Below are 57,337 nucleotides of genomic sequence, written 5' to 3'. Positions count from 1 at the left end.
TGTAGTATCCAGAATCTCGCACTACATGACACCAAGATCAATAACAGAGCGCTCCCCGAGTGTGCTCGACCCTGCTGAGCAGAGTGAGGCAAGTGCAATGACTGAGTACGTTCAAGTCGGTGACCTGCAAGTCGCCAGAGTCCTGTTCGACTTCGTGCAGAACGAAGCCACACCCGGAACCGGCATCGACGCCACTGCGTTCTGGGCGGGTGCGGACCAACTGATCCACGACCTTGCGCCAAAGAACAAGGCACTGCTCGCCAAACGAGATGAATTGCAGGCGCAGATCGACACGTGGCACCAATCGCGCGCTGGACAGGCTCACGACGCCTCGGCTTACAAAGCCTTCCTTCAGGAGATCGGCTACCTGCTGCCAGAAGCAGCGGACTTCCAGATCACCACGCAAAACGTCGATGAAGAAATAGCCACCATGGCCGGACCGCAACTGGTCGTGCCGGTGATGAACGCACGGTTTGCGCTCAATGCGTCAAATGCCCGCTGGGGCTCGCTGTATGACGCGCTCTATGGCACCGATGCCATCAGCGAAGAAGGCGGCGCGGAGAAAGGCAAGGGCTACAACAAGGTGCGTGGCGACAAGGTGATCGCCTTCGCCCGCGCGTTCCTCGATCAGGCTGCCCCTTTGGCGGCTGGCTCGCACGTTGATTCGACTGCTTACAAGTTGATCGACGGCAGACTGGTCATCAGCCTCAAGGGCGGCAGCAACACCGGCCTGCGCGACGATGCACAACTGGTGGGTTTTCAGGGTGAGGCTTCAGCGCCGTTCGCCGTGCTGCTCAAACACAATGGCCTGCATTTCGAATTGCAGATCGACGCTTCCAGCCCGGTTGGCCAAACCGATGCGGCAGGCGTGAAAGACATCCTCATGGAAGCCGCGCTGACCACCATCATGGATTGCGAAGACTCCATTGCAGCCGTCGATGCCGACGACAAAGTGGTCGTCTACCGCAACTGGCTAGGCCTGATGAAAGGCGACCTGGCGGAATCGGTGTCCAAAGGCGGCGAAACCTTCACCCGCACCATGAACCCGGACCGCGTCTACACCACGCCACAAGGCGGCGAAGCCACGCTGCACGGTCGTTCGCTGCTGTTCATTCGCAACGTAGGTCACTTGATGACCATCGACGCGATTCTCGACAAGCATGGCAATGAAGTGCCGGAAGGTATTCTCGATGGCCTGTTGACCAGTCTGGCTGCGATCCACAACCTCAACGGCAATACCTCGCGCAGCAACAGCCGCAGCGGCTCGATGTACATCGTCAAACCGAAGATGCACGGGCCGGAGGAAGCCGCGTTTACCAACGAACTGTTCGGGCGTATCGAGCAGGTGCTGGGCTTGCCGCGCAACACATTGAAAGTCGGCATCATGGACGAAGAACGCCGTACCACGGTCAACCTCAAAGCCTGTATTCAGGCAGCCAGCGAGCGCGTGGTATTCATCAACACCGGCTTCCTCGACCGCACCGGTGACGAAATCCATACCTCGATGGAAGCGGGCCCGGTGGTGCGCAAGGCGCAGATGAAAGCCGAGAAATGGATCAGTGCCTACGAGAACTCCAACGTCGACATCGGCCTGAAATGCGGCCTGCAAGGTCGCGCACAGATCGGCAAAGGCATGTGGGCCATGCCCGACCTGATGGCCGCCATGCTGGAACAGAAAATCGCTCACCCGCTGGCTGGCGCAAACACTGCCTGGGTGCCCTCGCCTACAGCGGCTGCGCTACACGCCCTGCATTACCACAAGGTCGATGTATTCGCTCGTCAGGCCGAACTGGCTCAACGCGAGCAGGCATCGGTGGATGACATTCTGACCATTCCCCTTGCGCCGAACACCGACTGGACGCCCGAAGAAATCCAGAACGAACTGGACAACAACGCACAGGGCATTCTCGGCTACGTGGTGCGCTGGATCGATCAGGGTGTAGGTTGCTCGAAAGTACCGGATATCAACGACATCGGCCTGATGGAAGACCGCGCAACGCTGCGCATCTCAAGCCAGCACATGGCCAACTGGCTGCGTCACGGCGTTGTCAGCGAAGCTCAGGTGCTGGAAAGCTTGAAGCGCATGGCACCGGTCGTGGATCGCCAGAATGCCAATGACCCGCTGTATCGCCCGCTGGCGCCAGACTTCGACAGCAACATTGCCTTCCAGGCAGCCGTCGAACTGGTGATCGAAGGTACGCGACAGCCTAACGGCTATACCGAGCCGGTACTGCATCGTCGCCGTCGTGAGTTCAAGGCCAAAAAAGGAATGTAAGGATTTTAGTCATCGGACCTGAGAGGCAGCTTGCTGCCTCTTCGGGAAGGCGATGAGTAAACATCGCGTTTTTTGTTCGAATACCCCAGATACTTTCCAACTGAACGTCTCTGATTGCGTCGGTGATCAACCTGCCATTCCTTGAATCCCCGACAACCTTTCACCCATCCTCGCGCGCACCAAAATAAAAGCGGAACCGAATCCACATATCGACCACCCATCCAGACAGGTCCGAAAACCTCCCGTTCAAGCAGGATAACGTTTCAGGCACCTGCCACAGCTGACTCACCAACGGAAGCAAACCGCGAGTCAGCAACGTAGCCCCCGTTATGCACCCGAGCAAACACGCCTCCCCCGTGCCGCCCTGGCAGTTTGAGGAAGTGTCGCCTGCAACCTCTTGGCGTCATGGCGACAGCCCTTCAAACACGTTTTACGCACCACCGAATGTGCAGTGTCGATTACTACCACCACCTGTATTGATCTGTCGAACTTGATATCTGAGCCGATGGAGCCCGCTCATGACCTTAAGAATCAATACTCGTTCTGCTACCCCGGTTGTACCTCTGGAAACAGGATCTTCGTCGCAGCCGGCAGTACCGTCTGTCACGGCAAGACCGACTGAGCCTCCGCCAGTCGCCAATCCTGCTGCACCTAAATCAGCGCCAGGTGTTCAGCAAGCTCACGGGCTGAAGACGCGCATCGCTGGCAAGCTTTCCGAGCGTCAGACCAATTTCAGTCTCGGTATTCCCGGCACCGGTCGTACTTTAAACCGGCCCTTGCGCAGCGGGATTCCGGAGGAAGGTGAGCACCTATCGAGCGAGGAGAAACACGATCCGTTGCTGAAAGAAGCGCATGAACTGCAGCGCATGGTCGATTCGGCGCTGACCCACCTGAAGGCGGCGCCAACGTCTCTCTGGGAGCGCCCCGCCCCTTCAACGGTAAGGGGTATTACCACCAAGGTTTTTCCGTGGCTAAAGCCTGCCCCGCTACGCGAGGTCGCCAGCAATGGCAGCAACGCCAAGACCAAAGCCGATAACTCACAGCAAAGCCCTGAAACCATCGCAGCGGCGGTGAAAGAGTTGAGCACCCGGCTGGATCATCAGAGCAAGGTGCTCGCCACAGCCACCCTCGCATTGGTCGCTGCGCGCGAGCATCTTGAATCGCTCGAACAGGCCACCCCACCCACGTCGACCGAACGACTGGACCATGCCAGGGCTCGCGTTCAACAGGCCGACTCCACCACCCGCCTGGCCAGCCAGCAACTTCGGGAGCTGATTCAGGGCACAGAGGTACTGCAACTGGGCGCGCTGAGTGAGGGGCAGGATCAGGTTAAACAGAAAGCCGAGTTCTCTCAGCAGTGGCTGGGCGAGTTGCGCACACGCATGCAGGCGCTGGATGTCCGTTTCGCCGACCGGCACGCTGCCATCGAAATCGAACTGCAAATCAAGGTGGCAGAGACTCGTGAGCTGATTTCACTCGATCACGACATGACCGCGGCCGAGCACACGGCCGCGCACGCCAATATGCAGCTTTCTGCGTTGCGCGCCCAGCGACAGGAGACGCCCGAAGGGTCAGACGAAGCCGACAGGCTGGACACCGCCATTGGACAGACGCTTGCAACGCGTTCACAGGCCATGCAAACACATCAGCAACTGGCAAAAAGACTGGTGCGGGTCGATGCCGATGTTGCGCGCCTGAACGACGAGCTGGGCGAGATTCATCAGCGAATCGCGATCGTCAATGACGAGCGCTTTGCACTCAAGACACTTGATCAGAAACTGCCCGCATCAGACCAGGTCACCACGCCTGCAGAGGGCGAGGCCCAAGAACGAATCGATAAAACCGCTCTCAAGAACGTCCGCGAGCAGTACCTCGCCAGTCAGATCAGTCAAGCGCACGCTTTTGCAGCAACCGGTGCGGATGAAATTCAAGCGGCCCTGCAACGTATCGGCGATCGCCTGCAAGGCACGCCGCCACCCACATCGCTGCCAGCTTTCGCGGTTATCGAGGTAATAACGTCGGCGCTGGCAGACGTGACGGGCAATGACGCCACACGTGCCAACCGTGTGCTCGACGTACTGAGCCAGCACCCACTGGAACATTGGCCACGCGTTGCCGAAGAAATGTCGAAGTCGGTCAGGACCCGCAGCGCCACAAACAACAGCATTCAGCAGGACACGCTCAACCTCTGTCGAAAACTGGCAACTGTGCCGCGTGGCATGGAAATGCTGCAAGTGCTCTCCAGCGATGGCACTGCACCGATAGTGGCCGAGCGGGCCAAGCCTTTGCGCGTGTTCTGGAATGCCGATGAAGCGCAGCAGAAAGAGCCCGACGGCAAGGTCAAGGCATGGCTGCAAACCGCCAAACAGGTGGCGCGCAGCAAGCTGGATGGAGACGAGAAGTCGTTCGACGATGTTGATCACGCCGCCTTCAACGCGGTTCGTAACAGTTATTTCAGTAACGCTCCCGGCACGCCCTATGCGCAGCATGACCAGCGCCTGAAAAAAGCGACGATGGAATGGGTCATGCGCGCCGTGGCGGCCAATACCCCGGAGCAAGCAACAGCAACTGCCCCAGCGAAAAGCTCGTTACCACGCCGCCTGATCCCCACGCTGAACAAAACACCCTTTGCTAAATCGACGCTGGACCGGGCCTACTCGGTGGGCGAAAGCATGGGCCTGCAATCGCCCAGAAAGCAGGTTGATCAGGTGATTTCTGCGCGTATCAGCATGCTGGAAGAAACCCTGAAAAACGCCAAGGGTGCACCAGGACTGCAACTTGAAATCTCGGCCGCCCACGCCCTGCTCGATCACCTCAAATCTCTGGAAAAGAAAGGCACTCACCTGTCGCAGGTGACGCTTAAAAATCGCGATGGCAAATCGATGCAAAGCCTGCTCAAGGCCCGCGTTCAACAGCAGCGGCTATCACAGATATGGGATAAGCCGGACGCGAACGGCAAGCGCGCAGTCAACGTACTGCACAAAGCTCAGCACATCGAACTGCCGCCGCTGTACAGCGAACTGGCGAACAGCAAGCTGTCGGTCTACGAGGCAATCAATCGCGTCGATGAGCACCTGCGCGAGATATTGCCGCCGGCGCTGCAACCTGCTCAGTCTGTTGAAGAGGTGCTTGATCAGGACTTGAACGCGGCGATAAAACTGCTGAAAACCCGGCATTTGAGCGAGAAAAGCGACATTGTGACGTTTTTCAAGCCGTTCATTCTTGAAAGCCGCCTGCGCGACCGGCTGCGGCTGGGCGGCGGAGGCACGCTGGGCGTAGGCTTGCCGTCGCTGCCCTACAGCTTGATATCGCCCATCGTGTCACCGATCTTTTCGGCAGAGAAATCTCGCAGTGACGAAGCGTTTGCCCAGTTGTTCATGCCGATTCTGGGGATGGAAATGTCCTTCGGCAAAGCACGAACCGAAGCCGCCGAGGTCACCATCGGTGTGGCGGCGGGAAGCGCGGTTGCAGAGGGTGTGGGGATACAGGCTGCGCTCACTGGCCGCTTTACCGCTCAGGAAACCCAAACCAGCTCGACCCTCATGCGCTTTTTCCGCACCCGTCACAAGGACGATGAAATGCGCGGCAACATGCTGACCGCGCTGGACAGCATGGTCCGCTGGGACATCATCGACCCGCAAAAGGGCCAGCGCTACGCCGGGCCGCTGGAAGCCATACTGGCGCGTAACCCGGAGGTCTCTGTCAGCCAGATAGATGCGACGTCCAGCACCCGCAACGTCGCGGCGCGTATGGCATTGCGCGTCCCGGCGGTACGTTTCAAGGATGGCGCAAGCGATGCCTCTCAAACCCTGACGCCGGAACCTTCGGTGTACGTCGAAGCGGATCGAATCAAGGAAACACGTACGGAAACCGGCGGATTCATCAGCGTTGTCGGCGCCAAGGGTGACACTGCTCAGCAACGGGCGGGGGTCACCGCCAACCTGAACTTCGCGCCGATTGCCAGCTCGGCCACGTCAGCAAAAAAAGGTGCCAACCATGGGGTTCAGGGTCAGGGGCTGGGTTTGCAACTGGGCATGTCCCGAGACCTGGCCTGGGCGCTGGAAAAGAACGAAATATCGCCCTTCCTGATTGGCGACAAACAGGACGCCGATCTGGACCGGCACTACTCCACGCCGCGCGACATGCAGGCCGAAATCACCGCCAACCGCGACCTGTGGTTGATGCGTTGCATCGAAACACTGGAGCCGGATGAGACAGGCAACAAAAACACCCCCGACAACCGCCTGCGCGCGGCTATACACCTTGACGCTTTCGAGGCGACAATCAAACGTCTGGGCAAGGACAGCAAGTATTGCCAGTACAACGTCAATTACTCGATGAAGGGCCGGGCAGGCGCCGAAATAGACGGCTATCGCGGCATTCAGGCTGTGGCTTTGCAGCGCGGAGATGTGCAGGCAGCGGAAAAGGCCCAGCAGGCCATTGACGATATTTTGCTGACCAAAGAAACCTGGCGACCACTGGTGTTGATCGTTCGTGAACGGGCACGGGACTCAACCGTTGTCGGCTGGCGTAACCTGCTGCGTTGGCAGAAGCTCTCCAATATCGACGGTCAGCGCACTGCAGCGCAGTTTCCGCCGCCGTGAAAACGGGGATCGACACGCTGGTCATTCAACTGCACGACTAACGCGTCAATTCATTCCCAGCTCACGCTTTACCAGCTTCACCAGCTGCTTGGTGTTAAGCGGCTTGAGCAGGAAGTCCACCACGTTCAAGTGCATGGCATCGATGGCATCGCGCACGTTGGCATCGCCGGAGACGATAATGATCGGCAGTTCGGCGCGATCCGACTCCCTTACCTTGCGGATCAGGTCCAGCCCGTCGAAAGGTGCCATGCGCAAATCGGTAATCAGCAGTCCGATGGACTGACGCGTCTGGATCATTTCGAGCGCGCTGTCGCCACCGGGTGCGGTCATGCAACTGATGTCATTGAGGCTCAGAATTTCGGCCAGCAGCTCGCGCGCGTCGCTGTCGTCATCGACGATCAGAACTCGTTGCGGTGCGTCACGGGCGGGCGTGAGCATGACCTCATGGAGGGCATTGCGCTCTTCATCGCTCAAAATGTCGTGGTCAATCATTGCAGTCTCATCATTCCCTGAACTAATCCGACAGCAGATATGGATAAATCTGCGATGCATTTCGTCGGCATCCTGGCCAGTCTCCGCTCGCAATCCATTGCGTTCGTCAAATCAGTTACGCCGCAGCAGGCACGGCACTGTCACTCGGTTCAAGCGTAAGACTTACGTCCAATGGGCACCTGGCTGCAAGCGGCCGACCATGAGCACCAATAACAAGAACGCGGAACAGGCCATGAGCAAGGCAGATGCTTTCACCCAGGCAGGCAAGACAGCCGTGCTACAGAACATACACGGCACCATGCAGTTTCTGCAAAAATTCCCGCCTTTCAACCAGATGGAAAACGCGCATCTGGCGTACCTCGTAGAGCAGTGTCAGCTCCGGTTCTATGCTGCGGATGAAAGCATCATCAAGCCTGGCGATGGCCCGGTAGAGCACTTTTACATCGTCAAGCAGGGGCGAATCGTCGGTGAACGTCCGCATTCTGCCAAAGGCGGCACAGAAACAACATTTGAAATTACCACTGGCGAGTGTTTTCCACTTGCGGCCCTGCTGGGCGAGCGTGCCACTCGCACTGAACACCTGGCTGCAGAAGACACCTTCTGCCTGCAATTGAACAAGCAGGCGTTCATCAAGCTATTCGCGCTTTCCACAACGTTTCGCGACTTTGCCCTGCGTGGTGTCAGCAGCCTGCTGGATCAGGTCAATCAGCAGGTCCAGCAGCGCGCCGCTGAAACCCTGGGCACGCAGTATTCCCTGAATACACGTCTGGGCGAACTGGCCATGCGTCACCCGGTGATGTGCAGCCCTGAAACACCCATGCGCGACGCGGTGAAACTGATGCATGAACAGCAGGTAGGCAGCATCGTGATTGTCGACGAGCAGCAGGCCCCGCTGGGGATTTTTACCCTGCGCGACCTGCGTGAGGCAGTTGCCGATGTGAATGCCGATTTCAGCGCGCCGGTCAGACACACCATGAGCCTGTCGCCGTTCCATCTGAGCCCGGACGCCAGCGCATTCGACGCGGCCATCGCCATGACCGGACGTCACATCGCCCACGTGTGCCTGGTCAGAGACGGGCGATTGTGTGGCGTGGTATCGGAGCGCGATTTGTTTTCCTTGCAACGGGTCGACCTGGTCCACCTGGCGCGGACCATCCGCAATGCGCCGCGTATCGAGGCGCTCGCCGGTTTGAGGGGCGATATCGTCCAGTTGGTCGACCGCATGCTGGCCCATGGTGCCTCTTCGACCCAGATAACCCAGATCATTACCCTGCTCAATGACCACACCGTGTGCCGCGTGATCGAGCTGACACTTGCAGAAAATGGCGACCCCGGCATTGCATTCAGCTGGCTGTGCTTTGGCAGCGAAGGCCGTCGCGAGCAGACGCTGCATACCGATCAGGACAACGGCATTCTGTTTGAAGCCAGCGATGCGGCGGAGGCAGAGCAGATCCGCACGTTATTGTTGCCGATTGCCGAACGTATCAATCAGAGCCTGGCACAGTGCGGTTTTACCCTGTGCAAGGGCAACATCATGGCCGGCAACCCCGACCTGTGCCTGTCCCGGCTCGAGTGGTCACAGCGCTTTGCAGCCTTTATCCGCGAGGCAACTCCGGAGAACCTGCTGGCATCGAGTATCTATTTCGATCTGCGCGTGGTCTGGGGCGATGAGAGCGGCGGCGAGCAACTGCGCCGCGGCATTCTTGATCAGGTAGCAGACAACAAGCTGTTCCAGCGCATGATGGCCGAGAACGCACTGCGCCAAAGGCCGCCGGTGGGCCGTTTCAAGGATTTCGTCCTGGCGCGCAAAGGCAGCGAAAAAGACACCCTGGACCTCAAGACCGAAGGCCTGACGCCCTTTGTCGACGGTGCGCGCCTGCTGGCGCTTGCCAATGGTGTCGGCGTCAACAATACCCAGGAACGCCTGCGCCAACTGGTCGAACGTGAAGTCATCGACCCCCTGGATGGCGCTGCGTATGAAGAGGCGTACCACTTCATTCAGCAGACCCGCATGCAGCAACATCAATTGCAAAGCCGCCAGAACCTTCCTTACTCCAACCGCATCGACCCTGACACGCTCAACCATCTGGACAGACGCATTCTGCGCGAATCGTTTCGCCAGGCGCAGCGACTGCAAACCAGCCTGACCCTGCGTTATCAACTATGAACCTGTTCGAATGGCTCAAGCCGCGCGCGAAAAAGACACCCTTGCAAGCGCATCAACTGGATCGCCTCAAAAAGCTGCCGGTCTGCGCGAACCTCAGCGACAAGCCGTTGCGCCAACAGCGCTGGGTCGTGCTGGACCTTGAAACCAGCGGCTTGAACATGAACCGCGATCAAGTGCTGTCCATCGGTGCGGTCGTAATTGAAGACGGTGCCATCGACCTGGGTCAACAGTTCGAGCGTACGCTGTTGCGCGTCGACCACAAGGTCAGCCCGGCCGTGCTTATTCATGGTTTGGCGCCCAGTGCGATTGCCGCGGGCAGCGAGCCGGCCGAGGCGTTGCTGGACTTCATGGAGTTCGTCGGCGAAAGCCCGATTCTGGGTTTTCATGCGCCGTTCGATCAGCACATGCTGTCGCGCGCACTGAAAGAAAGCCTGGACTACCGCTTGCGGCATCCGTTTTTCGATGCCGCAGAAATAGCCCCGATGCTCTGTGAACAAGCCAACCTGCGTCACGCAGGGCTGGACGACTGGACGCAGTTTTTTGGCCTGCATGCCGAAGAGCGTCACAACGCCAGCGCTGATGCACTGGTCACCGCAGAGCTGGCGCTGATCCTGTTCAGCCACGCCCGTCGTCAGCAGATCGACAGCCCGCGGCTACTGGAGGAGCGACTCGGGCAATGGCGCAGACGCAAGCAATCGCACTCGTTTTGACTGCGACCTGCACTTAGCTCTGGGAAATGGTCTTGGCGATCACATCCACCGTCGCGTCGACCTGCTCGCGGTAACGCTTAAGCTCGACCTTGTGCAATTGCTCAAGCTCGATTTGCTGCGAACAGAGGTTCAGCGCAGCCAGAACCAGCAGACGGTCACCGATCAACGTCGGGTATTTGCGCTTGGTGTCGGCCAGCGACGCATTGAGCATCGCCGCGGCCTTCATGAGGGTCAGGTCTTCACCGGCAGGGGCTTTGACCGAGTACTCATTACCCAGAATGGTGAGAACGGTTACACCGTTGCCATCGACGTTCATGCGCCAACAGCGCTTGCGCTGGTCGCGCGATCAACCAGTGCCTGGATACGGGCGGCGGTGCTGCCCTGCTTCTCTTCCTGCTCCATCAGGCTCAGTTGCAAGTTCTCGTTCTCGTCCTTGGCTTTTGCCAGCTCGGCACCGAGCTGTGCATTTGTGTCTTGAAGGGCCTGGTTCTGTTGCACCAGATCACCGACAAGTTGTTCCAATTGGCTAAGGGAGGCTTCCAACATTTTGATTTCTCGAGCAAATTTCAACGGGCGCGTACGATAAAGAAAAGTCGCTGCGCATGCCAGCGCTCAGGCTTTGATACTGATCTGTCATGACGTTGACATGTCCATAACGTAGACGCGTAGGGGGCTTGTGACTACGTATTCGGAATCCGGTTCCTGCTGTTCGTCAGACCGCCCCGAACTGCGACAAATGCGCACAGCCAATGGGCAAACTGACATCACCCTACCCCCCCTCAACCCAGCCTTTTCAAGGGTTTGCGCGAATGTCAGCCATATCCAAAGATAACCGTCAGTAATAAGTCGTCAATATTTAGTGCCTACTGACTCAAGACGTTAGTCGCATGACCGATAGGCAGCCATTCACTGCATTCCCTTCACCGTTAAATCGCATGGATTGCGTACCTGACCCTGGAAGCTTTCTATGTCCCTGCGAAATATGAACATCGCGCCCCGAGCGTTTCTTGGATTTGCCATGATCGGCACACTCATGTTGGTTCTGGGTGTATTTGCACTGTCTCAGATGAGCAAGATCCGTGGCGCCACTGAAGTGCTGGCCGACAACAATGTGCCGAGCATCAAGAGCCTTGACCGATTCGCTGAAGTCAGCATTCGTTTGCGCGTTCTGTCCTATCGATTGCTGGTCAACCGCGACCCGGAAACCCAGCAGAAAACCATCGAGTTGATGGCGATGCGCAACAAGCAGATCACTGACGCTCAGGCGATTTACGAGAAGCTCATCAGCGATCCCGACGAGCGCAATCTTTACAGCCAGTACGTACAACTGCTGGGACAATATCGCCAGCTTGAAGAGCGCCTGAAGACTCTGACTCGCGCCAACAAGATCGATGAATTGCAGGGCCTGCTCAATAACGAAATGCTCAACAACTCCGACCAGATGAATGTTGTGCTCAGCAAACTGGTGGAGTTCAACACGGCTCAGTTGAACCAGGTGAAGAAGGATGCGTCCAGCGAGTACGATTCGGCATTCAATCTGGTCATCGGACTGTTGATCGCTGCCACCCTGCTGACCATCGTGTTTGCCTGGATGCTGATCAAAAGTATTACCACGCCGATTGCCACGGCTCTGCATGCAGCGGAAACCATCGCACAAGGCAACCTGACCCGGCCGATCCAGATCGACGGTACCGATGAAGCCGGTCGTTTGCTGCTGGCCATGAAAACCATGCAGGACAAGCTGCGCGATACGTTGCAGGGAATTTCCGGTTCGGCCACGCAACTGGCCTCGGCTGCTGAAGAGCTCAATGCTGTCACCGACGAAAGCGCACGCGGGCTGGTGCAGCAGAACAACGAAATCGAGCAGGCTGCAACCGCGGTCAACGAGATGACCAGCGCCGTGGAAGAAGTCGCGCGCAATGCCGTCAGCACGTCACAAGCGTCTCGCAATGCTGCGACATCTGCTGGCGACGGTCGTGATCTGGTTCAGGAAACCGTCAGCGCCATCGAACGCATGAGCGGCGATGTGAAAGGTACGGCTGAACTGATCATCAACCTGGCCAGTGAATCGCGTGATATCGGTAAGGTGCTGGACGTGATTCGCGGCCTGGCAGACCAGACCAATCTGCTCGCCCTCAACGCCGCCATCGAGGCTGCACGCGCTGGTGAAGCCGGGCGTGGCTTTGCTGTAGTCGCCGACGAAGTCCGCGCCCTGGCGCACCGCACGCAGCAATCGACCAGTGAAATCGAACGCATGATCGGTAGCATTCAGAGCGGTACGGAGCAGGCAGTGAGTTCGATGCGCAACAGCACCGAACGCGCCGAATCGACGTTGAACATCGCCAAAGGCGCGGGCTTGGCGCTGAACACCATCAACGTTGCAGTCGAAGAGATCAACGAACGCAACATGGTCATCGCCAGTGCTGCCGAAGAGCAGGCGCAAGTCGCTCGCGAAGTGGACCGCAACCTGGTCAACATCCGCGACCTGTCTGCACAATCCACCACCGGCGCCAATCAAACCAGCGCGGCCAGCACCGAGCTATCCCGCCTGGCCGTGGACCTCAACAGCATGGTGTCGCGCTTCGCACTGTAAACACACGAAAACTCAACTGGCGTGCCGGCGCTCCGCGTCAGTACGCCGTTCTGGACGCTCCGCGTCCTCTTGCGACGCAGAGCGTCGCGAACTGCATACCACGCTGGATCCCGACTATCGTGCGACGCTCCGCGTCGCATGCCTTTCCGGACGCTCCGCGTCCTCTTGTGGCGTAGGGCGACTAAAGCCTCACACTCGCAAACGTCGATTCATTACGCGCCTGACTCAACGCCGACATCGGTCCGGACAATGGGGCGAGCACCATTGCCTGCGGGATCGGCATCATGGCGACCTGTTGCGCGGTGTTGGAACCCACGCGCTCGTCACGCGGCGGAATGCCGAAGTATTCGCGGTAGCATTTGGAGAAGTGTGGCGTCGATACGAAGCCGCACACCGACGCCACTTCGATGATCGACATCGGTGTCTGCTTGAGCAGTTGCCGAGCGCGGATCAGGCGCAGTTTCAGGTAGTAGCGCGACGGCGAGCAGTGCAGGTATTTCTGGAACAGTCGCTCTAGCTGCCTGCGCGACACGGCGACGTACACCGCCAGCTCGTCAAGGTCGATCGGCTCTTCAAGATTGGCCTCCATCAACGCCACAATTTCCTGCAGCTTTGGCTGATTGGTACCCAGCATGTGCTTGAGCGGCACGCGCTGATGATCCTGTTCGTTGCGAATGCGTTCGTAGACGAACATCTCGGAAATCGCGGCCGACAACTCACGACCATGATCGCGGCTGATCAGGTGCAGCATCATGTCCAATGGCGCCGTGCCACCCGAGCTGGTGAAGCGGTTACGGTCCAGGGTGAACAGCCGGGTGCTCATCGACACGCGTGGAAAGGCTTCCTGCATTGAAGCCAGACACTCCCAATGCACACTGCAATCGAAGCCATCCAGCAAGCCGGCACACGCCAGCGCCCAACTGCCGGTGCACACCGCGCCGAGGCGACGTGACTGACGTGCCTGGCTCTGCAGCCAGCTCACGTGTTCACGCGTCACGGTGCGCTGAATGCCGACACCACCACAGACGATGACGGTATCGAGTGCCGGAGCCTTGTGCATGGCGGCATCCGGTGTGATCTGCAAACCGTCACTGGCCCACACCTGACCGCCGTCCACGCTCAGCGTGGTCCAGCGATACAACTCGCGGCCCGACAGCTGGTTAGCCATGCGAAGAGGTTCTACCGCCGATGCGAGGGAGATCAGGGTGAAGTTATCCAGCAGCAGAAAGCCGATGGATTGTGGCGCGCGGTTCTGAGGTTGGGCCCCTTGATTGAACGATGTCATCACACTATCTCCTCACATATGGCATTGGTTGGCCCCAGGACAGGCTCTTCTTATAGCCCTCTTCATTGATGGGCTTTGTGATGACATCGCAAATCCCATGCCGGAAATTGATCAGCCATTCAACAACACCTGAAAACGACGTCGCGAAGTGTCTATCCAGCAGCGACCCGAGTGTCTGTTTGCGACGCCAAGGCGCGCTGGCCGCACTCTTGATGAGCAATTCGGTAGCACACGGGGAAACGTCATGGGGCTAGACGTGCCCCAAGTGCTACTCAAGGCACGCCCTGAAAAATCAGGTCGTCAGAGGGTTTTCGCGCTAAAAGGTGGCGGCCATCGAGGCGTGTGATCAAAAACCGCGCAGCCGCTAAAAAGTGCGGACAGACCTGACGACACGACCGCACGGGCTGACCCGATAATGAACTTGTCGGCGTTACCCCCCTCCAAAAGACCGCGTTCGCGCAGGCACCGACCTGCCAACCGACCGCTGCCGACCTGCGCAGCGACTGTGTAACGTACTGGCCGTTTTTCAGCAGTCCCAACACTGCAACCGGGCGTGTGTACGATGCAACGAATCTGTAAGCGACCTTGCGCGCACTGGATACGACGCCTCCTGCACTGGATACGACGCCCCCTGTAGGCGTTTGATTTTCCCTGTTACATGATCGGTTCCGACTCGATCGCCCGGCGCAGTGATGGAGCTTCGCGAAAAGCCTCGCCAACCCATAAGCCGCGTCAGCGTTCACCTGCTGATGACTAGAAGAAACTCACAGGAGTCCACCCATGAAAGGTTCCAAATCGTTGCTGTTGGCCGCTACGCTCTGTATGCCGGTGCTTGCTCAGGCAGCCGAGCCAGAGGCCTGTCATACGGTCAACTTCTCCGACGTAGGCTGGACCGATATCACCGTTACCACTGCGGTCACCAGCGCCGTACTCGAGTCCTTGGGTTACACGACCAAGACCACCATGATTTCCGTACCGGTGACCTACAAGTCGCTGGCCGACGGCAAGAACATGGACGTGTTCCTCGGCAACTGGATGCCGACCATGGAAAACGACATCAAGCCGTATCGCGAAGCCGGGACTGTCGAAACCGTGCGTGCCAACCTGGAGAACGCCAAGTACACCCTGGCAGTGCCTCAGGCGCTCTACGACAAAGGCCTGCATGACTTCGCCGACATCGCCAAATTCAAGAAGGAACTGGGCGGCAAGATCTACGGGATCGAGCCCGGCAATGATGGCAATCGCCTGATCCAGAGCATGATCGACAAGAACGCCTTCGGCCTCAAGGACGCAGGTTTCAAGGTTGTAGAGTCCAGCGAAGCCGCAATGCTTTCGCAGGTTGACCGCGCCGTGAAACGCAAAAACGACGTCGTGTTCCTCGGCTGGGAACCGCATCCGATGAACACGCGTTTCAAGATGAAATATCTGACTGGCGGTGATGACTTCTTCGGCCCCAACTATGGCCAGGCGACCATCTACACCAACACCCGCAAAGGCTACAGTCAGGAATGCAGCAACGTAGGTCAGTTGCTCAAGAACCTGTCCTTCACACTGGACATGGAAAGCACCCTGATGGGCAACGTCCTGGACGACAAAATGAAGCCTGATGCCGCCGCCAAGGCGTGGATCAAGAAAAACCCGCAAGTACTCGACACCTGGCTCGCCGGCGTGACCACCGTCGATGGCAAGCCAGGCCTGGAGGCAGCCAAAGCCAAGTTGACCCAGTAAGCCGACAGCAGGCGGGGCTGACCCGCCTGCTGCCCTCTTCACCTTCCGCAAGCGGACACCCGAAATCATGCTGACTGACCATAAAACCCCTCTGGGCGAGTACATCGCCGCATTTGTCGATTGGTTGACGGCCAACGGCGCCGACTACTTCGACGCGATTGCCTCGACACTGGAAATGATGATCCACGGGTTCACTTTCGCGCTGACCTGGTTCAATCCATTCGTACTGATCGGCCTTATCGCCGCCCTCGCGCATTTCATCCAGCGCAAGTGGGGCCTGACGGTTTTCGTCATCCTTTCGTTTCTGCTGATCCTCAACCTGCATTACTGGCAGGAAACCATGGAAACCCTGGCGCAGGTGCTCTTCGCCACGCTGGTGTGTGTCGTCATCGGCGTGCCGCTGGGCATCATTGCCGCGCACAAGCCGCTGTTCTACACCATCATCCGGCCATTGCTCGATCTGATGCAGACTGTTCCCACGTTCGTCTATCTGATCCCGACACTCACGCTATTCGGTCTGGGCGTAGTGCCCGGCCTGATCTCGACCGTGGTCTTCGCCATTGCTGCACCGATTCGCCTGACGTATCTGGGCATCCGCGATGTACCCCAGGAATTGCTGGACGCCGGCAAGGCCTTCGGCTCGTCGCGCCGCCAGTTGCTGACCCGTATCGAACTGCCCTACGCCATGCCCAGCATCGCTGCCGGGATCACCCAGTGCATCATGCTGTCGTTGTCGATGGTGGTGATTGCCGCGCTGGTCGGTGCCGATGGTCTGGGCAAACCCGTGGTCAACGCACTGAACACAGCCGATATCGCGCTCGGCTTCGAAGCCGGTCTGGCAATCGTATTGCTGGCCATCATGCTCGACCGTATCTGCAAACAACCCGAAGCCAAGGTAGGGTCCGACGCATGAGTATCATCAAATTCGACAAGGTAGACGTCATCTTCTCCAAGGACCCGCGTGAAGCCCTCAAGCTGCTGGACGAAGGCCTCACGCGTGACCAGATTCTGAAGAAAACCGGGCAGATCGTCGGCGTCGAGAACGCCAGTCTGGACATCGAGAAAGGCGAAATCTGCGTGTTGATGGGCTTGTCCGGCTCGGGTAAATCCAGCCTGTTGCGCTGCATCAACGGCCTCAATACCGTCAGCCGTGGCTCGTTGTTCGTCGAGCATGAAGGCTCGCAGATCAACATCGCCAACTGCAGCGCGGCCGAACTGAAAATGATGCGCACCAAACGCATTGCGATGGTCTTCCAGAAGTTCGCCCTGATGCCCTGGCTGACAGTACGCGAGAACATCAGCTTCGGCCTGGAAATGCAGGGTCGCCCGGAAAAGGAACGACGCAAGCTGGTCGATGAAAAGCTCGAGCTGGTGGGCCTGACACAGTGGCGCAACAAGAAACCGGACGAGCTGTCCGGCGGCATGCAGCAGCGAGTCGGGCTGGCCCGCGCACTGGCAATGGATGCCGACATTCTGCTGATGGACGAACCGTTCTCGGCGCTTGACCCGCTCATCCGCCAAGGCTTGCAGGACGAACTGCTGGCCCTGCAAAGCAAGCTGAGCAAGACCATCGTCTTCGTCAGCCACGACCTGGATGAAGCCCTGAAGCTCGGCAGCCGGATCGCCATCATGAAAGATGGCCGCATCGTGCAATACAGCGTGCCAGAGCAGATCGTGCTCAATCCGGCAGACGAATACGTGCGCACCTTCGTTGCACACACCAACCCACTGAACGTGCTGTGTGGTCGCAGCCTGATGCGCACGGTCGATGAGTGCACGCACGTCAACGATTCGGTGTGCCTGGACCCGAGCGGCGACTCATGGCTCGACCTGGCCGAAGGCAATGTGATCAAGGGCGCACGGCAAGGTGCTACGCCCCTCGATCTGCAGAACTGGACCCCCGGCCAGGACGTCGGCACGCTCGACCGTCGCCCTACCCTGGTGCACTCCAACATCGGCATGCGCGACGCATTGCAGATCCGCTACCAGACCGGCAACAAGCTGGTCCTGCAGGACGGCAACAAAGTGGTCGGCATTCTCGGGGATACCGAGCTGTATCACGCACTGCTGGGCAAAAACCACGGCTAAGGCCTGAAAATTAAAGTCTGAAACCGACAAGCCCGCTTCCCTGTGCTGGAATCACTCCAGCCGGGAGCGGGCTTTTTCGTTTGCGGCCTCGTCACCGCGCAACGCCTCTTCTGCTATTTCCGTTCCCTTGGCCCCCATGTCGTAAACGCACCTTTGTGTGGCGTCCATAGGCATTTGGCGACTTCGGTCCGGCCCTACCATCGCTCTCAGAGGGCTCTGTTCGGCCCTAACGACAAGTCAGGCGCCGCGCCGCCGCTGGGAGATCCGCGATGTTCAGCAAGCAAGACCAGATCCAGGGTTATGACGACGCACTGTTGTCGGCAATGAACGCCGAGGAGCAGCGTCAGGAAGACCATATCGAGCTGATCGCCTCGGAGAACTACACCAGCAAACGCGTGATGCAGGCGCAGGGCAGCGGCCTGACCAACAAGTACGCAGAGGGCTACCCTGGCAAGCGTTACTACGGCGGCTGCGAGCACGTCGACAAGGTCGAGCAACTGGCCATCGAGCGCGCCAAACAGCTGTTTGGGGCCGATTACGCCAACGTCCAGCCACACTCCGGCAGCCAGGCCAACGCAGCGGTCTATCTGGCGTTGCTGCAAGCAGGCGACACTGTATTGGGCATGAGCCTGGCGCACGGCGGTCATCTGACCCACGGTGCCAAGGTCAGCTTCTCGGGCAAACTCTACAACGCCGTGCAGTACGGCATCGACACCACCACCGGGCTGATCGATTACGACGAAGTCGAACGCATCGCCGTCGAATGCCAGCCGAAAATGATCATTGCCGGTTTCTCGGCCTATTCGAAGACGCTGGATTTTCCGCGCTTCCGTGAAATCGCCGACAAGGTAGGTGCCTACCTGTTCGTCGACATGGCACACGTTGCAGGTCTGGTGGCTGCCGGTCTCTATCCGAACCCGCTGCCGTATGCCGATGTGGTCACCACCACCACGCACAAGACACTGCGTGGCCCACGCGGCGGCCTGATTCTCGCCAAGGCCAACGAAGAGCTGGAGAAGAAATTCAATTCCGCCGTCTTCCCCGGCGGTCAGGGCGGCCCGCTGATGCACGTTATCGCCGCCAAGGCCGTGTGCTTCAAGGAAGCGATGGAGCCAGGTTTCAAGGCTTATCAACAACAGGTCATCGATAACGCACAAGCGATGGCGCAGGTATTCATCGATCGGGGCTTCGACGTGGTCTCCGGCGGCACCGACAACCATCTGTTTCTGGTCAGCCTGATCCGTCAGGGCCTGACCGGCAAGGACGCCGACGCGGCACTGGGGCGTGCGCACATTACCGTCAACAAGAACTCGGTGCCCAACGACCCGCAGTCGCCGTTCGTGACCTCCGGTCTGCGCATCGGCACACCGGCCGTCACCACCCGCGGCTTCAAGGTGACCCAATGCGTCGAGCTGGCGGGCTGGATCTGCGACATTCTCGATAACCTCGGTGATGCCGATGTCGAGGCCAACGTCGCCAGCCAGGTAGCAGCCCTGTGCGCCGATTTCCCGGTTTATCGCTGAGTCAGGAGTAGCCTCACATGCAGCATTACTCAGGCTTCGGCCTTCTCAAGCATTCCCTCAGCCATCACGAAAACTGGCAGCGCATGTGGCGCACGCCGACCCCGAAAAAGGTCTACGACGTGGTCATCGTCGGCGGTGGCGGGCACGGTCTGGCGACTGCCTACTATCTGGCCAAGGAGCACGGCATCACCAATGTGGCCGTGGTCGAGAAAGGCTGGCTGGGCGGCGGCAACACCGCGCGTAACACCACCATCGTACGCTCCAACTACCTGTGGGACGAGTCGGCCCACCTTTATGAGCACGCGATGAAACTGTGGGAAGGCCTGTCCCAAGACCTGAACTACAACGTCATGTTTTCCCAGCGCGGCGTCTACAACCTGTGCCACACCTTGCAGGACATGCGCGACTCCGAGCGGCGTGTCAGCGCCAACCGCCTGAACGGTGTAGATGGCGAACTGCTCAACGGCAAGCAGGTCGCTGAGGAAATCCCATACCTGGACTGCTCGAAAAACACCCGCTACCCGATCATCGGCGCAACCGTTCAGCGCCGTGGCGGCGTAGCTCGTCACGACGCAGTGGCCTGGGGCTTTGCCCGTGCCGCCGACGCCTTGGGCGTGGACCTTATCCAGCAGACCGAAGTCATCGGCTTTCGCAAGGAAAACGGCGTGTGCATCGGCGTCGAAACCAACAAGGGTTTCATCGGTGCCAAACGTGTCGGCGTGGTAACCGCCGGTAACTCCGGGCACATGGCCAAACTGGCGGGCTTTCGTCTGCCGATCGAATCACATCCGTTGCAGGCACTGGTCTCCGAGCCGATCAAGCCGATTATCGACAGTGTCATCATGTCCAACGCCGTGCACGGCTACATCAGCCAGTCCGACAAGGGCGACCTGGTGATCGGTGCCGGTATCGACAGCTGGGTCGGTTACGGCCAGCGTGGCTCATACCCGGTGATCGAACACACTATTCAGGCCATCGTTGAGATGTTTCCAGTGCTGTCGCGTGTGCGCATGAACCGCCAGTGGGGCGGCATCGTCGACACCACGCCGGACGCCTGCCCGATCATTTCCAAGACGCCGGTGCCGAACATGTTCTTCAACTGCGGCTGGGGCACAGGCGGCTTCAAGGCCACGCCGGGCTCGGGCAACGTGTTTGCCGCCAGTCTGGCCAAAGGCGAGATGCACCCGCTGGCCAAACCGTTCTCCATCGACCGTTTCCACAACGGCGCGCTCATCGACGAACACGGCGCTGCAGCCGTAGCCCACTAACAGGAGAACCCGACCATGCTGCATATCTTCTGTCCTCACTGTGGCGAACTGCGCTCCGAAGAGGAATTCCACCCGTCCGGCCAGGCGCATATTCCACGCCCGCTGGACCCAGGTGCCTGCACCGATGAGCAATGGGGCGACTACATGTTCTTTCGCGATAACCCGCGCGGCCTGCACCACGAGCTGTGGATACACGCTGCCGGTTGCCGCCAGTACTTCAACATGACGCGCAATACCGTGACCTACGAGATTCTCGAAACCTATCCGATTGGTACGAAGCCGCAGTTCACGGATCAGGGAGACAAGGTATGAGCCAGACCCAGCGCCTGCCCAACGGCGGCCGTATCAATCGCAGCAAGGTGCTCAACTTCACCTTCAACGGCCAGACCTATCAGGGCTTTGAAGGCGACTCGCTGGCCTCTGCCCTGCTGGCCAATGGCGTCGATATCATCGGCCGCAGTTTCAAATACTCCCGCCCGCGCGGCATCTTCGCAGCGGGTTCGGAAGAGCCAAACGCCGTGTTGCAGATCGGCGCGACCGAAGCGACGCAAATCCCCAACGTGCGCGCCACGCAACAAGCGCTCTATGCAGGACTGGTCGCCACCAGCACCAACGGCTGGCCAAGCGTGAACACCGACGTCATGGGCATTTTGGGCAAGGTCGGCGGCAAGCTGATGCCACCGGGCTTCTACTACAAAACCTTCATGTACCCGCAATCGTTCTGGATGACTTACGAAAAGTACATCCGCAAGGCTGCGGGCCTGGGGCGCTCGCCGACCGAGAACGATCCGGACAGCTACGACGCGATGAACCAGCACTGTGACGTGCTGATCGTCGGCGCAGGCCCAGCCGGTCTGGCCGCCGCGCTGGCTGCGGGCCGCAGTGGTGCCCGAGTGATCGTTGCGGATGAACAGGAAGAGTTCGGCGGCAGTCTGCTCGACAGCCGTGAAAGTCTCGATGGCAAACCCGCTGCCGAATGGGTGGCTACGGTGGTCGCCGAGCTGAAAAGCCTGCGCAACGTGACACTGCTGCCGCGCGCCACGGTCAACGGCTACCACGATCACAATTTCCTGACCATTCACGAACGTCTGACCGATCACCTCGGTGATCGCGCGCCCATCGGCATGGTTCGCCAACGTATGCACCGGGTACGCGCTAAGCGTGTGGTGCTGGCTGCCGGTACTCACGAGCGCCCGCTGGTTTACGGCAACAACGATGTGCCGGGCAACATGCTGGCCGGCGCCGTTTCGACCTATGTCCGGCGTTACGGCGTAGCACCGGGTAAAAAACTGGTGCTGTCCACCAACAACGACCATGCCTACCGCGTTGCGCTGGACTGGCTCGACGCCAGCCTGCAAGTGGTTGCGATTGCCGATGCTCGGCATAACCCGCGCGGCCCGCTGGTTGAGGAAGCCCGCGCCAAAGGCATTCGCATTCTGACCGGCAGCGCAGTGATTGAAGCGCGTGGCAGCAAACGCGTGACAGCTGCCCGCGTCGCCGCAATCGACGTCAAGGCGCACACCGTCACCAGCCCCGGCGAATGGCTTGAGTGCGATCTGGTGGCCAGCTCCGGCGGCTACAGCCCGATTGTGCACTTGGCCTCGCACTTGGGTGGCAAGCCGGTATGGCGTGAGGACATCCTCGGGTTTGTACCGGGCGAAGCACCGCAGAAACGTATCTGCGTAGGCGGCGTCAACGGCGTCTACAGTCTGGCAGACAGCCTGGCCGATGGTTTTGAAGGTGGCGTGCGCGCGGCCAGCGAAGCAGGCTTCAAGGTGGTCGAAGGCGTGATGCCCAAAGCCCTCAGTCGCGCTGAAGAACCGACACTGGCGCTGTTTCAGGTGCCGCACGAGAAAGGCACCGCTCGGGCCCCCAAGCAATTCGTCGACCTGCAGAACGACGTGACCGCTGCCGCCATCGAGCTGGCGACCCGTGAAGGTTTCGAGTCGGTCGAGCACGTAAAACGCTACACCGCGCTGGGTTTCGGTACTGATCAGGGCAAGCTGGGCAACGTCAACGGTCTGGCCATCGCCGCCCGTTCACTGAACGTGTCGATCCCGGAAATGGGCACCACCATGTTCCGTCCCAACTACACGCCGGTCACGTTCGGCGCGATAGCCGGGCGTCATTGCAAGCACATCTTCGAACCGGTGCGTTTCACCGCACTGCACGCCTGGCATGTCAAAAACGGTGCCGAATTCGAAGACGTCGGCCAGTGGAAACGCCCGTGGTACTTCCCGAAAAACGGTGAAGACCTGCCCGCAGCCGTCGCTCGCGAATGCAAGGCTGTGCGTGACAGTGTGGGTCTGCTGGACGCTTCGACGCTGGGCAAAATCGACATTCAAGGCCCGGATGCCCGCGAATTCCTCAACCGCATCTACACCAATGCGTGGACCAAACTGGACGTGGGCAAGGCTCGCTACGGCCTGATGTGCAAGGAAGACGGCATGGTCTTCGATGATGGCGTGACTGCCTGCCTCGCCGACAACCACTTCCTGATGACTACCACCACAGGCGGCGCTGCACGCGTCCTGCAATGGCTGGAAATCTATCAGCAGACCGAATGGCCGGACCTGAAAGTGTATTTCACCTCAGTGACCGATCACTGGGCGACGCTGACGCTGTCCGGCCCCAACAGCCGCAAGCTGCTCAGCGAAGTCACTGATATCGATCTGGGCCGTGAAGCCTTCCCGTTCATGACCTGGAAGGAAGGTCTGGTCGCCGGTGTGCCAGCTCGCGTATTCCGTATCTCGTTTACCGGTGAGCTGTCCTACGAGGTCAACATTCAGGCTGACTACGCCATGGGCGTTCTGGAAAAGATCGCCGAGGCAGGCAAACAGTACAACCTGACGCCTTACGGCACCGAGACCATGCACGTACTGCGCGCCGAAAAGGGCTTCATCATCGTTGGCCAGGACACCGATGGTTCGATGACTCCGGACGACCTGAACATGGGCTGGTGTGTCGGCCGGACCAAGCCATTCTCCTGGATCGGCTGGCGCGGCATGAATCGCGAAGACTGTGTACGAGAACAGCGCAAGCAACTGGTCGGCCTCAAGCCTGTCGACCCGACCAAATGGCTACCAGAGGGCGCGCAACTGGTGTTCGATACCAAACAGACGATCCCGATGAGCATGGTTGGCCATGTGACTTCCAGCTATGCACACAACTCGCTGGGCTATTCGTTTGCGATGGGCGTGGTCAAAGGCGGCCTGGCGCGCATGGGAGAGCGGGTGTTCGCGCCTCTGGCAGACGGCAGCGTGATCGAAGCCGAGATCGTTTCCTCGGTGTTCTTCGATCCAAAGGGTGAGCGCCAGAATGTCGAGTAACACGCGGAGCGCCGATCATCAGCAGCACACAGAATTCAAGGCAGGTGATTCATGACCACAGCGAACGTTTACCAGCAGCGCCCGACCACCGATGTCAAAGCTGAGTCGCCGCTGTTCCACGCAAACCTCGACAGCCTGATCGGCAAGGGGCGCGCCAGCCCCGGCGTGTTCCTGCGCGAGAAAAAGCTGCTGGGCCACCTGACGATTCGTGGCAATGCCCACGATCCGGCCTTCGCCGCAGGCGTACACAAGGCGCTGGGCATGGAGCTGCCCGCCGCACTGATGCTGGTCATCAGTGGCGAAAGCTCGCTGCAATGGCTTGGCCCGGATGAATGGCTGCTGATCGTGCCGAGCGGCGAAGAGTTCGCGGCAGAGCAAAAGCTGCGAGAGGCGCTGACCGGGCTGCATATCTCCATCGTCAACGTCAGTGGCGGCCAGTCGATCCTCGAACTGACCGGTCCGAAAGTGCGCCAGGTATTGATGAAGTCCACCAGCTACGACGTGCACCCGGACAACTTCCCGGTGGGCAAGGCCGTCGGCACGGTGTTCGCCAAATCACAACTGGTGATCCGCCGTACCGGTGAAGAAACCTGGGAGCTGCTGGTCCGCCGCAGCTTCTCGGATTACTGGTGGCTGTGGTTGCAGGATGCGAGTGCCGAGTACGGGCTGAGCATTCAGGCGTGAAGAGCCTGGAACCGGGGCTGAAACCGCAGCGTCGGTCTCAATGAAGACTCCAGAGGGAGAGGCCTGTGGGAGCGGACTTGTCCGCGAAGACGGTAGTCCAGACATTTCCGGTGAATGTACCGCCCCCTTCGCGAACAAGCGAAGCGTCGCCCGGTACGCTCCCACAAGATTTGTGTATAACGCGGAGCATTGGCACAAGAGTCAGCCGTATCTGTGGATAACGAACATTCAGGAGCTTTGATTCAATGAGCCGCGCGCCCGATACGTGGATTTTGACCGCCGACTGCCCCAGTGTACTGGGCACGGTAGATGCGGTGACCCGCTTCCTGTTCGAGCAGGGCTGCTACGTCACTGAGCACCACTCCTTCGATGATCGCCTGTCAGGGCGTTTCTTCATACGCGTGGAATTTCGTCAGCCCCAGGCTTTCGACGAACAGGCTTTCCGGGCCGGGCTGAGCGAACGAGGCGAAGCCTTCGGCATGATCTTCGAACTCACAGCACCCAACTACCGGCCAAAAGTGGTGATCATGGTTTCAAAAGCCGATCACTGCCTGAACGATCTGCTCTATCGCCAGCGTATCAATCAACTGTCCATGGACGTGGTCGCGGTGGTGTCCAATCACCCGGATCTTGAGCCATTGGCTGGCTGGCACGGTATTCCGTACTACCATTTCCCTCTGGACCCGAACGACAAGCCTGCGCAGGAAGCGAAGGTCTGGCAGGTGATCGAAGAATCCGGCGCAGAGCTGGTGATTCTCGCCCGCTACATGCAGGTCCTTTCACCCGATTTGTGCCGCAAGCTGGACGGCAAGGCGATCAACATCCACCACTCGCTGCTGCCCGGTTTCAAGGGTGCCAAGCCTTACCATCAGGCTTACAACAAGGGTGTGAAACTGGTAGGTGCCACCGCGCATTACATCAACAACGATCTGGACGAAGGCCCGATCATTGCTCAAGGCGTGGAAGTGGTTGATCACAGCCACTATCCCGAAGACCTGATTGCCAAAGGTCGAGACATCGAAGGTCTGACACTGGCCCGCGCAGTGGGCTATCACATTGAACGGCGGGTGTTTCTCAACGCCAACAGGACGGTGGTTTTATAGCTGCAACTGCTTCTCTCTGCTCCACCACAATAAAAGCGAGGTGACATGTATGTCTGGTAATCGCGGTGTAGTGTATCTCGGCGCTGGCAAGGTCGAAGTGCAATCAATCCCCTTCCCGAAAATGGAAGACCCACGCGGCAAGCGCATCGAACACGGCGTGATTCTGCGCGTAGTCTCCACCAATATCTGCGGCTCGGACCAACACATGGTGCGTGGTCGCACGACGGCGCAAACCGGGTTGGTCCTGGGTCATGAAATCACCGGCGAGGTGCTGGAAGCCGGGCGAGACGTGGAACATCTGAAAGTCGGTGATCTGGTTTCTGTGCCGTTCAACGTGGCCTGCGGTCGCTGCCGCAGTTGCAAGGAACAGAACACTGGCGTCTGCCTGACGGTCAACCCGGCCCGCCCCGGCGGTGCATACGGCTACGTCGACATGGGCGACTGGGTCGGCGGTCAGGCTGAATACGTGCTGGTGCCTTACGCTGACTTCAACCTGCTCAAACTGCCAGACCGCGACGCGGCGATGGAGAAAATCCGCGACCTGACCTGCCTGTCCGACATCCTGCCCACCGGCTACCACGGTGCAGTGACCGCAGGTGTGGGGCCTGGCAGCACGGTTTATGTGGCAGGCGCTGGCCCGGTCGGCCTGGCTGCGGCGGCGTCAGCACGCTTGTTGGGCGCGGCGGTGGTAATCGTCGGCGACGTCAATCCGAAACGCCTGGTCCACGCCAAGGCCCAAGGCTTCGAAATTGCTGACCTGTCCCTGGACACGCCACTGCACGAACAGATCGCTGCCCTGCTCGGCGAGCCTGAAGTGGATTGCGCCATCGACGCCGTAGGCTTCGAAGCACGCGGTCACGGCCATGCTGGCGCTCAGGCCGAAGCACCCGCCACCGTTCTCAACTCGTTGATGGGCGTGGTACGAGTGGCAGGCAAGATCGGCATCCCCGGCCTGTACGTCACCGAAGACCCGGGAGCCGTGGACGCCGCCGCAAAAATGGGCAGCCTGAGCATTCGCTTCGGCCTGGGCTGGGCCAAATCCCACAGCTTCCACACCGGCCAGACCCCGGTCATGAAATACAACCGCCAGCTGATGCAGGCGATCATGTGGGACCGCATCAAGATCGCCGACATAGTGGGTGTCGAGGTGATCAGTCTGGATGAGGCTCCGCGGGGTTATGGCGAGTTTGATTCGGGGGTGCCGAAGAAGTTTGTGATTGATCCGCATGGGTTGTTTGGTGCCTAACTGAAAAAAACGCTTGCCCATTTCGCCTCTCAATAAAAGGCCGAGCAATCGGTCTTTTATTCCGTCCGCCTTATTCTGTTTGACGTCCTGGATATCCTTAACTTACTCTTACTATAGGGTGGCGGAAGCTGCGTCGCAAAGTCGTAACTGGGGGGTGGCGCCCCGGTTAGCGTCCTTGAAACGCTCAAAAATCTCTTTTCAAGAAGCTTATAGCTTTCGATAAACTCTATAGGCGGGGAAATACCTTGAAGCGCATATGTCCTCTTCCAAAATTCCGCTAGATTAAAATTGTATTCCAACGCGCCGTATTTTCTATACGCGTCGTCGACAACAAGATTTTGCCTCGACTTATTTATTATCTTTCCAGGATGATTTAGCTCTTGCGTAGTTAATCCCGACCTACCAGCCAATGAAGTTTCGGATAATGAACCCACGGTAGAATCAACTCCTGGACTGCGACTCGAACCCACTGAAACAAGTTCAGCAGACGATGAGCCGCCTATAGTAAGAGTTGATTTCTTTTTGGCTTTTATTATCTTTAAAGCAAGCATGAATGGATTAAACATATGCCCAGTCAAATCGATCCGATTAACCGGATCCCCCCCACAGTACCCATACGCATTCACCCCACCCTCACCAAACGGGCTCAGACTGTCCGGGCTGTTGAACCTCATCAACACCGGGTTAAACGCCCGATACCCATTCCCCAGCAAATAGTGCCCCGTCACCGGGTCAACCCGCTGGCCAGTAAAGCCCGGCAGGCTTGCGCGGCCTGAAGGATGACGATGTCCGTAAGGCGTGTAGGCAAACTCCAACCCCTGAGCGGCAATCACTGACTGCTGTTGATCCGTCGCCAACAACGTGCCGTCGCGCTGATTATTTTCTGCACTCAGGCACGCCAGCAAATGCTCATCCGTGCGCATAAGAGTGTGCTGGACCTGCCCCTGAATCTGCGTAGCCAAGAGTGTCTTCTGATAAAAAAGGCAAGTGCTGCCCTGCCCCGCGGCCGAACAATCGGCCAGGCGATCCAATGGATCGTAGCGATAAACACAGAGCACGGATTGCCCAGACGAAGCCATGGCTTCACTCCTTGAAGTCACCCATTGCAGCAAGTCTGGGCTGACTATCTGCTTGCGCCCAGCTAGCAGAACTACTAGGTGCCAGGCCGAAAGGCGCTGAACACAGTCATGCCGGCGCACAGACCGAAGCGCCCTTCACTCATTGATGGGCGTGACTTAAACACAACAAAACTTATTATCAGCGTCATGGTTAAAAGGCGCTCCGCCTACCCCTTTAACCAACTGGGTGGTTGGCCATTATCGGAATCGATTTGACGCGCCCGCCCGCTTCTCGATAGTGCCATTGCCACCTCTAAGACGCTCAACCGCACGTCTATAATAGTCAAGATTATTCTTTACAGCATACGGTACAAAATCACCTCTACCAATATATGATTCATTTGTCAGGACCAGTTCATCACGCCGTCTTTTAGCTTCATGAATGTCTACATCTTCACCTTCTATCCTCAGGTAACTTTTTCGAGCAGGAACGAATGGTGGAGCATTGCTGGGCGGCCCTTTCTTTGGAGGGATGGGCGGTGGGACATTGCTCGGCAGTCCTTTCTTGGGAGGGCGGGGTGGTGGGGCAACAAATTGTGACCTATCGATAATACCAGATGCAGACATATGCGAGCTCACCGAGTTAGTTGAAGTAGTTACCTGTGTGGACCCGAAACTCTCGACAGGATCAAGCAACGGGGAAGATAGAGAATCCTGGCTACCGTTTCGACCAAGTAAGCGCTTTTTCACACTGCTTGCTCTTTTCAAAATGTTCATTAAAAACGTTGGCCAATGTCCGCCCGGATCAACCCGATTAACCGGGTCCTCCTCACAATACGCATACGCATTCAACCCGCCCTCGCCAAACGGGCTCAAACTGTCCGGACTATTGAACCTCATCAACACCGGATTAAAAGCCCTGTACCCATTGCCCAGCAAATAATGCCCTGTAATCGGGTCAAGCCGCTGGCCGGTAAAGCCCGGCAGGCTTGCGGGACCTGAAGGGTAACGATGGCCGTAAGGCGTATAAGCAAACGCCAAACCCTGTGCCGCGATCACGGACTGCTGTTGGTCCGTCGCCAGTAACAGACAATCGTTCTGGTTGTTTTCCACACTCAGGTGAGCCAGCAAATGCTCGTCCGTACGCAGAAGCGTGTGCTGTATCTGCCCCTGAATTTGCGTCGCCAAGCGATTCTGCTGATAAAAGAACCGGGCGCTCCCCTGCGCCGCAGGCGAGCAGTCGGCCAAGCGATCCGTTGCGTCGTAATGGTAAGTGCAGAGCACTACAGGGCTGGCAGAAGACATGAACATCACCTGCGGCAATCGATGATAGAACCGTAATTCTGGGCGTGTGATCTCGTGCTGCACAGCTAGCAGAAATGCTAGGGAGCCCATCTCGTCTGCCAGAGCCGATTCAGGCAAATGAAATAACTGCCTGTCTTCAGCGCGTTGGGAACAAGTCTCTGTTGCTCACAGTCAAACCGTCTGCTTTACCGCCCACTCATGGGCGGTTCAGGTTTGATAAGGGTGACGCAATGAAAACTGCACGCGGTATGGCTTTGGTAACGTTGATGGCACTGGCTGCAAGCCCGGTGTTTGCCTTCAATCTGAATGACGCCGCAAATGCGGTTTCCAATGCCACGAGTGGCAATCAGAAAGCCACAGCGGCCCCTGAAGTCGCAGGACTGCTTAATACCCTTGGCACCCAGCTCAATGTCACCCCTGAACAAGCCGTTGGCGGAACAGGCGCATTGCTCGGGCTGGCGAAGAACAAGCTGACCAGCACCGATTATTCGCAGTTGGCCAAATCGGTTCCCGGCCTGGAGCAGATGTCCGGCACCTCCGCACTGGACAGCCTGGGAGGCGCAAACGCACTGGGCAGCCTGCTCGGTGGCAAGTCCGGCGATAACTCGATGCTCAACAGCGCACTGGGCAACGTGCAGAGCATGGGTGATGTGAATAACGCCTTCAAGGCACTGGGCATGGACAGCACGATGGTCAGCCAGTTTGCCCCGCTGATTCTGCAATACCTCGGGCAGCAAGGTGCCAGCGGTTCGGCGTTGCAGAGCCTGAGTGGGTTATGGGGTTCCGGCAGCTGATTCAAGCCGCAACGCCGCAATACGCGCATCTTTCTCCACCCAGAGCTGGTTGACCCAGCTCTGGATTTTCTCGCGAAACACCGGATCGTTCTCGTAATCGCCCTGCCACAGTGCCGGGTCCATTTCACGGGTTTTGATGTCGACAATCACCTTGGGCACCCGCCCGCACAGCATGTCCCAGAACCCCGGAATGCCTGAACCCGGATAGACCACGGTGACATCGAGAATGGCGTCCAGTTGCTCGCCCATGGCAGCCAGCACGAATGCGACGCCACCGGCCTTGGGCTTGAGCAGATGGGTATAGGGCGATGCTTGAGTCGCATGTTTGCCCGGAGTAAAGCGCGTGCCTTCCAGATAGTTGACGATGGTCACTGGCTGACGCTTGAACAGCTCGCAGGCGGCCTTGGTGATTTCCAGATCCTTGCCCTTCAGTTCCGGGTGCTTCGCCAGAAACGCCTTGCTGTAGCGCTTCATGAACGGGTAATCCAGCCCCCACCACGCCAGGCCCAGCAGGGGCACCCAGATCAGTTCTTTTTTCAGGAAAAACTTGAAGAAGGGCGTGCGCCGGTTGAGTGCCTGGACCAGCGCGGGAATATCCACCCACGACTGATGATTGCTGATGACCAGATACGAAGTATCACCGCGCAAGCCCTCATCGCCACGAATATCCCATTGCGTCGGTATGCAGGTGGCGAAGATGACCTTGTCGATCTCGGCCCAGGTTTCGGCAATCCACATAACGGCGACTGAACAGTGATCGCGCATTCGGCCTCTGAACAGCAGCTTGAGCAAGGCAAAAACCAATAACGGACCTATCAATACCAGCGTATTGATCAGTAACAACAAAGCAACAAAACAGCCGGTGAGCAGACGGCGCATGGCGGACTCTTGAAGGTTCAGGGGCGGCAATAATAAAGACCCACGCGTTTTACGCCAATTACACAGGTGCTTACAAATGTTTCACGTCCGGGCACTTATGCTGGCCTGACACTCTTGCTGGCGAACCTACTGCAGGTTCGCTGTCTAAAAACGCGCGCCAATCAGGCGCTGACCATTGCGAGGAACCTCTCACGTGAAACCAATCCTGGCGCTATTGTCGTTGCTGGCCCTGCCGGTCATGGCTGCTGAACCGACGCTGTATGGCCGCTACGAGAACATCAAGGTTCTGGACGTAGACCAGACCTTCAAGGCCAAGATGGACACCGGCGCACTGACTGCTTCACTGTCGGCCAAGGACATCGAGCTGTTCCAGCGTGATGGCGATGACTGGGTGCGATTCCGTCTGGCAACCAAGGGCGCCGACAACAAGGTGTATGAGCACAAGGTGTCGCGGATCAGCAAGATCAAAGGGCGTGCAGAAGGTGATGACGAAGACGACGAAGGCATCAACCCTGCCAAGCGTCCTGTTGTAGACCTGGAACTGTGCCTGGGAAACAAGAAGCGCACGGTCGAAGTCAATCTGGTCGACCGCAGCCACTTCAACTTCCCGCTACTGATCGGTGCCAAGGCGCTGCGCGAGTTCGACGCAGCGGTTAATCCGGCCCGCCGCTACACTGCTGATGAGCCTGATTGCTGAGGCGTCTATCGTGCTCATGCTTCTTCCTGACTATCGTGCGACGCTCCGCGTCGCATGCCGTTCTGGACGCTCCGCGTCCGGTCTTGAGGGCGTGGCGCGGCGCAGATTTGTGACGCAGAGCGTCACCCACGGCATTCCCACGCTGGAGCGTGAGGAACGATAGCCGCACGCGAGAACACCATCGTGCCCATGCTCCGCGTGGGTATGCCGTTCAGGACGCTCCGAGTCCTATCTTGACTGTGCGGCGCGGCGCGGCGCAGATTGACTCAAACTGGCGGCAGGGTCGCGATCATCGAAGGGCGTTGACTGACGTCCAGATACCAGGCGGCCAGTCGCGGATAAATGCTGCGCCAGTTCAGATCCGGCTGGCGAAAGTCCAGATAACCGAGCGCCACGGCGACGCTGATCGATGCGACATCAAAGGATGTGCTGAGCTCGGTGACCGCATCGCTTTCGAAGTAATGCAGCGAGCGTTCAATCTTCTGCTGCTGGTTGTCCAGCCACTGGTCCCAGTGTTTTTCCTGCGGACGCAAGGCAGTTTCGTAGCGGATCATTACCGCTGCATCCAACACCGCATCGGCCAGCGAAGCCAGGGTCAGGCGCCTCCAGCGTGCCGAGCCTTCCCGGGGGATCAGTGGCAGGCCCACGTGCTGGTGGTCGAGAAAATCAAGAATCACCCGGCTGTCATGAATGACATTACCGTCAGCCAGCCTTAGCGCGGGAAGTTTGCCGGCCGGGTTGTCTTCATTGAGCTCGGCAGACGGGCTGACCGGCGTCAGCACTGTGGTCTGCAACTCGACGCGGTCGAGCTGAGCGGTTTCATGAAGCATCACCATCACCTTGCGGGCAAAAGGCGAGGCGGCGTTGAAGTACAACGTCATCGTGGGCGCTGACATGGGTGTTCCTCGAATGAGACAGGATCCTAGACTAGTCAGCCTGTGACGCGCCTGCAATGAGCGTTTCAATCAGCCGCGCCGCACCAGCAAGCCCTTGATGCTCAACAGGGCAGCCGTCCCCATGCCCAGCCACGCCAGCGTATCCCACCAGCCATCCCCCAGCAGCGCGGCGAACAAGTCGACGCCGATAAGCAGCGCTATCAAGGCGGGTATCGCAAAGGTCTTCCAGAATCCCGATGGCCTGGAACTCATTGCGCCGCCTGAGCGCGAATCACGCTCACCGAGCGCGTGGCACGCCGTCTCACCCACCACAGGTACACCCCGCTGCCGAGCACAATGATGGTCAGCACATCCAGTACCGCCCAGAGAATCTTCATCGGCATGCCGCCGTAATCACCGAAATGCAGAGGCTGCGACATACCCAATGCATCCATGTACCAGGGACGCTCGACCACGGCCGTGACTTGCAGCGTCTGCGCGTCGATCAGCACTGGCGTGGCCAGGTGCGCAGTCAAGTGCGTGTTGCCTTTGAGGAACACCGCGTAATGATGCTCGCTGGAGAAGCGCGTGCCGGGGAAAGCGATGAAATCGGCCTGCATGCCGGGCGCAGCGGATTCGGCAATTTCCAGCAATCGAGTCGCCGGGGCGCGCTGGGTCAATGGCGGCGCGTCCTTGTAAGGGGCGATCATGGTGGCCAGCGCATCATTGCGCCAGGAGGCAATCAGCAGATCGGCACAGGCACTGATCACCCCCGTCACGCCCACAACCAGCGCCCAGGTCAATGTCACTACGCCGATCAGGTTGTGCAGGTCCAGCCAACGCGTACGCCTGGATTTATTGACCCGCACCTGGCCGAACTCCAGCTTGCGCATGAACGGCGCATACAACACGGTCCCGGAAACAATCGCCACCACAAACAGCAAACCCATGAACGCCAGCAGCAATTTGCCGGGCAGGTTGGCGTACATGTCTACGTGCAGGCGCAGCATGACCATCATGAAGCCGCCATTGGCAGAAGGCATTTCCAGCGCTTCACCGGTGCGTGCATCAAGGGCGAAGGTATGCGATGAGTTGGGCTCGGTACCTGCGGTTGCCGCGGTGATGGCCATCACGCCATTGGGGTCTTCGTCGTCCCAGCCGAAATACTGCATCACCTCGCCGGGGCGATGCGCTTCGGCGGCCCTGGCCAGTTGCTCCAGGTTCAGATGCGGCGTGTCGGCAGGCATCTCCTGGTACTGCGGGGCGTCGCCCAGCAGGTGATCGATTTCATGATGGAAGATCAACGGCAGTCCTGTAACCGCGAGCATCAACAAAAACAGGGTGCAAATCAGGCTGCTCCAGGTATGCACGATGGACCAACGGCGCACGGTTTGGCTTTTCATGGTTTATCCACAGGCGAAGGGACGCAAAACCGAGCGTGCCCCCGAAATGACTTGTAAGACTAAGCCGCTCGAAACCGGAAAAGTGTCAGGGCGATCCGGTGCAGGCATGAAGAGGTATGTTTCAGAGTTTTGCCGGATTGCTGCTGGCCTGCTCATCCCTGGCCAGCACAGTGACCCACCACGCGGTGTGTTGTTCGATCTGCACGGGTAAGGTCGGCAACAACGCCTTGAGCGCCAGGTCAGTGTCGGCCAGCGGGAATGTGCCGGTAATACGCAGATCAGCCACGGTCGAGTCGACACCCAGATGGCCTGTACGGTAACGACCCAGTTCAGCAAGCATGTCCGCCAGCCGGGCGTTGTCCACCACCAACATGCCGCGCGTCCAGGCGTCGACGCCGGAAGGCATGCTGAGCAACGGGCCAAGGCCATTGCGCGTGAGGAGAACCTGCTGGCCCTCGCGCAGAACCTGTTCACCGGACGCATTGCGCGCATTGGCGGCAACCGCTGATTGCAGCACGCTGAGCAGTGTTCCGTCTGGCTCGCGACGGACCAGAAAGCGCGTACCCAGGGCGCGCATTTTGCCATCCGCAGTTTCGACGATGAAGGGACGCGGATCGTCATGATTGCCGGTCTGCACCATTATTTCGCCGTCCTGCAGAATCACCCGACGTTGCTGCGCATCGAAGCGCACATCAATCGCGCTGTGGGTGTTAAGGCGAATCAGGGTGTTGTCCGCCAGATGCACGTCACGCTGTTCACCGGTGGCGGTGCGCTGATCGGCAAGCCAGTAATCTATCGGCAGGTAGCGGTCGCCGACGAACAATGCCAGCCCCAACGCCATGAACACGCCGACCAGACCGCCGCCAAGCTTGCGCAAGCTATGCCGCTGGGCACCAGGCGATTGCTGCAATGCCTTGCGCGCCGGACCTGCTGGCAAGGCAAAACGCTGATTGACCATGCCCAACTGGCTCCAGGCCCTGGCATGCTCTTCGTCGGCGGCCAGCCAGCGAGCAAGCTCAGCGTCATTGCCGCTGCTGCCATCCATGTTCAATTGCCACTGGATCGCGGCGTCCAGAACATGAGCGGATACCGGCCTGGTGTTCATGTCGGCTCACCGTAGAGCGCCACATAGCACTGACGCATGGCTTGAGCCAGGTATTGCCTGACGCGCGAAACCGAGACGCCCAGCCGCTCGGCAATTTCGCCGTGGCTCAGCCCGTCGAGTCGACTGTACAGAAAGGCTGCCCGTGCTTTGCTGGAGAGGCTGCCCAGCATACGGTCGATCGCTTTGAGGTCTTCCAGAATCAGCATCTGCTCTTCCGGCGAAGGCTGCTCGGCCTCGGGAACCTGCATCAACTCCCCGAGATAAGCCTGCTCCAGCGCAGCGCGGCGGAAGTAGTCGAACATCAGTCCCTTGGCAACGGCCGCCAGGAACGCTCGAGGCTCTCTGGGCGTCAGCAATTCCTGTCGCCCGAGCAAACGCACGAACGTGTCCTGACTCAAATCCTGAGCACGCTGTGGACAGGCGACATTACGTCTGAGCCAGGCCAGCAGCCAACCACGATGATCGCGATACAGCGCGCCAACAATCTCGCTATGAGTGCTTGGGACTGACGACACGAATAGCCTCGATGAGAAAGATCTAACTAAAGAGAATCATTCGCGATTGTGGCAGAGCGCAGAGATGGTGGCAATTCGCGTCTGTCGGGAGGAGGGTCTGAATCGAGTTGGCGCTCGTACCAATGCTCCGCGTCCATTGCAACGCGGAGCGTCGGGAAATGCATTCCCACGCTGCAGCGTGAGGAACGAGAATCCTGTAACTATCGTGCCGATGCTCCAGTGTGAAATGCATTCACGCTGGAGCATGCACAACGAAAGGCGTCCAGGGAGGACGCCCGTCGTCAGATCAGGCCTGGTGGCTGATTTCGCGCAGCGGCTTGCCACGTGCAGGTTTGTCGCCTGCAACGAAGTAGTCGGCGGTGCTGCGTGGCAGGGGCTGACGACCGCGGATCTTGTCGGCGATTTTCTCGGCGATCATGATTGTCGGTGCATTCAGGTTACCGGTGGTGATGATCGGCATGATCGAGGCATCGACTACGCGCAGGCTTTGCAGGCCATGCACACGGCCCTGACCGTCGACAACGGCCATCTCGTCGGTGCCCATCTTGCACGAGCAGGACGGGTGATAAGCCGTTTCAGCATGCTCGCGCACGAACTGATCCAGCGCTTCATCAGACTGCACATCGATACCGGGGCTGATTTCGCGGCCACGGTACGGGTCCAGAGCCGGTTGCTGCATGATCTCGCGAGTCAGGCGGATACCATCGCGAAACTCCTGCCAGTCCTGCTCACTGGACATGTAGTTGAACAGGATGCTCGGGTACTCGCGCGGGTCTTTGGATTTGACCTGCACACGACCACGGCTCGGCGAACGCATGGAGCCGACGTGAGCCTGGAAGCCGTGTTCCTGAACGCCCTTGGTGCCGTTGTAGTTAATCGCGACCGGCAGGAAGTGGTACTGAATGTTCGGCCATTCGAACGCTTCGCTGGAGCGAATGAAACCACCGGCTTCAAACTGGTTGCTCGCACCGATACCGGTGCCGAGGAACATCCACTCTGCACCGATGGCAGGCTGGTTCCACCACTTCAGCGAAGGGTACAGCGACACCGGTTGGGTGCAGGCGTACTGCAGGTACATCTCCAGGTGATCCTGAAGGTTCTGGCCAACGCCCGGCAGGTCATGAACCACCGGAATATCCAGCTTGTTCAGCACTTCGGCCGGGCCGACGCCGGAACGCTGGAGAATCTGTGGCGAAGCGATCGCGCCGCCACACAGCAGCACTTCCTTGCGGGCACGGGCCTGGATGCGGGTGTCGCTGTCACCTACCAGGTACGCCACGCCGACGGCACGCTTGCCTTCGAACAGAATGCGATCGGTCAGCGCGTGAGTGACGATGGTCAGGGTCGAGCGCTTCTTCGCTTCGTCCAGATAACCACGGGCGGTACTGGCGCGACGACCGTTAGGCGTCACGGTGCGGTCCATCGGACCGAAACCTTCCTGCTGATAACCGTTGAGGTCGTCAGTGCGCGGGAAACCGGCTTGCACGCCCGCCTCGACCATCGCGTGGAACAGCGGATTGTTGCCTGCCTTGGGCGTGGTCACGCTGACCGGACCTTCACCACCGTGGTAGTCATTCGGGCCGATGTCACGCGTCTCGGCCTTGCGGAAGTACGGCAGGCAATCGAGGTAGCTCCAGTCTTCAAGGCCCGGCTCTTTGGCCCAGCCGTCATAGTCCATCGCGTTGCCGCGGATGTAGCACATGCCGTTGATGAGCGACGAACCGCCCAGGCCTTTACCACGACCGCATTCCATGCGGCGGTTGTTCATGTGTGGCTCTGGCTCGGTCTCGTAGGCCCAGTTATAACGGCGGCCCTGCAGCGGGAATGCCAGAGCGGCTGGCATCTGGGTACGGAAATCCAGACGGTAGTCCGGGCCACCGGCTTCGAGCAGCAGAACAGTGACGCCTGCGTCTTCGGTGAGACGGGCTGCCAGGGTATTACCGGCAGAGCCGGCACCAATGATGATGTAGTCGTATTCGGATTGAGTCGTCATAGAGGCTCCCTCATAGAGCTGCAAGTCTCAAGCCTTGGCTGCAAGCAGAAGCAGCGAGGCGATACTTGTGAAAATGGGGTGCGGCAAACCACTTTTGATTGCGTCTGCTTGAGGTTTGCCGCGTGCCACTTGAAGCGTGTTTAGAAAACCGAGGCGTAGTCGCCCAGTTCGATCTGTACCGACTTGATCCGCGTGTACTGCGCCAGCGAGCTGATGCCGTTCTCACGACCAACACCCGATTGCTTGTAACCGCCGACCGGCATTTGTGCCGCCGACTCGCCCCAGGCGTTGATCCAGCAGATACCGGCTTCCAGCAGATGAATCACGCGGTGTGCGCGGTTCAGGTCGCGAGTCACGATGCCTGCGGCCAGACCGAAGTCGGTGTCGTTGGCGCGGCGCACCACTTCGTCTTCGGTGTCGTAGCCGAGGATGCTCATTACCGGGCCGAAGATTTCTTCACGCACGATGGTCATGTCGTCGGTGCAGTCGGTGAACACGGTTGGCGCAACAAAAGCGCCCTTGTCGAACACACCACCGGTCAGACGATCACCGCCGCACAACAGGCGTGCGCCCTGCTCTTTGCCCTTGGCGATGTAGCCCAGCACGCTTTCCATATGCTCGAAGCTGACCAGCGGGCCGAAGTTGATGTTTTCGTCTTCCGGGTTACCGGCGCGAATACGCTTCACACGCTCAAGGATTTTCGCTTCGAACTCGGCTTTCAGAGCGTTCGGCACGAACACGCGGGTGCCGTTGGTGCAGACCTGACCGGAACTGTAAAAGTTGGCCATCATTGCGATGTCGGCAGCACGGTCCAGATCAGCGTCGTCAAACACGATCAGCGGCGACTTGCCGCCCAGCTCCATGGTCACTTCCTTGAGCGACGAGCTTGAGGCACTGGCCATGACTTTTTTGCCGGTGTCGGTGCCGCCGGTGAACGAGACTTTCTCGATGCGCGGGTGCTCGGTGATCCAGGTGCCGACTTCGCGACCGCTACCGGTCAGCACATTGAACACGCCATTTGGCACGCCAGCTTCGGTGTAGATTTCTGCCAGCTTCAGGGTGGTCAGCGAGGTGACTTCACTCGGCTTGAAGATCATCGCGTTACCCGCGGCCAGCGCCGGTGCGGATTTCCACAGGGCGATCTGGATCGGGTAGTTCCACGCACCGATGCCTGCAACCACACCCAGCGGCTCTCGGCGGGTGTAAACGAAAGAGGAATCACGCAGCGGGATCTGTTCGCCTTGGATGGCAGGCACCAAGCCTGCGTAGTATTCCAGTACGTCAGCGCCGGTCACGATGTCCACGTAGCGGGTTTCGGAGATGGCCTTGCCGGTGTCCAGTGTTTCCAGAGCGGCCAGTTCATCGTTGCGCTCACGCAGGATGTCGACGGCACGGCGCAGGATGCGCGAACGCTCGACGGCGGTCATGGCCGCCCAGATTTTCTGGCCCTTTTCGGCGGCGACGACTGCGCGCTCGACATCGTCCTTGCCGGCGCGCTGGATCTGCGCCAGTACTTCGCCGTTCGCCGGGTTGATGGCATCGAAGGTTTCAGTGTTGCTGGCATCGACGTAACCGCCATCGATGTAAAGTTTCTGCAGTTCAAAACGGGCCATAAAGTCCTCGCAAATTCAGTGGGGGGCGATGACTGATTTCAGTGTGCCGGGTTCGTTCGGCAACAGGCTTTTACAGTCGTTCGGTAAGGGGCTTCGAAAGCCTCAGCTCGCCGATTTCGCCAATTGGAAATCCATGTACTCGTAAGCAATCCGTTGCGCTTGCTCGGTGTCGAATGCATCGCCTGACAGCGCGCCTCTCAGCCACAGCCCATCTATCAGGGCAGCAAGCCCGCGGGCGGCGCTGCGTGCCTGTTCCAGTGGCAAGGTACGGCGGAACTGACAGCACAGGTTCGAATACAAACGGTGGTCGTTGATACGCTGCAATCGGTGCAGCGAAGGGTGATGCATGCTGGTCGCCCAGAAGGCCAGCCAGGTTTTCATGGCCGGGCCGCTGACCTGACTGGCGTCGAAGTTACCTTCGATGATCACTTGCAGATGAGCCCTTGGGCTGTCTTCGGTCAGCGCCTGCCGACGTTCGCGGACGTTCTGGATCAAGGCGTTCATCAGATGCCGCATCGTGGCGGCGATCAGGCCGTTCTTGTCCTGAAAATAGTGACTGATGATGCCGTTGGACACGCCCGCCAGTCGCGCAATCAGAGCAATGCTGGCGTCGCCCATACCGACCTGATCGACCGCTGTGAGCGTGGCCTGGATCAGTTGTTGGCGGCGGATGGGTTGCATTCCGACCTTGGGCATTGGCGCGATTCTCCCGGGTGTCTGCAATGATCGTTGTACCAAAACGGTGAGGCCAGTCTAAAGATTTTTTATTGAACGATCAATCAATAAAAAATAATCGGCAGGTTTTCGCCGGCAAACGGCAAGCTGAAAAGCGCCTGAATGCGGGGGTTCCGGAGGATGCGTCAAGGCGCAGATTTGTGACGCGGAGCGTCACCCACGGCATTCCCACGCTGGAGCGTGAGGAACGATATCTCAACTATCGTGCTCAGCTTCATCCTCAACTATCGTGCGACGCTCCGCGTCCAGTCTTGGGGCCGTGGCGCTGCACAGACCTGTGACGCAACGGCATTCCTACGGTAGAGCGTGAGGAACGATAACCTCAACTATCGTGCGACGCTCCGCGTCGCATGCCGTTCTAGGACGCTCTGCGTCCGGTCTTCAGCGCTGGAACAGTCAATCCTGCAAAACCACATCCGCCAGCTGATCAATCGCTTCCTGCCGCTCAGCCTGATTCGGTTTGGCGTGCGGATTGAGTGTTGACCATTGCGGGTGGGCGCGGGCACGGGTGAGCGGCTCGGGGATTTTGCCTTTGCGCCAGGTTTTGTCCTGCGGCGTGGTCAATTCCATGCGGTGAATGGCCGCGTGGCCTCTCACTCCCAATGCCAGCAACAAGTGCCCCTGTCGCAGTGCGAGAAGGCGCAGCACTGCATCGTCCACCGTCAATTCCCTGCGGCCCTTCAACTTGCCCAGCAATCGTCCGCCGTAGCTGCGCGCCGTCAACAGGGCACCGCCCGCAATTGCGCCGACTAAAGCCGCAGCGCCAAGCGTTACGCCGCCGACCATCAGATCGACCCCTGCCCCGGCCGCCGCACCGGCTGCCACGCCGCCGCCAACCCGCACGCCCATCAACCTGAGGGTTTCCGGATTGAACAGATCATCGCCCCAACGGCCATCCATCAACGGCAAATCGCTGGTAGACACATCATCCTTGCGAAACGCATAAAGCTTGAGCAGCGCCTCGACACATTGCTGCTCACGCTGGCGAACAGCCTTGCGCAACGCTTCCACAGCCTGCTGTTCCTGCTCGGCAGTGGTCTCGACGCTACGCCGACACGCTGCACAGTCAATCAACAGTTCGGCGATAAGCCGCGCCGCGCTGTGTTTTCTGGCTCGACGTTGTTTCTCCTGATCCTCAATCAAACGCTCAAGCCGAGGCCGCGCGCTTTCCAGCAGCAGCGCCAGGCTTTCGTAAAGACGACGACCGCCATCTTCCGGCGGTGCGACGCTGTCGAAACGCACCAATGCATGCAAACCCAAGCGTGAAAGCGCCTCTCGCCATTCCGGCTCCCGGTGCTCGCGCGCACTGACGAAATTCAGCACCGGCAGCAACGGCTTGCCACAGCTGGCCAGCACTGCCAGCTCGTCACGGTATTTGGCGAGTACCGGTTCACGCGCATCGATCACATACAGCCCAGCATCCGAGCCGAGCAACTGGCGCATGACCTTGGCCTCTTGCTCAAAGCGCTGGCGTGCTTCACTGCCCTCCAGAAAGCGCGCCAGTCGCGCCGGGCCATCCAGACGTTCACCGGGACGATCAAGCCGCTCCAGGTAATCGAGCAGCGCAATGGCGTCCTCCAGGCCGGGCGTGTCGTACAGATCGACCAGCGCCTGACCGTCCACTGACAGGCGGGCGCCTTCCACATGGCGGGTGGTGCTGGGCCGGTGAGACACTTCGCCGAAGCTGACATCGCCGGTCAGGGTACGCAGCAGCGACGTTTTGCCGACATTGGTGTGGCCAACCACCGCCAGCTTGATGGCGCGGACATTGTCTGCTTCAGTCATGGCCTGTCTCCAGCCAGTTCAAGGGCGCGCTGTCTGTGCGCGGCAATTGCAACTGATCCAGCGCGGCGTGCCAGTCGCCCAGACGCTCCAGATCGAGCACCTGCCCGGCAGGCGCGGGCAACAGCCATACACGTGTCGCCCCCGCGCTGCGCGCCAGTTCGGCAATCAGTGCCAGACTGCCACGATCCGGTGAGCGGCGCGGATCGCAGGCGACCACCATGCGCGCAGGCGGATAGTGAGTCAGTTGTTCAAGCAGCTTGTGGCGCGACTCACGGCTGTCGAGAATGCCTGCATCGACCACGCCTGACGGCAGTTCTGGCGGCCAGACTTGTTGATCATCCAGCTCGATGGCCACCAGCAACGCGCCATTACTGTCGGACGCACCCACGCCGGGCTGAATCTGATGCAGCGCGGCAGGTTCGACGTCATTGACGCCCAATCGCTCGCTGCTGGGCATCAATCGTTCACGCAGCTCAAGGTACTCGGGCAACTCAAGATCGAGACGCAGCCCCGCATTCCCCTGCTTCCAGCGCCACAGGCAGAACGCTGCCAGCAACAGACGCGGCACAATGCCGTAAACCAGCAGCACGCCCACCAGCCACGCAGCCCAGGCCTGGCGTGCATTCTCGATACTCAGCGCTGCATTGCCGCTGGCGCGAATCATGGCTTCGTCCGGCACACTGAAGCCCAGCCAAGCCGGGACGGTACTGAGTGTCTGAGTCAGGCTGACAAACGTGTCGCTGCTCAAAATGGTGGTTTCCCAGACAAACCCGTAGCGCCGGGTCGCCATCAGCATCAACAGCACCACCAGCGCACTGACCAGCGCGAGCAGCCACAGGCTGTGAACCACCAGGCCAAGCACCCAGCGATTCAGACGCTTGCGTTGCAGCAGCAGAACCAATGCCGGAGCAAGTTGCGCAGCCTGGGCGTCACGGGCAAGCTTTTCACTCAACCACAGCCATAAGCGGCCCAGCCCGCTGTTGCTGCGGCCAGCGAAGATAAAGCCCAGCGCCCAGGTAGCCAGCAGCACCAGATTAAGCCCAAGCAGACTGCCCAGCGCCCAGAACACATTGACCGGTGCCTGCCCGTCGCCCATTGCGGCGAAGGCCAGGCCCGCGCCACTGATGACAGCGAATACGGCAAGCGCAATCAACGCCAACCGCGCGCCCTGCTTCCAGTGATGCAATGCGCCGAGCATGCCGTCGCGCTGTGCCAGCCCAAGGGCGCGATGGGTGATACGGGCAGTCAGGTCGCCTCCGGCCGCCCGGGCGCGGCGATTGGCTTCCTGATCATCCAGCGCGCCAGCCTGTTGTTCACGCAGGCGCACGGCTTCGGTCAGCCAGAGGGTATCGAGTGGGGTCAGTGCAGTCACACAGTGTCTCTTGATTGAATTCAGCGGTGAGCATAACCGCTGTCATGGGACTGAGCACGGTGCGTGTCAGTTCATTCGCCTGCCCTGCGACCTCTGATATCCTCGGCGCATGAAAACTCATCTCCCCCTTAGCCTGATTGCCGCCCTTGGTGAAAACCGAGTGATCGGCGTCGACAATTCCATGCCCTGGCATTTGCCGGGGGATTTCAAATACTTCAAGGCCACGACGCTCGGCAAGCCGATCATCATGGGTCGCAAGACCTGGGATTCGCTGGGCCGCCCCCTGCCCGGTCGCCTGAACCTGGTAGTCAGCCGCCAGACTGATTTGCAGCTCGAGGGCGCGGAAGTCTTCCCTTCGCTGGATGCCGCAGTCGTGCGCGCCGAGCAATGGGCGAAGGAACAGGGTGTCGACGAGGTGATGCTGATCGGCGGCGCGCAGCTTTATGCTCAGGGCCTTCCCGAGGCGGATCGCCTGTACCTGACTCGCGTGGCACTGAGCCCTGATGGCGACGCGTGGTTTCCAGAAATCGATACGGCGCAATGGGCGCTGGTGTCCGATACCGAGAACGCGGCTGTCGATGACAAGCCTGCTTACAACTTTGAAGTCTGGGAACGCGTCTGATAAGCGTCTTTCGGCGTATTTGAGGTCGCTGACGAAAAACTGCAATAAAAGTGTCGCTTTTAGTTTCACTGTCGCAAATAAAGGGGCAAACGGCGTCTTTTGGCCTTTTTCGGGTCGCTGACGTACTTTTGCCTTCACAATATTTTGTTACGGTTTGTCCCTTCGTTTTTATGACAAGGGAAAATCGCCTATGAAAATCGCGCCAAAACTGCTGGTTGCAGCGCTCTGTGCCGGGCTCGCCAGTCAGTCCTTTGCTGCCACTGAATTGAAGCACTGGCCCGAGCCTGCCGCCAAGGCACTCGACGCGATGATTGCCGCCAATGCCAACAAGGGCAACTATGCGGTCTTCGACATGGACAACACCAGCTACCGCTTCGACCTTGAAGAGTCGCTGCTGCCGTACATGGAAAACAAAGGACTGATTACCCGCGAAACGCTCGACCCTTCGCTGAAACTGATCCCCTTCAAAGACACCGCCGAGCACAAGGAAAGCCTGTTCAGCTACTACTATCGCCTTTGCGAAATAGACGACATGGTTTGCTACCCGTGGGTCGCGCAGGTTTTTTCCGGCTTTACCCTGCAGGAGCTCAAAGGCTATGTCGATGAGCTGATGGCCCTGAAAAAGCCGATCCCGGCGACCTATTACGACGGCGATACGGTCAAGCAACTCAATGTCGAGCCGCCGCGCGTATTCACCGGGCAGACCGAGCTGTACAACAAGCTGATGGAGAACGGCATCGAGGTCTACGTGATGACCGCAGCGTCCGAAGAGCTGGTGCGTATGGTCGCCGCCGATCCCAAGTACGGCTACAACGTCAAACCGCAGAACGTGATAGGCGTCACCACCCTGCTCAAAGACCGCAAGACCGGTGAGCTGACTACCGCACGCAAGCAGATCACCGCAGGCAAATACGATGCGAAAAGCAACATGGGGCTGGAGCTGACACCTTATCTGTGGACCCCGGCGACCTGGATGGCCGGCAAGCAGGCGGCGATTCTGACCTACATCGACCAGTGGAAAAAACCGGTTCTGGTCGGCGGCGATACCCCGACCAGCGACGGCTACATGCTGTTTCACAGCGTCGACGTGAGCAAGGGCGGCGTGCACTTGTGGATCAACCGCAAGGACAAGTACATGACCCAGCTCAATGGCATGATCAAGGACAATGCCGAAGCTCAGGCCAAGGAGAAATTGCCGGTCACGGCGGACAAGAACTGGGTGATCGTCAAGCCGGACGAGATTCAGTAACGGGCTTCATACTGCGTGATCGTGCCCATGTAACCGGGCACGATCAGCACGCTCAGTCGACTTTCTCGAACTTCAGATCCCAGACGCCATGCCCGAGCTTCTCGCCACGGCGCTCGAACTTGGTGATCGGCCGTTCCGCAGGGCGCGGTACGTACTGCTTGTCTTCAGCCTGATTGCGATAACCAGGCGCTACGCTCATCACTTCCAGCATGTATTCCGCGTAAGGCCGCCAATCGGTGGCCATGTGAAACACACCGCCAACCTTGAGCTTGCTACGCACCAGTGCGGCGAATTCCGGCTGCACGATACGGCGCTTGTGGTGACGGCTCTTGTGCCACGGATCCGGGAAGAACAGCATCAGGCGATCAAGGCTGTTATCGGCGACGCAGCGGTTCAGCACTTCAATGGCGTCGCAATCGTAGACGCGCACATTGGTCAGCCCTTGGGTCAGCACACCGTTGAGCAGCGCGCCTACGCCTGGGGAGTGCACCTCGACACCGATAAAATCGTGCTCGGGAGCCGCTGCCGCCATTTCCAGCAACGAGTGGCCCATGCCGAAACCGATTTCCAGCGTGCGCGGCGCAGCGCGACCGAACACCTGATCGAAATCCACCGGCGCATCGGTCAGCGACAGGCCATACAGGGGGAGACCTTGATCGAGGCCGCGCTGCTGACCTTCGGTCATGCGACCGGCACGCATCACGAAACTCTTGATGCGGCGGTGCGGGCGCTCTTCGCCTTCTTCGACAGCAGGCGACTCTGGGTGCGGAACGTGCGAATCAGTCATCAACGGGCTCTTACTTGATCAGGCCATCCAGCGGCGAAGATGCGCTGGCATAGAGTTTTCGAGGCATGCGCCCGGCGAGGTACGCCAGACGACCGGCAATTACAGCGTGCTTCATGGCTTCGGCCATCATCACCGGCTGCTGCGCATGGGCGATGGCCGAGTTCATCAATACGGCTTCACAGCCCAGCTCCATCGCGATGGTGGCGTCGGAGGCAGTGCCGACACCGGCATCGACCAGCACCGGCACTTTGGTTTCTTCAAGGATGATCTGCAGGTTGTAGGGGTTGCAGATACCCAGACCGCTGCCGATAAGGCCGGCCAGCGGCATGATCGCGATGCAGCCGATTTCGGCCAGCTGGCGGGCGATGATCGGGTCATCGCTGGTGTAGACCATCACGTCGAAACCGTCCTTGACCAGTATCTCGGCGGCCTTGAGGGTTTCGATGACGTTCGGAAACAGGGTTTTCTGGTCGGCCAGCACTTCGAGCTTGACCAGATTGCGGCCGTCGAGCAGTTCGCGGGACAGGCGGCAGGTGCGCACGGCCTCGGTTGCATCGAAGCAGCCAGCGGTGTTCGGCAAGATGGTGTAGCGATCAGGTGGCAGCACATCCAGCAGGTTCGGCTCGCCGGGGTTCTGGCCGAGGTTGGTGCGACGCACGGCAACAGTCACGATCTCGGCACCCGAGGCTTCAATGGCCAGACGGGTCTGTTCCATATCGATGTACTTGCCGGTGCCTACCAACAGACGCGACTCGAAAGTCCGACCGGCCAGGACGAAGGGCTTGTCGCTGCGAACATTGCTCATCGGAAATCCTCATAACGTGCAGATGGGGGTTGGGCTAAGTGCAGGTTGCGAACTAGCCACCGCCAATGGCATGAACCACTTCGACCTGATCGCCTTCACTCAGGACGGTCGCCGCATGCTGACTGCGCGGCACGATATCCAGGTTCAGTTCCACCGCAACCCGGCGTCCGGCAAGGTCCAGGCGGGTCAATAATGCCGCGACGGTTTCGCCATCGGGCAATTCAAAGGGTTCACCGTTCAACTGAATGTGCATGCGAGAGCAGCCATCATTTTTGGGGGGCCAGCATTCTAGCCCGATCAGCCGGTATGACCAAGGCAAAGCCACGCCATTCGTCTCAAGCGCGGCTGGCCTCCAGGTGAGCAGATGTTCAAGGAGGCGAACCCAGCCTCCAGGCCGCCAGCCCCAGCATCGACCAGCCAAACAGAAAGGCCAGACCACCGAACGGGGTGATGATGCCCAGCTTGCCGATGCCGGTCAGGGTGAGCGCGTACAGGCTGCCGGAGAACAGCAGTATGCCGATAGCGAACGAGAATCCGGCCCAGGTGACGAGACGCCCGGGGATGTGCGTCGCCAGTATCGCCACACCGAGCAGGGCCAGCGCGTGGATCAGTTGGTAAAGCACACCCGTATGGAACACCGCCAGGTACTCGGCACTCAGGCGTTCCTTGAGACCGTGGGCGGCAAATGCGCCCAACGCCACACCCGTGAAGCCGAAGAAGGCAGCAAGCATCAAAAAGCTACGAAGCATCAGGAACTCCAGTGAAAAATCGTCGAAAGGCGCACGGTCTGTATAATGGCCCGCTCAACGGGTTCGGCCAAGCCATCTCTATGCTGCAGTTTATCCTTCGTCGCTTCGTCAAAGCCCTGCTGTGGTTCGCCGCAGGCAGTGTTCTCGTGGTTCTGGTTCTGCGCTGGGTACCGCCACCAGGCACCGCGCTGATGGTCGAACGCAAGGTCGAATCCTGGGTCGACGGCGAGCCTATCGACCTGCAACGCGACTGGGAACCGTGGGACAGGATCTCCGACAACCTTAAAATTGCGGTCATTGCCGGCGAGGATCAGAAATTCGCCGAGCATTGGGGTTTCGACGTCGACGCCATTCAAGCGGCCATCCTGCATAACGAGCGCGGCGGCTCGATCCGTGGCGCCAGTACGCTTAGCCAGCAGGTGTCGAAAAACCTGTTCCTGTGGTCCGGTCGCAGCTACCTGCGCAAAGGGCTGGAGGCGTGGTTCACTATGCTCATCGAGCTGCTGTGGTCCAAGGAGCGCATCCTTGAGGTGTACCTGAACAGCGTCGAATGGGACGAAGGCGTATTCGGCGCGCAGGCAGCAGCGCAACATCACTTCCGCACCAACGCCAGCGCGCTTTCTGTACAGCAGGCCAGCTACCTCGCCGCCGTCCTCCCCAACCCGCGCGAGTGGAGCGCCAGCCACCCGAGCAGCTACGTCTCGCGTCGCGCCGGCTGGATTCGTCAGCAAATGCGTCAGTTGGGTGGGGATGAGTATTTGCAGGGACTCAATAGCAGCCGTCGGTGGTGATTGCGTCGCGAAGAGGACGCAGAGCGTCCAGAGCTGTATGCGATATTGAGATTATCGTTCCCTACGCTCCAGCGTGGGAATGCGGTTCGTGACGCGGAGCAACGCACGATAGCTGGTACACAAACAAAAACGCCCCGATCATCTCGGGGCGTTTTTTCGTCACCGGGTAGCCTTACGCAGCTATCGACGTCTTGAGCTTGTTCATCGCGCTTTTTTCCAGCTGACGAATACGCTCGGCGGAGACGTTGTACTTCTGCGCCAGGTCGTGCAGCGTGGCTTTTTCTTCTGCCAGCCAGCGCTGGTAGAGGATGTCGCGGCTGCGTTCGTCCAGCACGTCCAGCGCCTGATGCAGGTTGGCGGTGGAGTTGTCAGTCCAGTCGGAATCTTCCAGTTGACGCGCCGGATCGTAGCGGTGGTCTTCCAGATAATTGGCTGGTGACTGAAACGCACTGTCGTCATCCGCTTCGGCTGCCGGATCGAACGCCATGTCATGGCCGGTCAGACGGCTTTCCATCTCACGGACTTCACGCGGCTCGACGCCAAGGCTTTCAGCGACGCGATGCACCTCGTCGTTGTTCAGCCAGGCCAGACGCTTCTTCTGGCTGCGCAGGTTGAAGAACAGCTTGCGCTGCGCCTTGGTGGTGGCGACCTTGACGATGCGCCAGTTACGCAGGATGAACTCGTGAATTTCGGCCTTGATCCAGTGCACGGCAAAGGACACCAGACGCACGCCCATTTCGGGGTTGAAACGCTTCACGGCCTTCATCAGACCAACGTTACCTTCCTGAATCAGGTCAGCCTGAGCCAGACCGTAACCCGAATAACTGCGAGCGATGTGCACGACAAAGCGCAGGTGGGCGAGGACCATTTGTCGGGCCGCGTCCAGATCCTGCTCATAGTAGAGACTTTCAGCCAGTTCACGCTCCTGCTCGGGCGTCAGCAAGGGAATGCTGTTGACCGTGTGCACATAGGCCTCAAGGTTCGCACCCGGGACTAAAGCATAAGCAGGTTGCAAAGAAGTGGTCATACGAAAAAACCTCCAGCGCACAGGTTATGTGCAGTTCAGCAATAGCCAGATTGACCCGGAACCGCTAACCAAGTTCCTTGATTTTCAGAAGCCAGTCTGGTGAACGAAAAATTTGCCTCTAACGGGGCGCCAGCTCACGCAAGTGACGAGCGACCGCAATCCAGGCACCGATATACCCTAACAGAACCGCTCCAAGCAAGAGCGAAAGACCATCACCCATCGGAACACCTGCCAGCGCAAAGTCGCTTCCATAGAGACCTGCCAGCCCGACGACCGCACCGTTCAGCCAGTTCAGGCCATAAGCCAGAACGCCCCAGGACAGGATACCTGCCCCTAAACCGTACAGCGCGCCCATATAAAGGAAGGGTCTGCGCACGTAGCTGTCAGTACCGCCCACCAGCTTGATGACTTCGATTTCGATACGGCGGTTTTCAATATGTAGACGAATTGTGTTACCAATTACTAACAGCAAAGCTGAGACAAGCAAAACCGTCAAGCCGAAAACGAATCGGTCACCCAGCTTGAGGATCGCGGCCAGCCTTTCGACCCAGACCAGATCCAGTTGCGCCTGCTCGACTTTAGGCAGTTCTGCCAACCGCGTGCGCAAGGCTTCCAGCGCAGGTTTGTCCACTTCATCCGGCGTTACCAGCACCACGCCTGGAAGCGGGTTCTCTGGCAATTCCTTGAGCGCCTCGCCCAGACCGGACTGTTGCTTGAATTCACCCAATGCCTGCTCGCTGCTGATGTACTCGGCATCTGCCACACCGGGCATCGACTTGATTTCATCGCGCAAGCGAGTGCCATCAGCAGTATTGGCATCCAGCTTCAGGTAGATGGAAATCTGCGCCGCACGCTGCCATGAACCACCCAGACGCTCGACATTGCTCAGTAGCAATGACAGTCCCATCGGCAAGCTCAAGGCAATCGCCATCACCAGACAGGTAAAGAAACTGCCAATCGGTTGTTTTCCCAGACGTCGCAGGCTGTCCAGCAGACTGGAGCGATGGCTTTCCAGCCACGCCGACAACAACGCACTGAAATCCGGACCGTCATCATCATGGTCGTGACGCTGCTTTTTCTTTTTCGGCGGCACTGGATCGGCGGCCTTGGGCGCAACGCGTTCGGACACCTTGGGGCTGCGTGTAGCACTCATACTCCGGCCTCCCCGTCACCGATCAGACGACCGCGTTGCAGGGTCAACATGCGATGGCGCATGCGGGCAATCAATGCAAGGTCGTGACTGGCGATCAGCACGCTGGTCCCCAGTCGGTTGATATCTTCAAACACGCCCATGATTTCCGCCGCCAGACGTGGGTCGAGGTTACCGGTCGGTTCATCGGCCAGCAGCAAGGCCGGGCGATGGACAATGGCGCGAGCAATCCCGACACGCTGTTGCTGACCGGTGGACAGGTCGCCGGGGTACAGCTCGGCCTTATCGGACAGCGCCACACGCTCAAGGGCCGAATCGACCCGTTTGGCAATCTCGGGCTTGGACAGACCGAGGATCTGCAAGGGCAACGCGATGTTGTTGAACACTGTGCGATCGAACAGCAACTGGTGATTCTGGAACACCACGCCGATCTGACGACGCAGAAACGGGATCTGTGCGTTGCTGATCTGCCCAAGGTCCTGGCCGGCCAGCATCAGTTTGCCGGTAGTTGGACGCTCCATGGCCAGCAACAGGCGTAACAGCGTGCTTTTGCCGGCACCGGAATGACCAGTGACAAACAAAAACTCGCCGCGACGTACTCGAAAGCTCAGTTCATGCAACCCGACATGTCCATTCGGGTAGCGCTTACCGACCTGCTCGAATCGAATCATGGACGCTCCCGCTCCGCAAACAGTGCCTGAACAAAGGGTTCGGCCTCGAAGGTACGCAAGTCATCAATACCTTCACCAACGCCGATATAGCGAATCGGCAAGCCGAACTGCTTGGCCAGGGCGAAAATCACGCCGCCTTTGGCTGTGCCATCCAGCTTGGTCAGCGCCAGCCCGGTCAGCGTGACGGTCTGGTTGAATTGCTTGGCCTGATTGATAGCGTTCTGCCCGGTGCCCGCATCGAGGACCAGCAGGACTTCGTGAGGAGCATCTGCGTCCAGCTTGCCGATCACGCGGCGAACCTTCTTCAACTCCTCCATCAGGTTGTCCTTGGTGTGCAGGCGACCGGCGGTGTCGGCGATCAACACATCAATGCCACGGGCCTTGGCGGCCTGCACGGCATCGAAAATCACCGAGGCGGAATCGGCACCGGTGTGCTGAGCGATGACCGGTATGTGATTACGCTCACCCCAGACCTGCAATTGCTCGACGGCTGCAGCGCGGAACGTGTCGCCCGCGGCCAGCATGACCTTCTTGCCTTCCAGTTGCAGCTTCTTGGCCAGCTTGCCGATGGTGGTGGTCTTGCCCGCACCATTGACGCCGACCACCAGAATCACGAACGGCTTGTGCTCGGCCTTGATCACCAAGGGCTGCTCGACAGGCTTGAGCATCGCAGCCAGTTCGCCCTGCAACGAGGTGTACAACGCCTGAGCATCGGTCAACTGTTTGCGCGCGACCTTCTGAGTCAGGCTCTTGATGATGACCGATGTGGCCTCAACGCCGACATCGGCGGTCAGCAAACGGGTTTCGATTTCTTCCAGCAGGTCATCATCGATGGCTTTCTTGCCCAGGAACAGGCTGGCCATGCCTTCGCCGATGCTGGCGCTGGTTTTCGACAGCCCCTGCTTCAGGCGAGCAAAGAAGCCGACCTTACCGGTTTCGGGCTCTTGTACCGGAGCAGGGGCCAGAGCAGGAACCACTTGCGGAACAGGCGCTACCGGTTGTGGCACAGCCTGCGCCACGACGGGTTCTGGTTCTGGAACAGGCTGAACCAGTAGCGGCTCGGGAACACTCAGCGGCACGATATCAGCCACAGGTTGCGCTGCGACCGGCTCGGGCATGGCATGAGCCTGACTTTGCTCTGGAATTGGCGGGGTGATGTGCGGCTCGCGCTCGTCACTCAGTGCCACTGGCTCCTCGGTTACCGGCAAGGTCAGCCACGGCTGAGGCGACGGCGCACCTGGCTCGACATGGCCTTGCTGCGAATGCGCAACCGGCTCGACGATGCTCTCGGGTACAGATTGCGAGGCAGCAGGAGGCTCAACCTGCGGCGTGGTCACAACCGGGTCGTGGACCGGATCGGGTTGCGTCGGGGATGATTCTTGTGGCGCTGGCTCGGCTTGCTGCGGTTTCTTGCGCAGCCATCCGAACAGGCCTTTCTTCTCTCCAGCCTCGGCTGGGGTCTTCTTGTCGTCGTTGGAACCAAACATGGAGGACGGCTATCTCAAGGTTGCGGGGCGCCAGAGGGCGACCCGGAAAAATTCTGACATGCAAAACAGACTGCGTTTAGGACTTCTTGTTCACTCAACGGCCGCTTGAAGCGCTACCTTTACCTGCGTTTCAGACAGGTTTCACTCGCAATCGGCCAGTGAAGGCTGTCTCTGAAGCAAACGGATCAGTATCCTAACACCCCCGCGCCCGCCGACGCTAAGTTCACGCGGGCCGTCCTACAGGTTCAAACTACGAATGAATGCTCTAGCCCGCCGCGCCGCAGGCCTGCTGCTCAGCACTATTTGTCTGCCCTTGACAGCATTGGCTGCTGATTCGCAACCGACCCATGAATTTACCCTGGACAATGGCCTGAAAGTTGTCGTCCGCGAAGATCACCGCGCTCCGGTGGTGGTTTCCCAGATCTGGTACAAGGTCGGCTCCAGCTACGAAACACCCGGCCAGACCGGCCTGTCCCATGCCTTGGAACACATGATGTTCAAGGGCAGCAGCAAGACCGGGCCGGGTGAGTCTTCGCTGATTCTGCGCGATCTGGGCGCTGAAGAGAATGCGTTCACCAGCGATGACTATACCGCCTACTATCAGGTCCTGGCCCGCGATCGTCTGAGCGTAGCGCTGGAGCTGGAAGCCGATCGCATGGCAACCCTGAAATTGCCCGCCGATGAGTTCAGCCGCGAGATCGAAGTCATCAAGGAAGAGCGTCGCCTGCGCACCGATGACAAGCCGATGGGCAAGGCATTCGAACGCTTCAAGGCGATGGCCTACCCTGCCAGCGGCTATCACACGCCGACCATTGGCTGGATGGCGGACCTGGAGCGCATGAAGGTTGAAGAGCTGCGCCACTGGTACGAATCCTGGTATGCGCCGAACAACGCCACGCTGGTTGTGGTTGGCGATGTGCAGCCGGACGAGGTCAAAGCCCTGGCAGAGCGTTTCTTCGGGCCGATCCCGCGCCGCGACGTGCCGCCCTCGAAAAAACCGCTGGAACTGGCCGAGCCGGGCGAGCGCAAGATCACTCTGCACGTCAAAACCCAGTTGCCGAGCCTGATTTACGGCTTCAACGTGCCAAGCGTTGCGACCGCTGAAGACCCACGTTCGGCGAATGCCCTGCGCCTGATTGCGGCACTGCTCGACGGTGGTTACAGCGCACGCATTTCCTCACGCCTGGAACGTGGCGAAGAACTGGTCTCCGGCGCATCGTCGCGCTACGACGCATTTGCTCGCGGCGACAGCCTGTTCATGATCAGCGCCACACCCAATCTGCAAAAGAAAAAGACCCTGGCCGATGTGGAAGCCGGCATCTGGCGTCTGCTCGACGAGCTGAAAACCAAGGCACCGTCGGCCGAAGAACTGGAGCGCGTTCGGGCTCAGGTCATTGCGGGCGTGGTCTACGAGCGCGACTCGATTACCAGCCAGGCGACCATGATCGGCGAGCTTGAAACTGTCGGCCTGTCCTGGAAGCTGATGGACAATGAACTGGAGGCGCTGCAAAGCGTGACCCCGCAAGACATCCAGAAAGCAGCCAATACCTATTTCACCCGTGAGCGCCTCAGCGTTGCGCACGTTCTGCCTGAGGAGAAAGCCAAATGATCACGCGCAACGCTCCACGTCATGCGCTGCTTGGCCTGATCCTGGCCGGTTCACTCGGCACCTTTGTCGCACTGCCAGCCGTGGCCGACAACGCCGCCCCTGCCGAGCAGGGCCAGACCACTCCTGCACTGGGCAGCAACCTGCAAACCCTCAAGGAACTGGACGGCAAGGCGCCGGCCCGTCGTGCCCTGAACATACAAACCTGGAATACCGCCGAGGGTGCCAGGGTGCTGTTCGTGGAATCGCGCGAATTGCCGATGTTCGACATGCGCCTGACATTCGCCGCAGGCAGCAGCCAGGACCAGAAATCACCCGGCATTGCCCTGCTGACCAACGCCATGCTCAATGAGGGCGTCAAAGGCAAGGACGTCAACGCCATCGCTCAGGGCTTCGAAGGCCTGGGAGCGGATTTCAGCAATGGTTCCTACCGTGACATGGCGGTCACGTCCTTGCGCAGCCTGAGTGCTGCCGACAAACGCGACCCGGCACTGAAGCTGTTCAGCGAAGTCGTGGGCAAGCCCACCTTCCCTGCCGACTCTCTGGCCCGTATCAAAAACCAGTTGATCGCCAGCTTCGAGACTCAGAAACAGAACCCCGGCGCTATCGCCAGCAAGGAACTGTTCAACCGTCTCTACGGCGACCATCCTTACGCTCACCCGAGTGAAGGCGACGCAAAAAGCATCAATGCCATTACCCTGGCTCAGCTAAAGGCCTTCCACGCCAAAGGCTATGCGGCAGGCAACGCGGTGATTGCTCTGGTAGGCGATCTGTCGCGAGACGAAGCGCAAGCCGTCGCGGCGCAGGTTTCCGCATCGCTGCCCAAAGGCCCGGCGCTGGCGAAGGTCGCCGATCCGGTTGAACCGAAGGCAGGCACCACGCATATCGAATTCGCGTCCAACCAGACCCACCTGATGCTCGCGCAACTGGGCATCGACCGTAACGACCCGGATTACGCGGCGCTGACCGTGGGTAACTCGGTACTGGGTGGTGGCGGCTTTGGCAGCCGACTGATGACCGAAGTGCGGGAAAAACGCGGCCTGACCTACGGTGTGTCGTCCGGCTTCACCGCCATGCAGGTTGCCGGGCCGTTCATGATCGGCTTGCAAACGCGCGCGGAAATGAGCGAAAACACCCTCAAACTGGTACAGGACATCGTTCGCGACTTCCTCGCCAACGGCCCGACCCAGAAAGAAATCGACGATGTGAAACGCGAACTGACCGGCAGCTTCCCGCTCACCGCAGCCAGCAATTCGGCCATCGTGGGCCAGCTAGGAGCAATCGGTTTCTACAACCTGCCGCTGACCTACCTTGAGGACTACATGGCCGCCGCCCAGAGCGTGACCGTCGAACAGGTGAAAGCTGCGATGAGCAAGCACCTGAGCGCCGACAAGATGGTCATTGTTACCGTTGGCCCGACCGTCGAGCAAAAGCCTCTGCCGGCGCCGACCGACAAACCCACTCGCCAACCTGTAGGGGTCCCGGAACACTGATGGCCAATCCACGTCCGAAGGGCCACAACGGCCTGGGTCAGCTTCGTATCATCGGCGGAGAATGGGGCAGCCGTCGCCTGACCTTCCCCGACGCCCCCGGCCTGCGCCCGACGCCTGATCGCGTGCGCGAAACCCTGTTCAACTGGCTGGCACCCTACATCGCTGGTGCCAGGGTGCTGGACGTTTTCACTGGCAGCGGCGCACTGTATTTCGAAGCCCTGTCCCGTGGCGCCAGCATGGGCCTGGCGCTGGACAGCAACGCGGCAGCCATCGCCAGTCTGCGCCAGAACCTCAACGCACTGAACTGCACCAGCGGCCAGGTCTCCCAGACCGACGCCCTGCGCCATCTGGAAACCGCCACCGCCTCGCCCTTTGACGTTGTGTTCCTCGACCCGCCCTTCCATCAGGGCCTGCTGGCTTCAGCCTGCAACCTGCTGGAAAGCCACGGCTGGCTGGCCGACACTGCCTGGATCTACACCGAAAGCGAAACCCCGCCATCGACCACCGGCTTGCCGGGCAGCTGGCGGTTACACCGCGAGAAAAAGGCTGGTCAGGTGTATTACGCGTTGTGGCAGCGGGGCCAGGGCTGACAGCTCACGAACCAATGCTCCGCGTTTGGCATGCGCTCTGAACGTTCCGCGTCCTGTTGACGACGCAGAGCGTCATGAAAGGCATTCCCACCCTGGAGCAACTACAAGTATCGTGCGACGCTCCGCGTCGCATGCAGTTCTGGACGCTCCGCGTCCTCTTGACGACGCAGAGCGTCGTGAAAGGCATTCCCACGCTGGAGCAACTACAACTATCGTGCGACGCTCCGCGTCGCATGCAGTTCTGGACGCTCCGCGTCCTCTTGACGACGCAGAGCGTTGTGAAAGGCATTCCCACCCTGGAGCAACTACAACTATCGTGCGACGCTCTGCGTCGCATGCAGTTCTGGACGCTCCGCGTCCTCTTGACGACGCAGAGCGTCGTGAAAGGCATTCCCACGCTGGAGCGTGCGGAACGATAACCTCGACTATCGTGCGACGCTCGGCGTCGGCATGTCGTTCTGGACGCTGTGCGTACTCTTTTGCGATGCAGAGCGTCACGAAACGCATTTCTAGACGCAACGACACCGTCAAGCCACTTACATCCCGGTCCACTTAATGGCAACGTACAGCTTCAGCCCCTGAACTGATCGTTGAGCAAGCACGTGTCCACACGCCTTACCTTTCTGTCCCATGCCAATCCATTCGTACCGGCCGTCGGCATGGGCAATCCGCATTTGCAGACGCTTTGGGGGCCGCTGCTGCGCAGGCCGACGCTGCTGGCGCGTACGCGCGAGCGGTTGTGGTTGAAGGATGGGGATTTTCTGGACATGGACTGGCATGGCTCGGATGAGCCCGATAAGCCCTTGGTGCTGGTATTGCACGGCCTGACCGGGTCGTCCAATTCGCCTTATGTTGCCGGCCTGCAAAAGGCCATGGCAGCGCAGGGCTGGCCGAGTGTGGCGTTGAACTGGCGCGGTTGCTCGGGAGAACCCAACTTGCTGTCGCGCAGTTATCACTCAGGCGCGAGCGAGGACCTGGCCGAAGTGATCGCTCATTTGCGCTCGCTGCGGCCATTGGCTCCGATTTATGCGGTGGGGTATTCGCTGGGCGGCAATGTGTTGCTCAAGTACCTCGGCGAATCCGGCG

The 57,337-nt window shown here is 59.3% G+C and carries 50 protein-coding genes and 1 pseudogene (1 of these 51 running past the window's edge); 26 read left to right on the top strand and 25 right to left on the bottom strand.

Annotated elements, in window-relative coordinates:
• The first annotated feature begins 97 nt into the window (after nt 1–97).
• Both RYC18_RS14630 and RYC18_RS14625 read left to right on the top strand, forming a co-directional pair.
• A complete protein-coding gene (locus RYC18_RS14630) occupies nt 98–2,275 on the top strand; it encodes a malate synthase G (protein WP_316886395.1) in 2,178 nt (725 codons plus the stop codon).
• A gap of 866 nt (nt 2,276–3,141) precedes the next feature.
• Nucleotides 3,142–6,879 carry a type III effector gene (locus RYC18_RS14625; protein ID WP_316886439.1) on the top strand — a complete coding sequence of 1,246 codons (3,738 nt, stop codon included), beginning with the start codon at nt 3,142–3,144 and terminating at the stop codon, nt 6,877–6,879.
• Between the two features lie 45 nt (nt 6,880–6,924).
• On the opposite strand, the gene RYC18_RS14620 is transcribed toward RYC18_RS14625, so the two are convergent.
• A complete protein-coding gene (locus RYC18_RS14620) occupies nt 6,925–7,371 on the bottom strand; it encodes a response regulator (RefSeq protein ID WP_002555590.1) in 447 nt (148 codons plus the stop codon).
• Nucleotides 7,372–7,603: 232 nt separating this feature from the next.
• Here RYC18_RS14620 and RYC18_RS14615 point away from each other — a divergent pair, with 232 nt between their 5' ends.
• Together RYC18_RS14615 and RYC18_RS14610 are read left to right on the top strand one after the other, a co-directional pair.
• Nucleotides 7,604–9,538, top strand: a complete 1,935-nt coding sequence (locus RYC18_RS14615) for a putative nucleotidyltransferase substrate binding domain-containing protein (protein ID WP_005735054.1) — start codon at nt 7,604–7,606, stop codon at nt 9,536–9,538.
• Entirely contained in the window at nt 9,535–10,248 is a 714-nt protein-coding gene (locus RYC18_RS14610) for a PolC-type DNA polymerase III (protein ID WP_002555593.1), read from the top strand. The genes RYC18_RS14615 and RYC18_RS14610 overlap by 4 nt, the downstream gene beginning before the upstream one ends.
• 13 nt (nt 10,249–10,261) lie before the next feature.
• Here RYC18_RS14610 and RYC18_RS14605 read toward each other — a convergent pair whose 3' ends face one another.
• Nucleotides 10,262–10,564, bottom strand: coding sequence for a cell division protein ZapA (locus RYC18_RS14605; RefSeq protein ID WP_005735052.1), 303 nt, complete (start codon nt 10,562–10,564; stop codon nt 10,262–10,264).
• Complete coding sequence (locus tag RYC18_RS14600; RefSeq protein ID WP_002555595.1) at nt 10,561–10,794, bottom strand: hypothetical protein; 234 nt, start codon at nt 10,792–10,794, stop codon at nt 10,561–10,563. The genes RYC18_RS14605 and RYC18_RS14600 overlap by 4 nt, the downstream gene beginning before the upstream one ends.
• Nucleotides 10,795–11,215: 421 nt before the next feature.
• On the opposite strand from RYC18_RS14600, the pseudogene RYC18_RS26555 reads away from it, so the two are divergent.
• Together RYC18_RS26555 and RYC18_RS14595 are read left to right on the top strand one after the other, a co-directional pair.
• Nucleotides 11,216–11,710: pseudogene (locus RYC18_RS26555) on the top strand (MCP four helix bundle domain-containing protein); the annotation flags it as partial.
• Nucleotides 11,711–12,841, top strand: a complete 1,131-nt coding sequence (locus tag RYC18_RS14595; protein ID WP_410041768.1) for a methyl-accepting chemotaxis protein — start codon at nt 11,711–11,713, stop codon at nt 12,839–12,841.
• 181 nt (nt 12,842–13,022) lie between these two features.
• On the opposite strand, the gene RYC18_RS14590 is transcribed toward RYC18_RS14595, so the two are convergent.
• Complete coding sequence (locus RYC18_RS14590; protein WP_002555597.1) at nt 13,023–14,126, bottom strand: GlxA family transcriptional regulator; 1,104 nt, start codon at nt 14,124–14,126, stop codon at nt 13,023–13,025.
• A 780-nt stretch (nt 14,127–14,906) separates the two neighbouring features.
• Between RYC18_RS14590 and RYC18_RS14585 the strand changes: the two genes are divergently transcribed.
• The 10 genes from RYC18_RS14585 to fdhA all read left to right on the top strand — a co-directional run bounded on the left by RYC18_RS14585 (nt 14,907) and on the right by fdhA (nt 27,095).
• Complete coding sequence (locus tag RYC18_RS14585) at nt 14,907–15,854, top strand: choline ABC transporter substrate-binding protein (RefSeq protein ID WP_002555598.1); 948 nt, start codon at nt 14,907–14,909, stop codon at nt 15,852–15,854.
• Nucleotides 15,855–15,918: 64 nt separating this feature from the next.
• Nucleotides 15,919–16,767 (top strand): choline ABC transporter permease subunit, encoded by an 849-nt coding sequence (gene choW / locus RYC18_RS14580; RefSeq protein WP_316886438.1) that lies wholly within the window; start codon nt 15,919–15,921, stop codon nt 16,765–16,767.
• The gene (gene choV / locus RYC18_RS14575; protein WP_002555600.1) at nt 16,764–17,942 is read left to right on the top strand and encodes a choline ABC transporter ATP-binding protein; all 1,179 of its coding nucleotides are present in this window, start codon (nt 16,764–16,766) and stop codon (nt 17,940–17,942) included. The genes choW and choV overlap by 4 nt, the downstream gene beginning before the upstream one ends.
• Before the next feature lie 269 nt (nt 17,943–18,211).
• Nucleotides 18,212–19,465, top strand: a complete 1,254-nt coding sequence (gene glyA / locus RYC18_RS14570; RefSeq protein WP_004655925.1) for a serine hydroxymethyltransferase — start codon at nt 18,212–18,214, stop codon at nt 19,463–19,465.
• A 17-nt stretch (nt 19,466–19,482) separates the two neighbouring features.
• Nucleotides 19,483–20,733, top strand: coding sequence for a sarcosine oxidase subunit beta family protein (locus tag RYC18_RS14565; protein ID WP_002555602.1), 1,251 nt, complete (start codon nt 19,483–19,485; stop codon nt 20,731–20,733).
• 15 nt (nt 20,734–20,748) lie between these two features.
• Nucleotides 20,749–21,045 (top strand): sarcosine oxidase subunit delta, encoded by a 297-nt coding sequence (locus tag RYC18_RS14560; RefSeq protein WP_002555603.1) that lies wholly within the window; start codon nt 20,749–20,751, stop codon nt 21,043–21,045.
• Nucleotides 21,042–24,062: a sarcosine oxidase subunit alpha gene (locus tag RYC18_RS14555; protein WP_004663381.1), complete on the top strand. Its 3,021-nt coding sequence runs from the start codon at nt 21,042–21,044 to the stop codon at nt 24,060–24,062. Before RYC18_RS14560 ends, RYC18_RS14555 begins: the two co-directional genes overlap by 4 nt.
• Nucleotides 24,063–24,113: 51 nt before the next feature.
• Nucleotides 24,114–24,746 carry a sarcosine oxidase subunit gamma gene (locus RYC18_RS14550; protein ID WP_004655930.1) on the top strand — a complete coding sequence of 211 codons (633 nt, stop codon included), beginning with the start codon at nt 24,114–24,116 and terminating at the stop codon, nt 24,744–24,746.
• 245 nt (nt 24,747–24,991) lie between these two features.
• Nucleotides 24,992–25,849, top strand: coding sequence for a formyltetrahydrofolate deformylase (gene purU / locus RYC18_RS14545; RefSeq protein WP_004655932.1), 858 nt, complete (start codon nt 24,992–24,994; stop codon nt 25,847–25,849).
• 49 nt (nt 25,850–25,898) lie between these two features.
• Complete coding sequence (gene fdhA, locus RYC18_RS14540) at nt 25,899–27,095, top strand: formaldehyde dehydrogenase, glutathione-independent (RefSeq protein WP_005781155.1); 1,197 nt, start codon at nt 25,899–25,901, stop codon at nt 27,093–27,095.
• A 56-nt stretch (nt 27,096–27,151) separates the two neighbouring features.
• Here the strand turns inward: fdhA and RYC18_RS14535 are convergent, their stop codons facing one another.
• Both RYC18_RS14535 and RYC18_RS14530 read right to left on the bottom strand, forming a co-directional pair.
• A complete protein-coding gene (locus RYC18_RS14535; protein WP_005781157.1) occupies nt 27,152–28,174 on the bottom strand; it encodes an RHS repeat-associated core domain-containing protein in 1,023 nt (340 codons plus the stop codon).
• 237 nt (nt 28,175–28,411) lie between these two features.
• Complete coding sequence (locus tag RYC18_RS14530) at nt 28,412–29,458, bottom strand: RHS repeat-associated core domain-containing protein (RefSeq protein ID WP_044295362.1); 1,047 nt, start codon at nt 29,456–29,458, stop codon at nt 28,412–28,414.
• A gap of 230 nt (nt 29,459–29,688) precedes the next feature.
• Here RYC18_RS14530 and RYC18_RS14525 point away from each other — a divergent pair, with 230 nt between their 5' ends.
• A complete protein-coding gene (locus tag RYC18_RS14525) occupies nt 29,689–30,252 on the top strand; it encodes a DUF2780 domain-containing protein (RefSeq protein WP_004654797.1) in 564 nt (187 codons plus the stop codon).
• Here RYC18_RS14525 and RYC18_RS14520 read toward each other — a convergent pair.
• Complete coding sequence (locus tag RYC18_RS14520) at nt 30,232–31,131, bottom strand: acyltransferase (RefSeq protein WP_005781164.1); 900 nt, start codon at nt 31,129–31,131, stop codon at nt 30,232–30,234. The genes RYC18_RS14525 and RYC18_RS14520 overlap by 21 nt on opposite strands.
• Nucleotides 31,132–31,324: 193 nt before the next feature.
• Between RYC18_RS14520 and RYC18_RS14515 the strand changes: the two genes are divergently transcribed.
• Complete coding sequence (locus RYC18_RS14515; RefSeq protein ID WP_005735042.1) at nt 31,325–31,828, top strand: ATP-dependent zinc protease; 504 nt, start codon at nt 31,325–31,327, stop codon at nt 31,826–31,828.
• A 266-nt stretch (nt 31,829–32,094) separates the two neighbouring features.
• Here RYC18_RS14515 and RYC18_RS14510 read toward each other — a convergent pair whose 3' ends face one another.
• From RYC18_RS14510 to RYC18_RS14465, 10 genes are all read right to left on the bottom strand, one after another.
• Entirely contained in the window at nt 32,095–32,724 is a 630-nt protein-coding gene (locus RYC18_RS14510; protein WP_057404979.1) for a glutathione S-transferase family protein, read from the bottom strand.
• Nucleotides 32,725–32,793: 69 nt separating this feature from the next.
• Nucleotides 32,794–32,976: a hypothetical protein gene (locus RYC18_RS14505; RefSeq protein ID WP_316886361.1), complete on the bottom strand. Its 183-nt coding sequence runs from the start codon at nt 32,974–32,976 to the stop codon at nt 32,794–32,796.
• Nucleotides 32,973–34,106 carry a PepSY-associated TM helix domain-containing protein gene (locus tag RYC18_RS14500; RefSeq protein ID WP_010194796.1) on the bottom strand — a complete coding sequence of 378 codons (1,134 nt, stop codon included), beginning with the start codon at nt 34,104–34,106 and terminating at the stop codon, nt 32,973–32,975. The genes RYC18_RS14505 and RYC18_RS14500 overlap by 4 nt, the downstream gene beginning before the upstream one ends.
• A gap of 121 nt (nt 34,107–34,227) precedes the next feature.
• Nucleotides 34,228–35,211, bottom strand: a complete 984-nt coding sequence (locus RYC18_RS14495) for a FecR domain-containing protein (protein WP_005781175.1) — start codon at nt 35,209–35,211, stop codon at nt 34,228–34,230.
• Nucleotides 35,208–35,726, bottom strand: coding sequence for an RNA polymerase sigma factor (locus RYC18_RS14490; protein WP_002555616.1), 519 nt, complete (start codon nt 35,724–35,726; stop codon nt 35,208–35,210). Before RYC18_RS14490 ends, RYC18_RS14495 begins: the two co-directional genes overlap by 4 nt.
• Nucleotides 35,727–36,012: 286 nt before the next feature.
• Entirely contained in the window at nt 36,013–37,719 is a 1,707-nt protein-coding gene (betA, locus tag RYC18_RS14485) for a choline dehydrogenase (RefSeq protein ID WP_005758134.1), read from the bottom strand.
• 140 nt (nt 37,720–37,859) lie between these two features.
• The gene (gene betB, locus RYC18_RS14480; RefSeq protein WP_316886353.1) at nt 37,860–39,332 is read right to left on the bottom strand and encodes a betaine-aldehyde dehydrogenase; all 1,473 of its coding nucleotides are present in this window, start codon (nt 39,330–39,332) and stop codon (nt 37,860–37,862) included.
• A 102-nt stretch (nt 39,333–39,434) separates the two neighbouring features.
• Nucleotides 39,435–40,028, bottom strand: coding sequence for a transcriptional regulator BetI (gene betI, locus RYC18_RS14475; RefSeq protein WP_002555619.1), 594 nt, complete (start codon nt 40,026–40,028; stop codon nt 39,435–39,437).
• Nucleotides 40,029–40,463: 435 nt separating this feature from the next.
• Nucleotides 40,464–41,852, bottom strand: coding sequence for a GTPase/DUF3482 domain-containing protein (locus tag RYC18_RS14470; protein ID WP_057423325.1), 1,389 nt, complete (start codon nt 41,850–41,852; stop codon nt 40,464–40,466).
• Nucleotides 41,845–43,224, bottom strand: coding sequence for a DUF2868 domain-containing protein (locus RYC18_RS14465; protein ID WP_316886347.1), 1,380 nt, complete (start codon nt 43,222–43,224; stop codon nt 41,845–41,847). The genes RYC18_RS14470 and RYC18_RS14465 overlap by 8 nt, the downstream gene beginning before the upstream one ends.
• Nucleotides 43,225–43,333: 109 nt before the next feature.
• Here RYC18_RS14465 and RYC18_RS14460 point away from each other — a divergent pair, with 109 nt between their 5' ends.
• Both RYC18_RS14460 and RYC18_RS14455 read left to right on the top strand, forming a co-directional pair.
• A complete protein-coding gene (locus RYC18_RS14460; protein WP_005781189.1) occupies nt 43,334–43,846 on the top strand; it encodes a dihydrofolate reductase in 513 nt (170 codons plus the stop codon).
• A 190-nt stretch (nt 43,847–44,036) separates the two neighbouring features.
• A complete protein-coding gene (locus RYC18_RS14455; RefSeq protein ID WP_316886344.1) occupies nt 44,037–45,095 on the top strand; it encodes a haloacid dehalogenase-like hydrolase in 1,059 nt (352 codons plus the stop codon).
• A 52-nt stretch (nt 45,096–45,147) separates the two neighbouring features.
• On the opposite strand, the gene trmB is transcribed toward RYC18_RS14455, so the two are convergent.
• The 4 genes from trmB to RYC18_RS14435 form a co-directional block, all read right to left on the bottom strand.
• A complete protein-coding gene (gene trmB, locus RYC18_RS14450; RefSeq protein WP_316886437.1) occupies nt 45,148–45,795 on the bottom strand; it encodes a tRNA (guanosine(46)-N7)-methyltransferase TrmB in 648 nt (215 codons plus the stop codon).
• A gap of 97 nt (nt 45,796–45,892) precedes the next feature.
• Complete coding sequence (locus tag RYC18_RS14445) at nt 45,893–46,687, bottom strand: thiazole synthase (RefSeq protein WP_003304387.1); 795 nt, start codon at nt 46,685–46,687, stop codon at nt 45,893–45,895.
• A gap of 52 nt (nt 46,688–46,739) precedes the next feature.
• Entirely contained in the window at nt 46,740–46,940 is a 201-nt protein-coding gene (thiS, locus tag RYC18_RS14440; RefSeq protein ID WP_003372514.1) for a sulfur carrier protein ThiS, read from the bottom strand.
• Nucleotides 46,941–47,055: 115 nt separating this feature from the next.
• The gene (locus RYC18_RS14435) at nt 47,056–47,436 is read right to left on the bottom strand and encodes a DUF423 domain-containing protein (RefSeq protein WP_005781198.1); all 381 of its coding nucleotides are present in this window, start codon (nt 47,434–47,436) and stop codon (nt 47,056–47,058) included.
• A gap of 80 nt (nt 47,437–47,516) precedes the next feature.
• Here RYC18_RS14435 and mtgA point away from each other — a divergent pair, with 80 nt between their 5' ends.
• A complete protein-coding gene (gene mtgA, locus RYC18_RS14430; RefSeq protein ID WP_057404993.1) occupies nt 47,517–48,227 on the top strand; it encodes a monofunctional biosynthetic peptidoglycan transglycosylase in 711 nt (236 codons plus the stop codon).
• Nucleotides 48,228–48,399: 172 nt separating this feature from the next.
• Here mtgA and rpoH read toward each other — a convergent pair whose 3' ends face one another.
• From rpoH to ftsY, 4 genes are all read right to left on the bottom strand, one after another.
• Nucleotides 48,400–49,254, bottom strand: a complete 855-nt coding sequence (gene rpoH / locus RYC18_RS14425; RefSeq protein ID WP_002555629.1) for an RNA polymerase sigma factor RpoH — start codon at nt 49,252–49,254, stop codon at nt 48,400–48,402.
• Between the two features lie 118 nt (nt 49,255–49,372).
• On the bottom strand, nt 49,373–50,407 hold the full coding sequence (ftsX, locus tag RYC18_RS14420; RefSeq protein ID WP_316886333.1) for a permease-like cell division protein FtsX: 1,035 nt from the start codon (nt 50,405–50,407) through the stop codon (nt 49,373–49,375).
• The gene (gene ftsE / locus RYC18_RS14415; RefSeq protein WP_002555631.1) at nt 50,404–51,075 is read right to left on the bottom strand and encodes a cell division ATP-binding protein FtsE; all 672 of its coding nucleotides are present in this window, start codon (nt 51,073–51,075) and stop codon (nt 50,404–50,406) included. The genes ftsX and ftsE overlap by 4 nt, the downstream gene beginning before the upstream one ends.
• Nucleotides 51,072–52,562, bottom strand: coding sequence for a signal recognition particle-docking protein FtsY (ftsY, locus tag RYC18_RS14410; protein WP_316886326.1), 1,491 nt, complete (start codon nt 52,560–52,562; stop codon nt 51,072–51,074). Before ftsY ends, ftsE begins: the two co-directional genes overlap by 4 nt.
• Before the next feature lie 256 nt (nt 52,563–52,818).
• On the opposite strand from ftsY, the gene RYC18_RS14405 reads away from it, so the two are divergent.
• From RYC18_RS14405 to RYC18_RS14385, 5 genes are all read left to right on the top strand, one after another.
• On the top strand, nt 52,819–54,171 hold the full coding sequence (locus RYC18_RS14405; protein WP_002555633.1) for a M16 family metallopeptidase: 1,353 nt from the start codon (nt 52,819–52,821) through the stop codon (nt 54,169–54,171).
• The gene (locus tag RYC18_RS14400) at nt 54,168–55,661 is read left to right on the top strand and encodes a pitrilysin family protein (protein ID WP_316886325.1); all 1,494 of its coding nucleotides are present in this window, start codon (nt 54,168–54,170) and stop codon (nt 55,659–55,661) included. Before RYC18_RS14405 ends, RYC18_RS14400 begins: the two co-directional genes overlap by 4 nt.
• The gene (gene rsmD, locus RYC18_RS14395) at nt 55,661–56,251 is read left to right on the top strand and encodes a 16S rRNA (guanine(966)-N(2))-methyltransferase RsmD (RefSeq protein ID WP_003316320.1); all 591 of its coding nucleotides are present in this window, start codon (nt 55,661–55,663) and stop codon (nt 56,249–56,251) included. Before RYC18_RS14400 ends, rsmD begins: the two co-directional genes overlap by 1 nt.
• A 74-nt stretch (nt 56,252–56,325) precedes the next feature.
• On the top strand, nt 56,326–56,670 hold the full coding sequence (locus RYC18_RS14390) for a hypothetical protein (protein ID WP_316886324.1): 345 nt from the start codon (nt 56,326–56,328) through the stop codon (nt 56,668–56,670).
• A gap of 183 nt (nt 56,671–56,853) precedes the next feature.
• A protein-coding gene (locus tag RYC18_RS14385) for a hydrolase (RefSeq protein ID WP_316886323.1) crosses the window boundary here: on the top strand, nt 56,854–57,337 show its beginning. 542 nt of this gene lie beyond the right edge of the window; 484 of the gene's 1,026 nt are visible here — the first part of the coding sequence; the start codon lies at nt 56,854–56,856; its stop codon lies beyond the right edge, outside the window.

This window comes from Pseudomonas syringae group sp. 247E2 (assembly GCF_032587795.1).
Lineage (GTDB): Bacteria > Pseudomonadota > Gammaproteobacteria > Pseudomonadales > Pseudomonadaceae > Aquipseudomonas > Aquipseudomonas amygdali.
The sequence above is the reverse complement of the archived record's forward strand: the minus strand, read 5'-3'. Positions and strand labels throughout refer to the sequence as shown.

What these genes read in the sequence shown, in the direction of transcription:
- RYC18_RS14630 (WP_316886395.1), top strand. Translation starts at nt 98, where the DNA reads ATGACTGAGTACGTTCAAGTCGGTGACCTGCAAGTCGCCAGAGTCCTG.
- RYC18_RS14625 (WP_316886439.1), top strand. Translation starts at nt 3,142, where the DNA reads ATGGTCGATTCGGCGCTGACCCACCTGAAGGCGGCGCCAACGTCTCTC.
- RYC18_RS14620 (WP_002555590.1), bottom strand. Translation starts at nt 7,371, where the DNA reads ATGATTGACCACGACATTTTGAGCGATGAAGAGCGCAATGCCCTCCAT.
- RYC18_RS14615 (WP_005735054.1), top strand. Translation starts at nt 7,604, where the DNA reads ATGAGCAAGGCAGATGCTTTCACCCAGGCAGGCAAGACAGCCGTGCTA.
- RYC18_RS14610 (WP_002555593.1), top strand. Translation starts at nt 9,535, where the DNA reads ATGAACCTGTTCGAATGGCTCAAGCCGCGCGCGAAAAAGACACCCTTG.
- RYC18_RS14605 (WP_005735052.1), bottom strand. Translation starts at nt 10,564, where the DNA reads ATGAACGTCGATGGCAACGGTGTAACCGTTCTCACCATTCTGGGTAAT.
- RYC18_RS14600 (WP_002555595.1), bottom strand. Translation starts at nt 10,794, where the DNA reads ATGTTGGAAGCCTCCCTTAGCCAATTGGAACAACTTGTCGGTGATCTG.
- RYC18_RS14590 (WP_002555597.1), bottom strand. Translation starts at nt 14,126, where the DNA reads ATGACATCGTTCAATCAAGGGGCCCAACCTCAGAACCGCGCGCCACAA.
- RYC18_RS14585 (WP_002555598.1), top strand. Translation starts at nt 14,907, where the DNA reads ATGAAAGGTTCCAAATCGTTGCTGTTGGCCGCTACGCTCTGTATGCCG.
- choV (WP_002555600.1), top strand. Translation starts at nt 16,764, where the DNA reads ATGAGTATCATCAAATTCGACAAGGTAGACGTCATCTTCTCCAAGGAC.
- glyA (WP_004655925.1), top strand. Translation starts at nt 18,212, where the DNA reads ATGTTCAGCAAGCAAGACCAGATCCAGGGTTATGACGACGCACTGTTG.
- RYC18_RS14565 (WP_002555602.1), top strand. Translation starts at nt 19,483, where the DNA reads ATGCAGCATTACTCAGGCTTCGGCCTTCTCAAGCATTCCCTCAGCCAT.
- RYC18_RS14560 (WP_002555603.1), top strand. Translation starts at nt 20,749, where the DNA reads ATGCTGCATATCTTCTGTCCTCACTGTGGCGAACTGCGCTCCGAAGAG.
- RYC18_RS14555 (WP_004663381.1), top strand. Translation starts at nt 21,042, where the DNA reads ATGAGCCAGACCCAGCGCCTGCCCAACGGCGGCCGTATCAATCGCAGC.
- RYC18_RS14550 (WP_004655930.1), top strand. Translation starts at nt 24,114, where the DNA reads ATGACCACAGCGAACGTTTACCAGCAGCGCCCGACCACCGATGTCAAA.
- purU (WP_004655932.1), top strand. Translation starts at nt 24,992, where the DNA reads ATGAGCCGCGCGCCCGATACGTGGATTTTGACCGCCGACTGCCCCAGT.
- fdhA (WP_005781155.1), top strand. Translation starts at nt 25,899, where the DNA reads ATGTCTGGTAATCGCGGTGTAGTGTATCTCGGCGCTGGCAAGGTCGAA.
- RYC18_RS14535 (WP_005781157.1), bottom strand. Translation starts at nt 28,174, where the DNA reads ATGGCTTCGTCTGGGCAATCCGTGCTCTGTGTTTATCGCTACGATCCA.
- RYC18_RS14530 (WP_044295362.1), bottom strand. Translation starts at nt 29,458, where the DNA reads ATGTCTTCTGCCAGCCCTGTAGTGCTCTGCACTTACCATTACGACGCA.
- RYC18_RS14525 (WP_004654797.1), top strand. Translation starts at nt 29,689, where the DNA reads ATGAAAACTGCACGCGGTATGGCTTTGGTAACGTTGATGGCACTGGCT.
- RYC18_RS14520 (WP_005781164.1), bottom strand. Translation starts at nt 31,131, where the DNA reads ATGCGCCGTCTGCTCACCGGCTGTTTTGTTGCTTTGTTGTTACTGATC.
- RYC18_RS14510 (WP_057404979.1), bottom strand. Translation starts at nt 32,724, where the DNA reads ATGTCAGCGCCCACGATGACGTTGTACTTCAACGCCGCCTCGCCTTTT.
- RYC18_RS14505 (WP_316886361.1), bottom strand. Translation starts at nt 32,976, where the DNA reads ATGAGTTCCAGGCCATCGGGATTCTGGAAGACCTTTGCGATACCCGCC.
- RYC18_RS14500 (WP_010194796.1), bottom strand. Translation starts at nt 34,106, where the DNA reads ATGAAAAGCCAAACCGTGCGCCGTTGGTCCATCGTGCATACCTGGAGC.
- RYC18_RS14495 (WP_005781175.1), bottom strand. Translation starts at nt 35,211, where the DNA reads ATGAACACCAGGCCGGTATCCGCTCATGTTCTGGACGCCGCGATCCAG.
- betA (WP_005758134.1), bottom strand. Translation starts at nt 37,719, where the DNA reads ATGACGACTCAATCCGAATACGACTACATCATCATTGGTGCCGGCTCT.
- betB (WP_316886353.1), bottom strand. Translation starts at nt 39,332, where the DNA reads ATGGCCCGTTTTGAACTGCAGAAACTTTACATCGATGGCGGTTACGTC.
- betI (WP_002555619.1), bottom strand. Translation starts at nt 40,028, where the DNA reads ATGCCCAAGGTCGGAATGCAACCCATCCGCCGCCAACAACTGATCCAG.
- RYC18_RS14470 (WP_057423325.1), bottom strand. Translation starts at nt 41,852, where the DNA reads ATGACTGAAGCAGACAATGTCCGCGCCATCAAGCTGGCGGTGGTTGGC.
- RYC18_RS14460 (WP_005781189.1), top strand. Translation starts at nt 43,334, where the DNA reads ATGAAAACTCATCTCCCCCTTAGCCTGATTGCCGCCCTTGGTGAAAAC.
- RYC18_RS14455 (WP_316886344.1), top strand. Translation starts at nt 44,037, where the DNA reads ATGAAAATCGCGCCAAAACTGCTGGTTGCAGCGCTCTGTGCCGGGCTC.
- trmB (WP_316886437.1), bottom strand. Translation starts at nt 45,795, where the DNA reads ATGCGTGCCGGTCGCATGACCGAAGGTCAGCAGCGCGGCCTCGATCAA.
- RYC18_RS14445 (WP_003304387.1), bottom strand. Translation starts at nt 46,687, where the DNA reads ATGAGCAATGTTCGCAGCGACAAGCCCTTCGTCCTGGCCGGTCGGACT.
- thiS (WP_003372514.1), bottom strand. Translation starts at nt 46,940, where the DNA reads ATGCACATTCAGTTGAACGGTGAACCCTTTGAATTGCCCGATGGCGAA.
- RYC18_RS14435 (WP_005781198.1), bottom strand. Translation starts at nt 47,436, where the DNA reads ATGCTTCGTAGCTTTTTGATGCTTGCTGCCTTCTTCGGCTTCACGGGT.
- mtgA (WP_057404993.1), top strand. Translation starts at nt 47,517, where the DNA reads ATGCTGCAGTTTATCCTTCGTCGCTTCGTCAAAGCCCTGCTGTGGTTC.
- rpoH (WP_002555629.1), bottom strand. Translation starts at nt 49,254, where the DNA reads ATGACCACTTCTTTGCAACCTGCTTATGCTTTAGTCCCGGGTGCGAAC.
- ftsX (WP_316886333.1), bottom strand. Translation starts at nt 50,407, where the DNA reads ATGAGTGCTACACGCAGCCCCAAGGTGTCCGAACGCGTTGCGCCCAAG.
- ftsE (WP_002555631.1), bottom strand. Translation starts at nt 51,075, where the DNA reads ATGATTCGATTCGAGCAGGTCGGTAAGCGCTACCCGAATGGACATGTC.
- ftsY (WP_316886326.1), bottom strand. Translation starts at nt 52,562, where the DNA reads ATGTTTGGTTCCAACGACGACAAGAAGACCCCAGCCGAGGCTGGAGAG.
- RYC18_RS14405 (WP_002555633.1), top strand. Translation starts at nt 52,819, where the DNA reads ATGAATGCTCTAGCCCGCCGCGCCGCAGGCCTGCTGCTCAGCACTATT.
- RYC18_RS14400 (WP_316886325.1), top strand. Translation starts at nt 54,168, where the DNA reads ATGATCACGCGCAACGCTCCACGTCATGCGCTGCTTGGCCTGATCCTG.
- rsmD (WP_003316320.1), top strand. Translation starts at nt 55,661, where the DNA reads ATGGCCAATCCACGTCCGAAGGGCCACAACGGCCTGGGTCAGCTTCGT.
- RYC18_RS14390 (WP_316886324.1), top strand. Translation starts at nt 56,326, where the DNA reads ATGAAAGGCATTCCCACCCTGGAGCAACTACAAGTATCGTGCGACGCT.